At 65.2% G+C, this 53,375-nt stretch carries 65 protein-coding genes (2 of these 65 cut by a window edge); 35 read left to right on the top strand and 30 right to left on the bottom strand.

What is annotated here, in order from left to right; genetic code table 11:
* Window positions 1-609, top strand: partial view of a succinylglutamate-semialdehyde dehydrogenase gene (gene astD / locus KVF90_RS09155; protein ID WP_413676983.1) — the 3' portion only. It extends 804 nt beyond the left edge of the window; the window shows 609 of its 1,413 coding nt (coding positions 805-1,413); the start codon falls outside the window, past its left edge; it ends in the stop codon at window positions 607-609.
* Between the two features lie 7 nt (window positions 610-616).
* On the opposite strand, the gene KVF90_RS09150 is transcribed toward astD, so the two are convergent.
* Window positions 617-1,276, bottom strand: coding sequence for a hypothetical protein (locus KVF90_RS09150; protein WP_264391283.1), 660 nt, complete (start codon window positions 1,274-1,276; stop codon window positions 617-619).
* Between the two features lie 339 nt (window positions 1,277-1,615).
* Here KVF90_RS09150 and rarD point away from each other — a divergent pair, with 339 nt between their 5' ends.
* Window positions 1,616-2,530 carry an EamA family transporter RarD gene (gene rarD / locus KVF90_RS09145; RefSeq protein WP_264391282.1) on the top strand — a complete coding sequence of 305 codons (915 nt, stop codon included), beginning with the start codon at window positions 1,616-1,618 and terminating at the stop codon, window positions 2,528-2,530.
* A gap of 82 nt (window positions 2,531-2,612) precedes the next feature.
* Here the strand turns inward: rarD and pyrC are convergent, their stop codons facing one another.
* Window positions 2,613-3,650: a dihydroorotase gene (gene pyrC, locus KVF90_RS09140; RefSeq protein WP_264391281.1), complete on the bottom strand. Its 1,038-nt coding sequence runs from the start codon at window positions 3,648-3,650 to the stop codon at window positions 2,613-2,615.
* A 38-nt stretch (window positions 3,651-3,688) separates the two neighbouring features.
* Here pyrC and KVF90_RS09135 point away from each other — a divergent pair, with 38 nt between their 5' ends.
* A complete protein-coding gene (locus tag KVF90_RS09135; protein ID WP_264391280.1) occupies window positions 3,689-4,483 on the top strand; it encodes a YgfZ/GcvT domain-containing protein in 795 nt (264 codons plus the stop codon).
* Here KVF90_RS09135 and KVF90_RS09130 read toward each other — a convergent pair.
* The 4 genes from KVF90_RS09130 to rplU form a co-directional block, all read right to left on the bottom strand.
* Window positions 4,480-5,073, bottom strand: a complete 594-nt coding sequence (locus KVF90_RS09130; RefSeq protein WP_264391279.1) for a TetR/AcrR family transcriptional regulator — start codon at window positions 5,071-5,073, stop codon at window positions 4,480-4,482. The two genes, KVF90_RS09135 and KVF90_RS09130, sit on opposite strands and share 4 nt — an antisense overlap.
* Window positions 5,074-5,132: 59 nt before the next feature.
* Window positions 5,133-5,669, bottom strand: coding sequence for a GNAT family N-acetyltransferase (locus tag KVF90_RS09125; RefSeq protein WP_264391278.1), 537 nt, complete (start codon window positions 5,667-5,669; stop codon window positions 5,133-5,135).
* A gap of 210 nt (window positions 5,670-5,879) precedes the next feature.
* Window positions 5,880-6,149 carry a 50S ribosomal protein L27 gene (rpmA, locus tag KVF90_RS09120; RefSeq protein WP_068351314.1) on the bottom strand — a complete coding sequence of 90 codons (270 nt, stop codon included), beginning with the start codon at window positions 6,147-6,149 and terminating at the stop codon, window positions 5,880-5,882.
* Window positions 6,150-6,163: 14 nt separating this feature from the next.
* Complete coding sequence (rplU, locus tag KVF90_RS09115) at window positions 6,164-6,544, bottom strand: 50S ribosomal protein L21 (RefSeq protein ID WP_264391277.1); 381 nt, start codon at window positions 6,542-6,544, stop codon at window positions 6,164-6,166.
* 248 nt (window positions 6,545-6,792) lie between these two features.
* Between rplU and KVF90_RS09110 the strand changes: the two genes are divergently transcribed.
* Complete coding sequence (locus KVF90_RS09110) at window positions 6,793-7,284, top strand: hypothetical protein (RefSeq protein WP_264391276.1); 492 nt, start codon at window positions 6,793-6,795, stop codon at window positions 7,282-7,284.
* 34 nt (window positions 7,285-7,318) lie between these two features.
* Entirely contained in the window at window positions 7,319-7,981 is a 663-nt protein-coding gene (locus KVF90_RS09105; RefSeq protein ID WP_264391275.1) for a Crp/Fnr family transcriptional regulator, read from the top strand.
* A 57-nt stretch (window positions 7,982-8,038) separates the two neighbouring features.
* Here KVF90_RS09105 and KVF90_RS09100 read toward each other — a convergent pair whose 3' ends face one another.
* The 16 genes from KVF90_RS09100 to coxB all read right to left on the bottom strand — a co-directional run bounded on the left by KVF90_RS09100 (window position 8,039) and on the right by coxB (window position 19,982).
* The gene (locus tag KVF90_RS09100) at window positions 8,039-8,476 is read right to left on the bottom strand and encodes a hypothetical protein (RefSeq protein WP_264391274.1); all 438 of its coding nucleotides are present in this window, start codon (window positions 8,474-8,476) and stop codon (window positions 8,039-8,041) included.
* A 77-nt stretch (window positions 8,477-8,553) separates the two neighbouring features.
* Window positions 8,554-9,006, bottom strand: a complete 453-nt coding sequence (locus tag KVF90_RS09095) for a molybdenum cofactor biosynthesis protein MoaE (protein ID WP_264391273.1) — start codon at window positions 9,004-9,006, stop codon at window positions 8,554-8,556.
* Entirely contained in the window at window positions 9,006-9,245 is a 240-nt protein-coding gene (locus tag KVF90_RS09090; protein ID WP_264391272.1) for a MoaD/ThiS family protein, read from the bottom strand. The genes KVF90_RS09095 and KVF90_RS09090 overlap by 1 nt, the downstream gene beginning before the upstream one ends.
* Before the next feature lies 1 nt (window position 9,246).
* Window positions 9,247-10,326 carry a GTP 3',8-cyclase MoaA gene (moaA, locus tag KVF90_RS09085; protein WP_264391271.1) on the bottom strand — a complete coding sequence of 360 codons (1,080 nt, stop codon included), beginning with the start codon at window positions 10,324-10,326 and terminating at the stop codon, window positions 9,247-9,249.
* A complete protein-coding gene (locus tag KVF90_RS09080; protein ID WP_264391270.1) occupies window positions 10,319-10,636 on the bottom strand; it encodes a Rossmann fold domain-containing protein in 318 nt (105 codons plus the stop codon). The genes moaA and KVF90_RS09080 overlap by 8 nt, the downstream gene beginning before the upstream one ends.
* A 4-nt stretch (window positions 10,637-10,640) precedes the next feature.
* Window positions 10,641-11,027: a dihydroneopterin aldolase gene (locus KVF90_RS09075; protein WP_264391269.1), complete on the bottom strand. Its 387-nt coding sequence runs from the start codon at window positions 11,025-11,027 to the stop codon at window positions 10,641-10,643.
* A 204-nt stretch (window positions 11,028-11,231) separates the two neighbouring features.
* Window positions 11,232-12,131 (bottom strand): class I SAM-dependent methyltransferase, encoded by a 900-nt coding sequence (locus KVF90_RS09070; protein ID WP_264391268.1) that lies wholly within the window; start codon window positions 12,129-12,131, stop codon window positions 11,232-11,234.
* Window positions 12,131-13,549, bottom strand: coding sequence for a threonine synthase (thrC, locus tag KVF90_RS09065; RefSeq protein ID WP_264391267.1), 1,419 nt, complete (start codon window positions 13,547-13,549; stop codon window positions 12,131-12,133). Before thrC ends, KVF90_RS09070 begins: the two co-directional genes overlap by 1 nt.
* A 12-nt stretch (window positions 13,550-13,561) precedes the next feature.
* Window positions 13,562-14,167, bottom strand: a complete 606-nt coding sequence (locus tag KVF90_RS09060; protein ID WP_264391266.1) for an SURF1 family protein — start codon at window positions 14,165-14,167, stop codon at window positions 13,562-13,564.
* Entirely contained in the window at window positions 14,164-14,538 is a 375-nt protein-coding gene (locus tag KVF90_RS09055; RefSeq protein WP_264391265.1) for a DUF983 domain-containing protein, read from the bottom strand. Before KVF90_RS09055 ends, KVF90_RS09060 begins: the two co-directional genes overlap by 4 nt.
* On the bottom strand, window positions 14,538-15,407 hold the full coding sequence (locus KVF90_RS09050) for a cytochrome c oxidase subunit 3 (protein WP_264391264.1): 870 nt from the start codon (window positions 15,405-15,407) through the stop codon (window positions 14,538-14,540). The genes KVF90_RS09055 and KVF90_RS09050 overlap by 1 nt, the downstream gene beginning before the upstream one ends.
* A 36-nt stretch (window positions 15,408-15,443) precedes the next feature.
* Window positions 15,444-16,043 carry a cytochrome c oxidase assembly protein gene (locus KVF90_RS09045; protein ID WP_264391263.1) on the bottom strand — a complete coding sequence of 200 codons (600 nt, stop codon included), beginning with the start codon at window positions 16,041-16,043 and terminating at the stop codon, window positions 15,444-15,446.
* Complete coding sequence (locus KVF90_RS09040) at window positions 16,043-16,174, bottom strand: hypothetical protein (RefSeq protein WP_264391262.1); 132 nt, start codon at window positions 16,172-16,174, stop codon at window positions 16,043-16,045. The genes KVF90_RS09045 and KVF90_RS09040 overlap by 1 nt, the downstream gene beginning before the upstream one ends.
* Entirely contained in the window at window positions 16,171-17,100 is a 930-nt protein-coding gene (locus tag KVF90_RS09035; RefSeq protein WP_264391261.1) for a heme o synthase, read from the bottom strand. Before KVF90_RS09035 ends, KVF90_RS09040 begins: the two co-directional genes overlap by 4 nt.
* A gap of 79 nt (window positions 17,101-17,179) precedes the next feature.
* Window positions 17,180-18,892: a cytochrome c oxidase subunit I gene (gene ctaD / locus KVF90_RS09030; protein ID WP_264391260.1), complete on the bottom strand. Its 1,713-nt coding sequence runs from the start codon at window positions 18,890-18,892 to the stop codon at window positions 17,180-17,182.
* Window positions 18,893-18,929: 37 nt separating this feature from the next.
* A complete protein-coding gene (gene coxB, locus KVF90_RS09025; protein ID WP_264391259.1) occupies window positions 18,930-19,982 on the bottom strand; it encodes a cytochrome c oxidase subunit II in 1,053 nt (350 codons plus the stop codon).
* Between the two features lie 245 nt (window positions 19,983-20,227).
* Between coxB and pyrE the strand changes: the two genes are divergently transcribed.
* The 13 genes from pyrE (at window position 20,228) to KVF90_RS08960 (ending at window position 27,567) form a co-directional block, all read left to right on the top strand.
* On the top strand, window positions 20,228-20,809 hold the full coding sequence (pyrE, locus tag KVF90_RS09020) for an orotate phosphoribosyltransferase (RefSeq protein WP_264391258.1): 582 nt from the start codon (window positions 20,228-20,230) through the stop codon (window positions 20,807-20,809).
* Between the two features lie 6 nt (window positions 20,810-20,815).
* Window positions 20,816-21,889: a serine hydrolase domain-containing protein gene (locus KVF90_RS09015; protein WP_264391257.1), complete on the top strand. Its 1,074-nt coding sequence runs from the start codon at window positions 20,816-20,818 to the stop codon at window positions 21,887-21,889.
* Complete coding sequence (locus KVF90_RS09010) at window positions 21,886-22,635, top strand: pyridoxine 5'-phosphate synthase (protein WP_264391256.1); 750 nt, start codon at window positions 21,886-21,888, stop codon at window positions 22,633-22,635. Before KVF90_RS09015 ends, KVF90_RS09010 begins: the two co-directional genes overlap by 4 nt.
* A gap of 16 nt (window positions 22,636-22,651) precedes the next feature.
* Entirely contained in the window at window positions 22,652-22,900 is a 249-nt protein-coding gene (locus KVF90_RS09005; protein ID WP_264391255.1) for a hypothetical protein, read from the top strand.
* Window positions 22,901-22,943: 43 nt separating this feature from the next.
* Entirely contained in the window at window positions 22,944-23,231 is a 288-nt protein-coding gene (locus KVF90_RS09000) for a pyridoxal phosphate biosynthetic protein (protein ID WP_264391254.1), read from the top strand.
* Window positions 23,228-23,500 (top strand): hypothetical protein, encoded by a 273-nt coding sequence (locus KVF90_RS08995; protein WP_264391253.1) that lies wholly within the window; start codon window positions 23,228-23,230, stop codon window positions 23,498-23,500. The genes KVF90_RS09000 and KVF90_RS08995 overlap by 4 nt, the downstream gene beginning before the upstream one ends.
* On the top strand, window positions 23,497-23,898 hold the full coding sequence (acpS, locus tag KVF90_RS08990; RefSeq protein ID WP_264391252.1) for a holo-ACP synthase: 402 nt from the start codon (window positions 23,497-23,499) through the stop codon (window positions 23,896-23,898). The genes KVF90_RS08995 and acpS overlap by 4 nt, the downstream gene beginning before the upstream one ends.
* Window positions 23,899-23,911: 13 nt before the next feature.
* Entirely contained in the window at window positions 23,912-24,814 is a 903-nt protein-coding gene (gene lepB / locus KVF90_RS08985) for a signal peptidase I (RefSeq protein ID WP_264391251.1), read from the top strand.
* Window positions 24,815-24,832: 18 nt separating this feature from the next.
* Entirely contained in the window at window positions 24,833-25,978 is a 1,146-nt protein-coding gene (locus KVF90_RS08980) for a DUF3089 domain-containing protein (RefSeq protein WP_264391250.1), read from the top strand.
* The gene (gene ruvX, locus KVF90_RS08975; protein ID WP_264391249.1) at window positions 25,960-26,445 is read left to right on the top strand and encodes a Holliday junction resolvase RuvX; all 486 of its coding nucleotides are present in this window, start codon (window positions 25,960-25,962) and stop codon (window positions 26,443-26,445) included. Before KVF90_RS08980 ends, ruvX begins: the two co-directional genes overlap by 19 nt.
* The gene (locus tag KVF90_RS08970; protein ID WP_264391248.1) at window positions 26,446-26,628 is read left to right on the top strand and encodes a hypothetical protein; all 183 of its coding nucleotides are present in this window, start codon (window positions 26,446-26,448) and stop codon (window positions 26,626-26,628) included. It begins immediately after the preceding gene.
* Window positions 26,629-26,696: 68 nt separating this feature from the next.
* Window positions 26,697-27,176 (top strand): PaaI family thioesterase, encoded by a 480-nt coding sequence (locus KVF90_RS08965; RefSeq protein WP_264391247.1) that lies wholly within the window; start codon window positions 26,697-26,699, stop codon window positions 27,174-27,176.
* A complete protein-coding gene (locus KVF90_RS08960; RefSeq protein WP_264391246.1) occupies window positions 27,169-27,567 on the top strand; it encodes a PaaI family thioesterase in 399 nt (132 codons plus the stop codon). The genes KVF90_RS08965 and KVF90_RS08960 overlap by 8 nt, the downstream gene beginning before the upstream one ends.
* Here KVF90_RS08960 and KVF90_RS08955 read toward each other — a convergent pair.
* The 3 genes from KVF90_RS08955 to cobS form a co-directional block, all read right to left on the bottom strand.
* Window positions 27,564-29,738 (bottom strand): transglycosylase domain-containing protein, encoded by a 2,175-nt coding sequence (locus KVF90_RS08955; RefSeq protein WP_264391245.1) that lies wholly within the window; start codon window positions 29,736-29,738, stop codon window positions 27,564-27,566. The genes KVF90_RS08960 and KVF90_RS08955 overlap by 4 nt on opposite strands.
* A gap of 67 nt (window positions 29,739-29,805) precedes the next feature.
* Complete coding sequence (locus KVF90_RS08950) at window positions 29,806-30,654, bottom strand: hypothetical protein (protein ID WP_264391244.1); 849 nt, start codon at window positions 30,652-30,654, stop codon at window positions 29,806-29,808.
* Window positions 30,655-30,721: 67 nt separating this feature from the next.
* Entirely contained in the window at window positions 30,722-31,711 is a 990-nt protein-coding gene (gene cobS / locus KVF90_RS08945; RefSeq protein ID WP_264391243.1) for a cobaltochelatase subunit CobS, read from the bottom strand.
* A 116-nt stretch (window positions 31,712-31,827) separates the two neighbouring features.
* Between cobS and KVF90_RS08940 the strand changes: the two genes are divergently transcribed.
* Window positions 31,828-32,664: an oxygenase MpaB family protein gene (locus tag KVF90_RS08940; protein ID WP_264391242.1), complete on the top strand. Its 837-nt coding sequence runs from the start codon at window positions 31,828-31,830 to the stop codon at window positions 32,662-32,664.
* Between the two features lie 44 nt (window positions 32,665-32,708).
* The gene (locus KVF90_RS08935; protein WP_264391241.1) at window positions 32,709-33,335 is read left to right on the top strand and encodes a glutathione S-transferase family protein; all 627 of its coding nucleotides are present in this window, start codon (window positions 32,709-32,711) and stop codon (window positions 33,333-33,335) included.
* On the opposite strand, the gene KVF90_RS08930 is transcribed toward KVF90_RS08935, so the two are convergent.
* Window positions 33,332-33,928, bottom strand: coding sequence for a DnaJ domain-containing protein (locus tag KVF90_RS08930; protein ID WP_264391240.1), 597 nt, complete (start codon window positions 33,926-33,928; stop codon window positions 33,332-33,334). The genes KVF90_RS08935 and KVF90_RS08930 overlap by 4 nt on opposite strands.
* Window positions 33,929-34,008: 80 nt before the next feature.
* Between KVF90_RS08930 and KVF90_RS08925 the strand changes: the two genes are divergently transcribed.
* From KVF90_RS08925 to KVF90_RS08910, 4 genes are read left to right on the top strand one after another with little or no spacing between them, the layout of a single operon-like run.
* Window positions 34,009-34,275 carry a BolA family protein gene (locus KVF90_RS08925; RefSeq protein WP_264391239.1) on the top strand — a complete coding sequence of 89 codons (267 nt, stop codon included), beginning with the start codon at window positions 34,009-34,011 and terminating at the stop codon, window positions 34,273-34,275.
* The gene (locus KVF90_RS08920; protein ID WP_264391238.1) at window positions 34,272-34,724 is read left to right on the top strand and encodes an NUDIX hydrolase; all 453 of its coding nucleotides are present in this window, start codon (window positions 34,272-34,274) and stop codon (window positions 34,722-34,724) included. Before KVF90_RS08925 ends, KVF90_RS08920 begins: the two co-directional genes overlap by 4 nt.
* A 50-nt stretch (window positions 34,725-34,774) precedes the next feature.
* A complete protein-coding gene (locus KVF90_RS08915; protein ID WP_264391237.1) occupies window positions 34,775-35,584 on the top strand; it encodes an SDR family NAD(P)-dependent oxidoreductase in 810 nt (269 codons plus the stop codon).
* Window positions 35,584-36,477 carry an alpha/beta fold hydrolase gene (locus KVF90_RS08910; protein WP_264391236.1) on the top strand — a complete coding sequence of 298 codons (894 nt, stop codon included), beginning with the start codon at window positions 35,584-35,586 and terminating at the stop codon, window positions 36,475-36,477. The genes KVF90_RS08915 and KVF90_RS08910 overlap by 1 nt, the downstream gene beginning before the upstream one ends.
* Here KVF90_RS08910 and KVF90_RS08905 read toward each other — a convergent pair.
* Complete coding sequence (locus KVF90_RS08905; RefSeq protein WP_264391235.1) at window positions 36,474-37,568, bottom strand: DUF2332 domain-containing protein; 1,095 nt, start codon at window positions 37,566-37,568, stop codon at window positions 36,474-36,476. The two genes, KVF90_RS08910 and KVF90_RS08905, sit on opposite strands and share 4 nt — an antisense overlap.
* 45 nt (window positions 37,569-37,613) lie before the next feature.
* On the opposite strand from KVF90_RS08905, the gene hisG reads away from it, so the two are divergent.
* The 8 genes from hisG to KVF90_RS08865 all read left to right on the top strand — a co-directional run bounded on the left by hisG (window position 37,614) and on the right by KVF90_RS08865 (window position 46,509).
* Window positions 37,614-38,306: an ATP phosphoribosyltransferase gene (gene hisG, locus KVF90_RS08900; protein ID WP_264391234.1), complete on the top strand. Its 693-nt coding sequence runs from the start codon at window positions 37,614-37,616 to the stop codon at window positions 38,304-38,306.
* Entirely contained in the window at window positions 38,303-39,598 is a 1,296-nt protein-coding gene (hisD, locus tag KVF90_RS08895; protein WP_264391233.1) for a histidinol dehydrogenase, read from the top strand. The genes hisG and hisD overlap by 4 nt, the downstream gene beginning before the upstream one ends.
* Window positions 39,595-40,059, top strand: a complete 465-nt coding sequence (gene nusB, locus KVF90_RS08890; RefSeq protein WP_264391232.1) for a transcription antitermination factor NusB — start codon at window positions 39,595-39,597, stop codon at window positions 40,057-40,059. The genes hisD and nusB overlap by 4 nt, the downstream gene beginning before the upstream one ends.
* A 138-nt stretch (window positions 40,060-40,197) precedes the next feature.
* On the top strand, window positions 40,198-41,055 hold the full coding sequence (gene thiL / locus KVF90_RS08885) for a thiamine-phosphate kinase (protein ID WP_264391231.1): 858 nt from the start codon (window positions 40,198-40,200) through the stop codon (window positions 41,053-41,055).
* Window positions 41,056-41,244: 189 nt separating this feature from the next.
* The gene (locus tag KVF90_RS08880) at window positions 41,245-43,338 is read left to right on the top strand and encodes a sodium-translocating pyrophosphatase (RefSeq protein WP_264391230.1); all 2,094 of its coding nucleotides are present in this window, start codon (window positions 41,245-41,247) and stop codon (window positions 43,336-43,338) included.
* A 180-nt stretch (window positions 43,339-43,518) separates the two neighbouring features.
* Window positions 43,519-44,682, top strand: a complete 1,164-nt coding sequence (locus tag KVF90_RS08875; RefSeq protein WP_264391229.1) for a GNAT family N-acetyltransferase — start codon at window positions 43,519-43,521, stop codon at window positions 44,680-44,682.
* Window positions 44,682-45,560, top strand: coding sequence for a cupin-like domain-containing protein (locus KVF90_RS08870; RefSeq protein ID WP_264391228.1), 879 nt, complete (start codon window positions 44,682-44,684; stop codon window positions 45,558-45,560). Before KVF90_RS08875 ends, KVF90_RS08870 begins: the two co-directional genes overlap by 1 nt.
* A 22-nt stretch (window positions 45,561-45,582) precedes the next feature.
* Window positions 45,583-46,509 (top strand): acyl-CoA thioesterase, encoded by a 927-nt coding sequence (locus KVF90_RS08865; protein ID WP_264391227.1) that lies wholly within the window; start codon window positions 45,583-45,585, stop codon window positions 46,507-46,509.
* Between the two features lie 108 nt (window positions 46,510-46,617).
* Here KVF90_RS08865 and KVF90_RS08860 read toward each other — a convergent pair whose 3' ends face one another.
* The gene (locus tag KVF90_RS08860; RefSeq protein WP_264391226.1) at window positions 46,618-47,433 is read right to left on the bottom strand and encodes a universal stress protein; all 816 of its coding nucleotides are present in this window, start codon (window positions 47,431-47,433) and stop codon (window positions 46,618-46,620) included.
* 137 nt (window positions 47,434-47,570) lie between these two features.
* Here KVF90_RS08860 and KVF90_RS08855 point away from each other — a divergent pair, with 137 nt between their 5' ends.
* The 3 genes from KVF90_RS08855 (at window position 47,571) to KVF90_RS08845 (ending at window position 52,138) form a co-directional block, all read left to right on the top strand.
* Window positions 47,571-49,085, top strand: a complete 1,515-nt coding sequence (locus KVF90_RS08855) for a carotenoid oxygenase family protein (protein ID WP_264391225.1) — start codon at window positions 47,571-47,573, stop codon at window positions 49,083-49,085.
* A 120-nt stretch (window positions 49,086-49,205) separates the two neighbouring features.
* On the top strand, window positions 49,206-51,029 hold the full coding sequence (locus KVF90_RS08850; RefSeq protein ID WP_264391224.1) for a DUF885 domain-containing protein: 1,824 nt from the start codon (window positions 49,206-49,208) through the stop codon (window positions 51,027-51,029).
* Between the two features lie 188 nt (window positions 51,030-51,217).
* The gene (locus KVF90_RS08845; RefSeq protein WP_264391223.1) at window positions 51,218-52,138 is read left to right on the top strand and encodes an OmpA family protein; all 921 of its coding nucleotides are present in this window, start codon (window positions 51,218-51,220) and stop codon (window positions 52,136-52,138) included.
* Between the two features lie 54 nt (window positions 52,139-52,192).
* Here the strand turns inward: KVF90_RS08845 and KVF90_RS08840 are convergent, their stop codons facing one another.
* Together KVF90_RS08840 and uvrC are read right to left on the bottom strand one after the other, a co-directional pair.
* Window positions 52,193-53,017, bottom strand: coding sequence for a hypothetical protein (locus KVF90_RS08840; protein WP_264391222.1), 825 nt, complete (start codon window positions 53,015-53,017; stop codon window positions 52,193-52,195).
* 9 nt (window positions 53,018-53,026) lie between these two features.
* Window positions 53,027-53,375 carry the end of an excinuclease ABC subunit UvrC gene (gene uvrC / locus KVF90_RS08835; protein ID WP_264391221.1) on the bottom strand. Its footprint extends 1,613 nt past the window's final position, so the window shows 349 of its 1,962 coding nt (coding positions 1,614-1,962); its start codon lies off the right edge, out of view; it ends in the stop codon at window positions 53,027-53,029.

Below are 53,375 nucleotides of genomic sequence, written 5' to 3'. Positions count from 1 at the left end.
CGGTTGATCGTCAAGGAAAGCATCTATGATGATCTGATGGCCGAGGTTGTGCCACTGGCGCGCAAGCTGATGGTCGGCGATCCGCTGGGCGAGCCGCAGCCTTTCATGGGGCCGGTGATCGATAACGAAACCGCCGACCGCCTCTCGGAAAGCTTCCTCGCGCTGCTCACCGCAGGCGGCAGGGTGCTGCTGCACATGCGCCGCACGGTGCCCGATCTGCCGTTCCTCAGCCCTGGCATCATCGACGTGACCGATGTCGCCGACCGCCCGGATATCGAGCTGTTCGGCCCGATCCTGCAAGTGATCCGCGTCCCCGATCTCGACACCGCGATTGCCGAGGCGAACAACACCCGCTTCGGCCTGTCAGCATCGCTGATCGGAGGCAGCCCGGATGATTACGGGCTGTTCTGGGCGAATATCCGGGCCGGGATCATCAACTGGAACTCGCCGACCAACGGGGCATCGTCCAAGGCGCCGTTCGGCGGCATCGGGCTTTCGGGCAACCACCGTCCGGCCGCCTATTACGCCGCCGATTACTGCGCCTATCCCGTCGCCAGCGCCGAGGTGGATCAGCCGCGCGCCTCGATCATGGTTGGTTTGCGGCCCTAAAAAAACTCTAGTCCGCGCGGTAGACGAGCGTCACGCCGGTCATGCCATGCAGGGCAGGCCGCACGTGGACGGCCAGACGTTCTGCGCCCTTGCCATTGGCGGCGATGCTCTCCCCCGGTACGGCATAGCGCTGCGCTTTCATCCCCGCGCGGGTAGAGCGCGCGAAGTGGTATTGCAGCACATCCACGATCGGCGCGGCGGTGTTGTAGCGGATGATGCGGAGGCGGCAGTCCTTCGCGTCGGCTCCGCCCGCCTGCACCACCATGCCCAGCGGCGGGATCGCAGCCACCGGCGGGAGCGTGGCGGCGAGCGCGAAGTCCTCTTTCAGGCGGGCTGCACAGGTCGCGGGCGCGCCAACCGCCGCGAGAAGTTCGGTCGCGCTCGACATCGGGCCAAGCGGCTTGCCGCCCTGCCTTTCCTGCGCGGGCGGCAGTTCGGGGATTGCGCCAGCCTCAAGCAGTTCGAGCCGCAGCGCCTCGCGCGCGGCCTGCGCATCGGCATTGCTGGCAGCAATCACCGGCAGAGCGTTGCTGTCGACAAAGCTGATGGCCGCGTTCGCCTCGTTACGGCTGGCAAGGTCAGGGTCGCTCATCAGCGGATCGTGAAGCGCGCGCGCGATCACCGGATCATCGGCAATCAGCGCGGCATCGCTATGCGTTTCGTCCACGGATGCTCCGCAGGCGGCCAGGCCTAGGCACAACAGGGGAAAAAGGAACGCGCCACGCATCCCCCTGATATGCCACAGGATGGTTAACTTGCCCTTCACCCGGACATGAAAACGCCTCCGGAGCCCGAAGACCCCGAAGGCGCTTCCCGCGGCGGCAGATATGCCTCCGCGCCGGCAACCATTTGGTGGGAATGGTCGCAAGCTGATGATCAGTACTGTTCACATATAGAGCGGTTATTCTGAACGAATCGGCAGCGCGGGTGACAGTCGCCGTTCATTCGCGCGCTGCCGCCACGCGGCTTGCGCCGCCGCGTTCCGGCCCCTAACGCCCCTCGGGTCATGACCACCCCTGCCCCAGCCCCCTCGCCCTCCGCCCCCGCTGTTTCGGGCTTGGCGCCCGCGCTGGGGGCGTACCTGATCTGGGGGTTCCTGCCGCTCTATCTGATCCTGGTGAAGACCGTGCCGCCGTTCGAATTCGTCGGCTGGCGGATCATCTGGACGCTGCCGCTGTGCCTGCTGATCGTCGCCTTTCGCCGCCAGTTTCCCGAACTGCTCGCCGCGCTGAAAAGCCCGCGCAGCCTGCTCGCCCTGCTGGCGAGTTCGGTGCTGATCGGGATCAACTGGTTCGTGTACATCTGGGCCATCATGGCGGGCGAGGTGTTTGCGACCTCGATCGGCTATTACCTCAACCCGCTCGTCAATGTGCTGCTGGGCACGCTGGTGCTGGGAGAGAAGCTGTCGCGGCGCCAGTGGATCGCGGTCGCCATCGCCGCCGTAGCGGTCGCGCTGCTGGCAGCGGGTGCGGTGACGAGCCTGTGGATCAGCCTCTCACTCGGTTTCAGCTTCGCGCTCTACGGCCTTGTTCGTAAACAGGTTGCTGTCGGATCGCTGCCCGGCCTCACGATCGAAAGCGCGATCCTGTTGCTCCCCGCCGCCGGTATCGCTGCATGGTATGCGGCCACCCCGCAAGGCTCGGCCTTCGGGCAGGATGCGTGGATGAGCGCGCTGATCATCTTCTCGGGCGTGGTCACCGCCGTGCCGCTGCTGCTATTCGCGATTGCCGCGCGGCGGATGGATTATTCGACCCTCGGCTTCATCCAGTATCTTTCGCCGACGATCGTGTTTTTCCTCGGCCTGTTCGTGTTCCACCAGCCGCTCGCGCCCGCCAAGCTGGCGAGTTTCGTGCTGATCTGGGTCGCGGTGGGCGTGTTCGTGTGGGACCTGTGGGCGAAGCGCAGGGCGGCTTCAGCCTGATCCAACGCCGTTCGTGTCGAGCGAAGTCGAGACACCTGCATTCGGCCTCTCGACTACGCTCGAGGCGAACGGATGCGGGGATTTAGCCTAGGAACTTCCACCCCAGCGTCTGCCCGCCGTGCCAGGGGACGATCTCCTCGCCCGTCACATGCAGCATCGGCGGCACCGCCATCGCGCGGCGTTCCAGCGTCACCGCGTCCTCGTTCACCGGCAGCTTGTAGAAGGCCGGGCCGTGGAGCGAGGCGAAGCCTTCAAACTTGTCGAGCGCGCCTTCCTCGTCGAACACGGTGACGTAGCTTTCCAGCGCAAAGGGCGCCCCGAAGATGCCCGCGCATCCGCAGGCGCTTTCCTTGTCCTTGCGCAGGTGGGGGGCAGAGTCGGTGCCTAGGAAGAACTTCGCGCTCCCGCTTGTCGCGGCCGCCCGCAGCGCCAGCCGGTGGCTTTCGCGCTTGGCGACGGGGAGGCAATAATTGTGCGGCTGGATACCGCCGACCAGCATGGCGTTGCGGTTGATGTGGAGGTGCTGCGGGGTGATGGTCGCGGCGACCTGCGGCCCCGCTGCCATCACGAAGTCGACCGCGTCACTGGTGGTGATGTGTTCGAACACCACCCGCAGCTTCGGGAAAGCCGCAACAATGCCCCTCAAGTGCCTCGCGATGAATTCTTTTTCGCGGTCGAACACGTCAACGCTGTGATCCGTCACCTCGCCGTGGATGCACAGCACGATATCGTCGGCCTCCATGCGGGCGAGCACCGGATAGAGCTTTTCGACATTGGTGACGCCCGCTGCCGAGTTGGTCGTGGCGTTGGCGGGATACATTTTGGCCGCCGTGAACACCCCCTCGCCCGCGCCGCGCGCCAGATCGTCGGCGTCGGTATTGTCGGTGAGGTAGCAGGTCATCAACGGGGTGAAGTTTACACCCTCCGGCACCGCCGCCAGGATCCGGTCGCGGTACGCCGCGCCAAGCTCCGTTGTGGTCACCGGCGGGGTGAGGTTGGGCATCACGATCGCGCGGGCGAACTGGCGGGCGGTATAGGGCACCACCTCGCGCATGATTGCGCCATCGCGGAAATGCAGGTGCCAGTCATCGGGGCGGCGGATCGTGAGGCGGTCGGTCATGGCTTCCCCTTAGCGATGTCCGATCCTATCTGTCACGCATGAGTGCAACCGTCCTGACCTCCCGCGCGATCATTCGCCTGTCCCCTCTGGACGAGAGCGAGGATGTCGCCGCCTTCCTGCAAGGCCTCGTCACCAATGACGTAACCGGGCCGCTGCCCTGCTACGCCGCGCTGCTTTCGGCGCAGGGCAAACACCTGTTCGATTTTCTGGTGTGGGGAGACGGGGCAGACCTGCTGCTCGATTGCGAGGCGGCCATTGCCGACGAACTGGTCAAGCGCCTGTCGATGTACCGCCTGCGCCGCAAGATCGGAATCGCGCGGGACGATTCGCTGGCCGTTCACTGGAATTGGAAAGAGCCTGCAAGCCTTGCATTTATCCCCGGCAAGCCGCCCGGATTGAATGGGTCTAGCGAGTTGGTTGCCCGAGATCCCCGACTGCCTGAACTTGGCATCCGCTGGGTCGTGCCGATTGACAATGAACCTGAGAAGGATGCTGATTCCCTCTGGCTCGCCCACCGCCTCCAACTGGGCGTCCCCGAAGGCCGTGCCGAACTCGGCGATATCCTGTGGCTGGAAACCAACGCGGTCGAGCTGAACGGGGTCAGCTTCACCAAGGGTTGCTATGTCGGGCAGGAGAACACCGCGCGGATGAACTGGCGGCAGAAGGTCAATCGCCGGCTGGTGGTGGTGCCGCTGGCCGGGTCCGATGAAGCACGGCGCGTGGCGACCTATCCCGATCTGGGGTTTGCGGTGGATCACCTGCGGGTGGAAAACCTCGACCCTGCCACCCTGCCGGAATGGCAGCGCGCGGGCGTGCTCACTCCCGAGGCTTAGGCGGTCTGGTGTTCGGCGAGGCTCGCTTCGAGCATCGCCGCCGCCCGCTCGCGCGCCGCGTCGCGCGGCAGCCCGAGGGATTTCGCCAGCGCCCCGCCGATCAGCGCGTCGCCGAGCGCCATCAGTACCAGCGACAAGGTGTCGCGGTGGATGTTCTGTGCGCCCTCGTGATCCGCCTCACCCGGTGCAAGTTCGTCCACCAGATCATGGATCGTCGAGATGATCGGATCGAGCGCGTCCTCATTACCGGTCAGCAGCATCCAGCTGGTGAGCGCGCCTGCACCCTCGCGGTCGAATGCGTCGAAGGCGAGATCCACCACCTCGCGCGCCGAGCCGAGGCCTGCGCGGCTGGCGTGGACCGCCTCGATGATGGTCTCGCAGACCGTGCGCGCAATATGCTCGGCCAGCGCCTTCTGCAGCCCGGAGGCCGAGCCGAAGTGGTGCAGCAGGTTGGCATGGGTGCGGCCGATGCGGGCCGAGACCGCCTTCAGCGTCACCGCTTGCGGGCCGGTCTCGATCAGCAGCGCGCGCGCGGCTGCGAGCGCGGAGCTGCGCGATTCCTCGGGCGTTAACCTCTTGCGACTGACCATAGGCCTGCCGCCCTAGTGGATTTCGCAGGTGCGAACAAGCGGCCGGAGGCGCGCTCGCGTTACGCCGCGCGCGCAACCGGGGCCGGGTCCATCTCCGCATCGCAATCGAGGGCATATTCGACCGAATCCACCCATCCCCCGCGCGCAAGACTGTGGCGCTTGGCGATCCGTCCCAATGGAAGAAAGCCGAGCTTGCGCAGCACCTTGCCCGAGGCAGGGTTATCGATGAAATGCCCCGCAACCACACGCCGGTGGCCGAGCGTGCGGGCAATCCGCAGCACCGCGCCCGTCGCCTCGGTGGCATAACCCTGCCCCCAGTGCTGGCGCGCGATCCAGTAGCCGATCTCCGGCTCACCATCATGCTCGCCCATGCCGGCAGCGCCGATCACGCCGATGCCGGGCAGCGTCACGAGGAAATGCGGCAGGCGCGGGTTCTGCGGAAGCGCGGCGAAATTTCGCGCATCGTCGATGGTGTAGGGCCACGGCGCACGGGCGAGATTGCGGACGATCGCTTCCTCACCGATGCCAGCGAGAATCGCGCCGCAATCCTCGGGGAAAGCGGGCCTCAGGAACAGTCTTTCGCTGCGATGGAACACGTTATCTCTCCCTCGCCCCGCGCCGCCATTACTGGCCGCGCATGACAACATTAAGGCCGCGAAACTTTATGATTCCGCAGGTTGTACGAGGGAGAATGCAAAAAGGGAGACGGACCCCCTCTGGTGAGGATGGTCCTGTCTCCCTCTGATGATCGGTCTTTCACCGATCGGGACCATCCTTGCGGACGATCCCTTTATCGAATCGTCCGCTTATTCGGCGGCTTCGGCCATCGCATCTACGCTGACGTATTTGCGGCCGAGCTTGCCCGAGTGGAATCGCACCACGCCTTCGGCGAGCGAGTAGAGGGTGTGATCCTTACCCATGCCGACGTTGACGCCCGGGTACACGCGGGTGCCGCGCTGACGGATGATAATGTTGCCGCCGATCACTTCCTGACCGCCGAACTTCTTCACGCCCAAGCGACGACCGGCCGAATCACGACCGTTACGCGACGAACCGCCTGCTTTCTTATGTGCCATGGTTCAGTCGCTCCTTATTCAGCGGTGGCGGCGGCTTCAGCCGGCGCTTCGCTCTTGGTCTTCTTGGCAGCCGCCTTCTTGGCAGGCTTGGCTTCCGCAGCACCAACAGCCGTGATGCGCAGCAGGGTCATCTCCTGGCGGTGGCCGTTCTTGCGGCGATAGTTGTGGCGGCGACGCTTCTTGAAGACGATCACCTTTTCGCTCTTGGCCTGGGCGATGATCTCGGCCGAGACGGTCACCGAACCGGCATCGGCGAGGGACTCGCCTTCACCGGCCAGCAGGACGTCGCCCAGCGTGATCGTGTCGCCGGCTTCGCCTGCGAGCTTTTCAACGGCAATCTTGTCTCCGGCGGCAACGCGGTACTGTTTGCCGCCCGTGCGCACTACAGCGAACATGGCTCTAAACTCTCTTGTCTGTGCAGTGTCCGGCAAAGGCAGCTTGCGCCACACCGACCGAACGGCAATGCGAGGCTTGCGAAGGTGCAGCCCCGGAAAGAGGCACGCCGTTAGGTGAAAGGCGTTCCCAAGTCAACGCCCGAGCGTCTCCGGCATGACCAAAAAGTAGGGAAGCCGGAATCTGTGAGGCGGCTTTGCCATTCACGAGTGTCATGGTAACAGGACATGGGATTTTTATGCGCTCAGATTTGAAAAAAACCGCCGTCCTTGCGTCGCTGCTTGCTGCACTGGCGGGGTGTGCCGGCAACAAAGGCGACTATCCGTCGCTGGCGCTGCGTCCGTTTGAGCGCGGCGAGGTGGCCCAGGCCCCCGCCCCTGCGCCTGCACCGATTCGCCCGGCGACATCGCCCGCGCGTCTGACCGAACTGCGTAATGCGGCCAGCACTGCACACGCCGCTTTCCTTGCCAAGGAAGGCGAAGCGGGCCGACTCGCCCGTGCCGCGGCGGGTCAGCCCTTCGAAAGCAACGCCCACGCTGCCGCGCTGCTGGCGCTGGCCGAGCTCGATACGCAGCGCAGCGAGACCGCAGGGACACTCGCGGCGCTGGACAAGCTCGCAGCCGAGGCGGCGGGCGCGCTCAGCCCCGATCCGGCGCTTGTCGCCGCGCAGAGCGAAGTCGCCGCCGTGGTCGCCAGCGAAGATGCGGCGATTTCCCGGCTATGGTCGGTTTTGGAGAGGTGACGGGATCATGAACCTCGCGTGCAGCACATGCCCGGTGAATGAGACCGCCGCCTGCGCGGTGCTGACCACCGAAGAACGCGACGCCATGGCCGCAGCCGGGCGCACCCGCGTGCTGAAGCGCGGGGAGATGCTGTTTGCCGCGGGCGACGAGGAAGCCGCCTGCGCCACGCTGCTGACAGGCGCGCTCAAGGTTTCGGCGATCGATCAGGACGGCAACGAGCAGATCCTCGCGCTGGTTCACCCGGCGGGGTTCATCGGCGAGCTGTTCGCGCCCTTTGCGCATCATGATGTGGTGGCGTTGACCGAAAGCCGGTTGTGCACCTTTGCGCGGCGCGACATCGAGCGCGCGATCGAGGATTACCCGGCGCTCGCCCGCGCGCTGCTGCGCCGCAGCCAGGCCGATCTGCTGGCGACGCGCAATCTGCTCGAACTGACCGGCCACGCCAGCGCCGAGGCGCGGCTTGCCGCCCTGCTCCACGATTTCGCCGCCGCCGCGAGCGAAAGCTCGTGCCACCTTGCCTCGCGGTTCGAACTGCCGCTGACCCGCGGCGAGATCGCCAACATGCTCGGCCTGACCATCGAAACCGTCAGCCGCAAACTGGGCGAGCTGGAGGACATGGGTGCGATTCTGCGCGAGGGGAAGCGCGGCATAGCCCTGCTCGACGCCGCGCTGTTGCAGGATATTTCGGGACGATAAGGGGTTCGGAGCGGCGGCCCTGGGAGAGTACCGCCGCCCCGAGGGGAGCTTTCGAGATCAGGCGACCACCGCAGCGATTACCGCCACGGCAAGGCCCCACACCACCAGCAGCACCGGCAGGATCAGCACCTGAATGGTCGCATCCCGCGCCGTCAACCGCCCGGTGTTGGTCATGATCCCGCGCGCTTCGAATTCGCCCATGGTCTGCGGCTCGCTGGTGTTGCCCGCCAGCCGTGTCCACAGCGCCGGAACGCCGAAGCCTGCGACGATAAAGACAACGAAGATCGCCATCGGGATTGCCAGCACCGGATTGGCAAAGGCCGATCCGACCACCACCAGAAAGCCGAGATAACCCGCCACCGTCGCAGCATACAGCGCGGTCGGCAGGCCGAAATTGCGGTCGGCCTCGACCTGATGGCGGACCTTTGCCGCTTCCGGCTGCGCAACGATGCGGGCTTCACCGCGGGCGATAATGTCGTGGACGATGTGGCTCATGGGGAAATCCTCCTTGCTGTTGAAAGGAGGATTACCGGCAGCCGCGCGGGCCTGCTTTGACGGGGATCAAATAGCGCTCACCAGCGCGCAAGATCGCTGTGGTCCTGATCGCGCGGCTCGATCCAGTGCCATTCTCCGGCCCGCTTCTCCCGCTTCCAGAACCACGCCGCGCTTTTGAGATGGTCCATGCAGAAATCGACCGCGTCGATGGCATCGCGGCGGTGCAGCGCGGCGGCCGAGACGCAGACGATCGGCTCGCCCGGGCGCATCATCCCGACGCGGTGGACCATCAGCAGGCCCATCAGGTCGAAGCGGGCAAAGGCGCGGTCGGCCAGTTCATGCATCCCAGGCAGCGTCAGCGGCTCGTAATGGGTGAGTTCGAGCGCCTCGACGCCCCCCTGCTCCTTGGCGTCGTAGCGCACCTCTCCCACGAAGGTGCACACCCCGCCCAGCCCCGGATTGGCCTGTGTGAAGGGGCCGATCAGCGTGCCGGGGATGAACATCCGGTCAAGCAGGCGGATGTCGCGCATCAGCCCCCCGAAACCGGCGGCAGCAAGGCGATCTCGTCACCATCTGCCGCCTGCAAGCCGGCCTTGTCGGCCAGCAGTGCGCCGTTGAGCGCCACGCGGTTGCGCGGATCGTCGATCACCTGTGCCACTGCATCAGGCAGAGCGGCCTTGAGCCCCGCCCAGTCGAGCGGGCCCGGCAGCGACAGCTCAGGCGCTCCGCCAAGATCGGCGAGCTTGCCCAGCAGGACAATGGTGACCACCTCAGCCCCCGGTCATCGACATGTGCCGCACGGTCGCCGGATCGGCCCCGCGCGCGTCCATGCGGAAATGGTGCTTTTCAGGCTTGATCCGAAGCGCCTCGTCCAGCGCGGCGGCGAGGTTGGCTTCGGGCGCGTCCGAGCGCAGCGCCGCGCGCAGATCGACCTGCTCGCCCCCGCCGAGGCAGGGGTAAAGCTGCCCGGTCGCGGTCACCCGCAGACGGTTGCACCCGGAACAGAAATTGTTGGTGTGGGGGGTGATGAGGCCCAGCTTGCCCCCGGTCTCAGCCACCTCGACATAGCGCGCCGGGCCGCCGGTCGAAAAGGCGAGGTCTTTTAGCGTCCAGCGCTGCGCCAGCGCGGCGCGCACATCATCAAGCGGGAGATATTGATCGAGCCGTTCTTCCTCGACATCGCCCAGCGGCATCACCTCGATAAGGGTCACGTCATGGCCCTGCGAATGGCCCCAGGCGATGAGATCGGGGAGTTCGCCCTCGTTCACGCCCTTCAGCGCCACGGCGTTGAGCTTCACCTTCAGCCCCGCCGCCTTGGCCGCGGCGATGCCTTCCAACACCTGCGGCAGACTGTCGCGGCGAGTCAGCTCGGCAAACTTCGCGCGGTCGAGCGTGTCGAGCGAGACATTGACCCGCCGCACCCCAGCCTTGGCCAGCGCCTCGGCATGTTCGGCCAATTGCGTGCCGTTGGTGGTCAGCGTGAGTTCCGCCAGATCATGCCCAAGGCGGCGCCCAAGCGCGGTGAACAGGTCGATGATGTCGCGCCGCACCAGCGGCTCGCCGCCGGTGATGCGGATCTTGGTCACCCCGCGCGCGATGAAGCCGGTGGCGAGGTCGTAAAGCTCCTCAAGGCTGAGCACGTCCTTCTTGGGCAGGAAGGTCATCCGCTCGGGCATGCAATAGGAACAGCGCAGATCGCAGCGATCGGTGACCGAGAGGCGCAGATAGGTGATGCGGCGCTGGAAGCTGTCGACCAGCGGCGGCGCTGCATCCGCCACATCGCGCAGCACGATCAGATCGGGCTTGCGGGGTGCAGGAGTGGTCGGGGCGCCGGGCACAATGTCATTCATGGCACAGGAGATACTGGCCTGTCACTCCGGGCGCATCTGACAAAAAGCGTAAGCAGGCATCGCGCGCCTCGCCTGCGGGTCCAGCCACGACATTGACCCGCTTGGGCGGGGCCTCGCGCGCCAGATCGCGGGCCAGTGCCAGCCGCCAGTCGCGGTGATCGTGGGCTGCGGGCGGGAGGATGATCGTCAACGCGGTGGTGTGCGGATCGGCGAGAATTGCGCGCGCGGCTTCGAGGTGGAAGGCCATGAACGCCCCCGCCGCATCCAGCGCGGCTGATGGCAGCAGACCGACCTCAAGCTGCCGCATCATCGCCTCAGCCCCCGTGTTCCGGGCGGCGTTCGCGGTGGAGGGTGATGCCGATCTGCTCGTTCGCCTCCGCAATGGCGAGCTTGACGATCTTGACCGTCACCGCCTGCACCTTTGCGTCCTGCACGAACAGCGTTTCGCAGATGTGATCCGCCACCGCTTCGATCAGCTTGAAATGCACGCCTTCGGGCAGGCCACCGGAGGCGGCGAACTTCAGGTCCATGTAGTTCTTGGATGCATCAAGCGGCGTGTCGGGCTCGTACCGATCCGCGATGGCATAGCGCGCCGCAATCGAGATGCGCAGCGGCTGCGGCTTGCCGGTCTCCTCGGAATAGATGCCGGTCAGGACATCGACGACGAGATCATTGACTTCAAGGATGAGACTATCTGACATTGCCGAGCCGTTGGCAGGGTGGGGTCGTTAAGTCCAGTGTTGCGGTGAGCGCTCGCAGGCCCACCCCGCTGCGACTAGGCCGCTGCGCGACCAAGTCTCGCTCCCCTCCCGCAAGCGGGAAGGGGGAAGGTTGGCGCTGACACTCCCCTCCCGCCTGCCCCCGGGTCAAGCCCGGCGCGGGTATCGGGGCCGGGGGTGGGCAAGTCAGGGGTTCGACCAACGTGCAAAGATCGCCGTCGGCAGCAGCCGTCCGCCCTCGCCGTCCTCGCGCACGGCCAGATCGCCGTGTTCGATCTGCCCCGGCAGGTGCGACAGCGCTTCTTCGAGCAGCCCCGCAATCGCCAGGCTGCTCATCCGCACGGCATAGACGGTGAGGAACAGGAAACGGCTGTCGGCATCCAGCAAGCGCGCGCAATCGGTGACGAGGCCGGGGAGATGCTCCTCCAGCCGCCACACCTCGCCCTCCGGCCCGCGCCCGAATTTGGGCGGATCGAGGATGATCCCGTCATAGCGCCGCTCGCGCCGCACTTCGCGCGCGGTGAATTTGGCGGCGTCATCGGTCAGCCAGCGAATCGGGCGTGCCGCCATGCCCGAGAGTTCCGCATTCTCGCGCGCCTGGGCGACCGACTTCTTCGACGCATCGACATGCGTGACTTTGCCATGCCGCGACAGCGCCAGCGTGCCGAGGCCGGTATAGCCGAACAGGTTGAGGGTCTCCGCCTCGGTCATCCCGTCCAGCTGCCCGCGCATCCAGTCCCACACCGGGGCCATGTCGGGGAAGAATTGCAGGTGACGGAACGGGGTGGGGCGGGCGGTGAAGCGCACCTCGTTCCAGGCCATTTCCCAGCCGGCATCAGGCAGGCGCCCTTCGAACTGCCAGCGGCCGCCGCCGTCCTCGTCGGAGCCGGGGATGAATTCGCCGTCCGCCTGCCAATTGTCGATGCGCGGTTGCCACATCGCCTGCGGCTCGGGCCGGATGAAGCTGTAGGGGCCAAAGGCCTCCCACTTGCGCCCCGCCCCGCTGTCGAGCAGGCGATAGGCGCAGTCCGCATTCGGCCATCCGGTGCACTCCATCACCAGCGGTTGCTGGATGAGGGTCGCCATCAATCCGCGCCCGTGGCGGCCGCAGCCCCAAGCACATGATCGCGGGTGGTCGCGTAATCGCCCGCGAGTTCGACAAAGCTCTCCTCGCGCCCGAACAGATCGCCCACGCGCGCGGGCAGCGCCGGGCGCACGCCGATAGCGCGCTCTACCGCGTCGGGGAACTTGGCCGGATGCGCGGTGGCAAGGGTGACGAGTGGCACGCCGGCGGCAACCCCGCCCGCGGCGGCCACGGCCTGTGCAGCGTGGAGGCCGACGCCGGTGTGCGGATCGATCACCTGCCCCGCCGCGCGGTAGGCCCATTGCAGGGCGCGCGCGGTTTCAACCTGATCGGCGCGCGCACTGGTGAACAGCGTCGCTGCACCCTGCGCCTGCGCGTTGGTGAGCGCCATGCCCTTGCTCGCTTCGAAGGCATGCATCTGCGCCGCCATCGCGGTGCCATCGCGTCCGCCTGCATCGAACAGCAGCCGCTCGAAGTTGGAGGAGACCTGAATATCCATCGAGGGTGTGATCGTGGCCGTCACCCCGCCCGCGGAGTAATCGCCGCTGGACAGCGCGCGGTGTAGGATATCGTTGATGTTGGTGGCGACGATCAGCCTTTCGATCGGCAGACCCATCTTCGCCGCGACGTATCCGGCGAACACATCGCCGAAATTGCCGGTCGGCACGGAGTAAGCCACCGTCCGGTCGGGCGCGCCAAGCTGCAACGCGCTAGCAAAGTAATAGACCACCTGCGCCATCAGCCGCGCCCAGTTGATCGAATTGACCGCACCGAGGTTCAACCGGTGGATCACGTCCGCATCGGTGAACATGCGCTTCACATGTGCTTGGGCATCGTCAAAGCTGCCCTCGATCGCGAGGTTGTGGACGTTGGGGGCGCGCACCGTGGTCATCTGGCGACGCTGCACGTCGCTCACCCGGCCCTTGGGGTGGAGCATGAAAATCTCGACCCGGTCGAGCCCGGCCACCGCCTGAATCGCGGCAGACCCCGTGTCCCCGCTGGTCGCGCCAACGATCGTCAACCGCTCACCGCGCCGTTCGAGGAAAGTCTCGAACAACCGGCCGAGCAATTGCAGCGCCACGTCCTTGAAAGCGAGCGTCGGGCCGTGGAACAGTTCGAGCAGCCAGTGCTGCTGATCCAGCTGCACCAGAGGGGCAACCGCCGCGTGGCCGAAATCGCCATAGACCTTGTGGCAGATCGCCAGCAGTTCATCCTCGGTCAGGCTGGGAGTGACAAAGGGTGCCATGATCCGCGCGGCCAGATCGGGATAGGCGAGACCGCGCATGTCGCGGATTTCGTCGACCGTGAAACGCGGCCACTGCGCCGGGACATACAGCCCGCCATCGCTGGCGAGGCCCGCCAGCGTCACCCCTTCGAAATCGAGCGCCGGTGCGCTCCCGCGTGTCGAGACGTATTGCATGGGGAAGAGCGCCTAACCGCGTCGGCGCCTTAATGCCAGCACGTAGATGACGAGCGCGGTCAGCGCGAAAAAGAACCACTGCCCGGCATAGGCGAGGTGGTTGTTGGGCAGGTCGCCCGGATCGGGCGCCGCGCTCGCTTCAAATCCGGCGACCGGCGGATCGGCCACGAGGCGCGCGAAGCCTTCGGAATTGGGTACGATCCAACCGCTGACCGGGCCGCCCTTCCACTTGGGCGGCGAAGGATCGCGGGACCAGCCTGCCTGTACGTAGGCTGTCTCGTCCGTCTCGGTCGTTGCGGTGGTCGTCCCGCAAGCGATGATGTGGACGAAACCGCTGCGTCCATCGCGGCTGCGCCCTGAAATCGAGCGCCACTCGCCGACAGTGAACTTGCAGTCCACGGCGCTGCGGCGATAGAGAACCGCCGCGACTTCGGCCTCGGTCGCCGTGACAGGATAGGCCACCGGATCAGCATTGCTGATCGCCGCCTCGTAGCGCGCGATCAGCGCCTCCTTCTCGGTCTTGCGTCCCAGTTGCCACACGCCCAGCCCGACCATCGTCATGGCCGCGGCCAGCACGATGATCGTCGCGAAAACGGGGAAGCGTCGGGGGGTCGTCATGGTTGCTGGCGTTCCTCGTATTGATGATAGACCCACATGGTCTTGTAGAAGCGCAGGCCGAAGACGACCGCGCCAATCGTTACCGGCCCCCACACCAGAAACGAAACCCAAAGCGGCGGCCGCAGCCATTCATCGATGCCGAGCGCGGCCAGAATCAACACCAGAGCCACCAGCATCGTCACCACGCCGACAAACCGCCCGCCGCGCTCCAGACTGGTAAAGTTCAGCCCGCAATCCGCGCATTCATCAGCCAGCGCGGCAGGCGCGGCGAATAGTGTCTTGGCCCCGCAGCGGGGGCATAAACCGGAAAGGGCAGCCGAGAGTAATCCCGGCTGCCCCTTCTGTTCATCCGGACTTTCGCCCGGCTTCATCAATGGAATTCAGCGCCCCAACCGCCCCACACATAGATGGCGACGAACAGGAACAGCCACACCACGTCAACGAAGTGCCAATACCAGGCCGCCGCTTCGAAACCGAAGTGCTGGCGCGGCGTGAAGTGGCCGAGATAGGTGCGGTACAGGCATACGGCGAGGAAGATCGTGCCGACGAGCACGTGGAAGCCGTGGAAGCCGGTCGCCATGTAGAAGGCGGATGAATAGGTGTTGCCGCCGAAGCCGAAGGGCGCGGCCGCATATTCATAGGCCTGGATCGAGCTGAACAGCGCACCCAAGGCGATGGTCGCCCACAGGCCCTGCTTGAGGCCCTGACGGTCACCGTGGATCAGCGAATGGTGCGCCCAGGTCACCGTGGTGCCCGAGCACAGCAGGATCAGCGTGTTGAGCAGCGGCAGCGCGAAGGGATCGAGCACGTGCATGCCTTCGGGGATGAACGCCGCGATAGCGCCTTCCTCGCCGAACAGGCTGGTCGTGGCCCCGGTCGCCGCGTCATAGGTCAGCGCGGTCGGGAACAGCGCGAAGTCGAAGAAGCTCCAGAACCAGCCGACGAAGAACATCACTTCGGACGCGATGAACAGGATCATGCCGTAACGCATGTGCAGCTGCACGACCGGCGTGTGATCGCCGCGCTGGGCTTCGACCACGATGTTCTTGAACCACATGAAGAAGGTCGCGATCAGGCCAGCGAGGCCCGCCCACATGACGATGCTGGCCGACGCCCCGAACAGATCGGGGTGGAAGCTCAGCACCATGCCGCTGGTGAAGGTGAGCGCCGAGATCGAGCCGATCAGCGGCCAGATATCGGGTTCAAGGATGTGGTATTCGTGGTTTACTTTGCCAGCCATTGGTCGTTCCCGTCCCTGGGGTTGTGCGTCAAAGGTTCAATTGGTGCGCGGTGCATCCGGATTTACCGGACCTTCCGCGCGGTGGAAAGTGTAGCTCAGCGTGATCTGCTCGACGCCCTTCATATTCGGATCGTCCAGCATTGCCGGATCGACGAAATAGAGCACCGGCATCGTCACTTCCTGTCCGGGAAGCAGCGTCTGTTCGGTGAAGCAGAAACACTGGACCTTGTTGAAATACTTGCCCGCCTGCTCCGGCTCGACATTGAAGGTCGCCATGCCGGTGATGGTCTGATCGCTATCGTTGCGGGCAACGTAGGTCGCAATGTCGCGTTCGCCGATGGTGACGGTGTCGGTCGCTTGGCTGGGACGGAAGGTCCACGGCATCCCCATCGCACTGGTCCCATCGAAGCGGATCGAAATCTTCTGCCCCGTCGCCGCAGCAGCAGCGCGCGCCGCCTGGCTTTCGCTGGCGATCATGGTGGTGCCGCCAAAGCCGGTGACCTGACAGAACAGGCGGTAGAGCGGGACCGAGGCATAGCCCAGCCCGAGCATCGCCAGCGCACCCGCAAACGCCAGCAGCCCGGTCCGCAGATTGCGGCGAGCCGTGTCGTCAGCCTGGGGCGCGAGACTTGCCATCAGCTGGCGTCTCCGATGCGCACGATGGTGATGGCGTAGAACAGCACCACGAAGAACAATAGCGTGGCGGCCACCACCCAGTTGCGCGCCTTGCGGCGGCGCATGAATTCGCGCTCTTCGTCGGGCGTCATGCGATCCATCCCTGATAGGCGGCGACACGGTCAACCACGAGCGCGGCGAACAGCACGAACAGATAGACGATTGAGAACTTGAACAGCGCCTTTTCGGGCGTCATCGCGTCGACCTCTGCCCGCGTGCGCGTGAACACCGGCATGGCCAGCACCACGAACAGGGCAGAAAGGACGACAGCGCAGGAACCATAGATCCAGCTCGTCCCGCCAATCGCCCACGGCGCAACCGCGATGGGGGCCAGCAGCAGGGTGTAGATCATGATCTGGCGACGCGTGACCTTCTCGCCCGCGACCACCGGCAGCATCGGAATGCCGACCTTGGCGTAGTCGGACTTCACGAACAGCGCGAGCGCCCAGAAATGCGGGGGCGTCCAGAAGAAGATGATCGCGAACAGCAGGATCGGCATGGCGGTGATTTCGCCCGTCACCGCGACCCAGCCGATCAGCGGCGGGAAGGCGCCAGCGCCCCCGCCGATGACGATGTTCTGCGGAGTGCGCGGCTTCAGCCACATGGTGTAGATCACGGCGTAGTAAATCACCGCGCCCAGCAGCAATGCCGCTGCGAGCCAGCCGATCGCCACGCCCATCAACCCGACCGACACGGCCGAGAGGAAAATCCCGAAATCGCGCGCATCCTCGCGCCGCATCCGCCCGCCGGGCAGGGGGCGGTTCATGGTGCGCTTCATGCCCGCGTCGATATCGGCTTCCCACCAGTGGTTGAGCGCCGCCGATCCGCCCGCGCCCATCGCAATCGCGAGGATCGCGGTGAAGCCGAGCACCGGATGGATCGAGCCGGGCGCGGCGAGCACGCCGCAGATCGCGGTGAAGATCACCAGCGTCATGACGCGCGGCTTGGTCAGCGTGAAGAAATCACGCCATTCCGTGGGCAGCGTCTGCGCTGTGGTCTGGGGTGCGGTGCTTGCCATATTCCTGGGTTCCATGGGCAAGGAGCGCGACTATCAGCCGCGCTCCCCCCTTTGTTTCATGCTCCGGTGAGGGAGCCGATCACGCCGTTACCGGGCGGTGATCGTGGTAGTCATGCGCGTCGGTGATGACCGGCAGCGTTTCGAACTGGTGGTACGGCGGCGGGCTCGGCAGCGTCCATTCGAGCGTCGTCGCACCTTCGCCCCACGGGTTGGCTTCGGCCTTCTTGCCAGCGACCAGCGCGTAGAGGATGTTCACGAAGAAGAAGACCATCGAACCGGCCATGATGTAGTACCCGTAGGTGCTGATCTGGTGCCAGAAGGTGAAGGCTTCCGCATAGTCCGGATAGCGGCGCGGCATGCCCTGCATCCCGAGGAAGTGCTGCGGGAAGAAGATCACGTTCACGCCGATGAAGAAGGTCCAGAAGTGGACGTGCGACAGGAACTCGCTGTGCATCCGCCCGCTCATCTTCGGGAACCAGTAGTAGAAGCCGGCGAACATCGAGAACACCGCGCCCATCGACAGCACGTAGTGGAAGTGCGCCACAACGTAGTAGGTGTCGTGCAGGTTGTCGTCGATCCCGCCATTGGCGAGCACCACGCCGGTCACACCGCCCACGGTGAACAGGAAGATGAAGCCCATCGCCCACACCATCGGCGACTTGAAGCTGATGCTTCCGCCCCACATGGTCGCGATCCAACTGAAGATCTTCACGCCGGTCGGCACTGCGATCACCATGGTGGCCGCGGTGAAGTACATCTTCGTGTTCACGTCGAGGCCCACGGTGTACATGTGGTGCGCCCAGACGATGAAGCCGACCACGCCGATCGCGACCATGGCGTAGGCCATGCCGAGGTAGCCGAACACCGGCTTGCGGCTGAAGGTCGCCACGATCTGCGAGATCATGCCGAAGCCCGGCAGGATCATGATGTAGACTTCAGGGTGGCCGAAGAACCAGAACAGGTGCTGGTAAAGCACCGGATCACCGCCGCCAGCCGGATTGAAGAAGGTCGTGCCGAAGTTGCGGTCGGTCAGCAGCATGGTGATGGCAGCAGCCAGCACCGGCAGCGCCAGCAGCAGCAGGAAGGCAGTGACCAGCACCGACCACACGAACAGCGGCATCTTGTGCAGGGTCATGCCCGGCGCGCGCATGTTGAAGATGGTGGTGATGAAGTTGGTCGCACCGAGGATCGAGCCAGCGCCCGCAAGGTGCAGCGAGAAGATCGCGAAGTCGACCGCGGGGCCAACCGAGCCGCTGGTCGAAAGCGGCGCATAGACCGTCCAGCCGGTGCCCGCACCCGGACCCGTGCCGCCGGGCACGAAGAGCGAGAACAGGAGGCTGAAGAAGCCCGCAACCGTCAGCCAGAAGCTGACATTGTTCATGCGCGGGAAGGCCATGTCCGGCGCGCCGATCATCAGCGGCACGAACCAGTTGCCGAAGCCGCCGATCATCGCGGGCATGACCATGAAGAACACCATGATCAACCCGTGTGCGGTGATGAACACGTTCCACATGTGGAGCGCGGTGTTCAGATCATTGGCGCCGCCCATGAACTGGGCCCACCATTGCAGGTACTGGATACCCGGCTCGGCCAGTTCGACCCGCATGATGCCCGAAATGGCACCACCGACGATCCCCGCGATGATCGCGAAGATCAGGTACATCGTGCCGATGTCCTTGTGGTTGGTCGACATGAACCACCGGGCGAAGAAGCCCGGCTTGTGGTCCGCATGATCATGCGCGTCGTGGCTATGGTCGCTGTGGACGTCGAAGCCTTCTGCGGTGGTTGCCATGGTCAGATACTCTCTGCGTTATATTCGTTCATCAGGCTCAGCGGGCGGCGGCGGGGGCCGCGGCAGAATCGGCGGCGGGTGCGGCCGCAGCAGCCGGAGCTGCCGCTTCCTCACCCGGCATCGAGCCACCCTGCGACTTCACCCATGCGGCAAACTCGGCCGGGGGGAGCGCTTCGATCGCGATCGGCATATAGGCGTGACGCGCACCGCACAGTTCGGAACACTGGCCGTAATACACGCCCGGCTCCTCGATGGTCAGCAGCTTCTCGTTCAGACGGCCCGGAACTGCGTCCATCTTGAACCACAGCGACGGCACGGCAAAGGCGTGGATCACGTCCGATGCGGTGGTCTGGATGCGGAGCGGGACACCAGCAGGCACGACCATGCGGTTGTCGACTGCCAGCTGACCCGGCTCGCCGCGGCGCACGGCCTCGGCTTCATCGAGCATGTTCGAGACCACTTCGATGTCGCCATGGTCGGGATAGGTGTAGCCCCAGTACCACTGGTAGCCGGTTGCCTTGATGGTGACGGCGTCGGCGGGCGGGGTTTCGTACTGGCGGGCCAGCAGAGTGATCGAAGGCACGGCGATGATCACCAGAATGATCACCGGCACGATCGTCCACACCACTTCGATGAAGGTGTTGTGCGTCGTCTTGGAAGCCACCGGATTGGCGCGGCGGTTGAAACGCACCACGACGTAAAGCAGCAGGCCGAGCACGAACAGGCTGATCACCGTAATCACCGGCATCAGGATGCCGTCATGCATCCACTGGGCATACTTGCCGTCCTGCGAGTACTGATCCTGGAAGGTCAGGCTCTTCATGGCGTCGTCCTGATAGGACGTCGGCATGCCCTTGCCCTTGGTCGGCGCCATCGGCGTGTAAGCGCCTTCGCCAGCCGGAGCAGCAGCCGCTTCGGTAGGGGTCAGATTGCCGGGCAGTGCCTCGGCACCGGGCGCGGTTTGCGCGCCTTCGACCTGGCCAGCCTCGGCTGCGGTTACTGCGGGAGCTGCGGCGTCCTGCGCCGCAAGGCCCATCGGCGCAAACGCCGCGAGCCCGGCAACCATCGCTGCCAGAATAGCCTTTTTCATACGGGTATACCTTTGACCCATGTTCATGTGTCCAAGTGGTTTAAATCTGATCCCATACTATCCGGCGCCTGGCCCCCTCGTGACCCGCATCAGACAGCGTTTGGCTAGCCCTGGGGCCAGCTTCAACCCCGCCCTTAGCCGCGCTTGCCGAGTGCCTCAAGCGCTTCTAGGGAGAAAATTATGCAAGCCTCCATGTTTGCCGCGCAAGTGGGTGCTTTCCGTCATGTTTTCTAAGGAGTTCGGCCGTGACCGAAGACCAGGTGCTGGATGAGTTTCGCAGCTCGGGAGCTTTGCTCGAAGGCCATTTCAAGCTCTCTTCCGGGCGGCATAGTGGACATTACCTGCAATGCGCGCGGGTGTTGATGAACCCCGCCCGTGCGGCACGGCTGGCCGAGGCGGTGGTCGCCGGGATTCCCGCCGAGGTGCGTGCGCGGATCGACGTCGTCGTCTCGCCGGCGATGGGCGGGATCATCATCGGCCATGAAGTCGGCCGCGCGCTGGGCCTTGACGCGATGTTCCTCGAACGGCCCGATGGCACTTTCCACCTTCGCCGCGGCTTCGCGCTCGCGAAGGGTGCCAAGGTGCTGATGGTCGAAGATGTCGTCACCACCGGCCTCTCCAGCCGCGAAGCCATCGCGGCTGTCGCCCGCGAAGGCGGCGAGGTAATCGCCGAATGCGCGATCATCGACCGGTCTTGCGGTTCGGTCGATCTGGGCGTGCCGTTCTACCCGCTGCTCGCCATTGATTTTCCCACCTATGACGAAAGTGACATCCCTGCGGCACTGGCGCGCGTAGAAGTGACAAAGCCCGGCAGCCGGAAGGAATAGCGCCGCATGATCCGCCCCCTCGCCGCCCTGCTTGCGCTCACGCTTCCCGCAGCGGCGATGGCCGATGACTTTCCGGTCGACCGGGTCAGCGCGGTGATTGCCGCAGCGGACTTTCAGGGCGACATCTCCATTTCCAACAGCATCAAGGCCTCCGACTATACCGCCGCGCGCTACGCCCATGTCGGCCTGCTCCCGGAGCCGGATCGCGGCTGGCCCGACGGGCTGACGTGGCGCTGGGCTTCGGTCACCAAGCAGATCGTGGCGATTCTCGTGATGCGCGAGGTCGAGCGGGGCAAGATTGATCTCAACACACCGGTGGCGACCTATCTGCCCGGTTTCCGCTCGGCCAATGCCGGCACCGCCACGATCAGGAACCTGCTCCAGCATCGCGCGGGCCTGCCCAACCCTGCCGATACGCCGGAGTTCTACAACGCCGATTTCACAGGAAGCCGCGATCCGGCCACCGGCTTCTGCGCCGGCCCCGTCACCGGCGCGCCCGGCGGCGATTGGACCTACAATAACTGCGACTACATGGTGCTGGGCGCGGTGCTTGAGGCGGTGACGGGCCTAAGCTGGGACAAGCTGTTCCAGCGCGACATCGCCACTCCGCTAGGCTTCGAATTCGCAGGCGCCTATCCGGGCGAGCAATTCACGCGCTGGGGCAACATTGACGGGGTGCGCGAGCCCGAAGTCGATCTGTCTGCCTATGGCGCCTCGGCAGGCCTCTATGGCGAGCCGGACAACATCCTCGAAATCGACAATGCCCTGATGCGCGGCGACCTGCTCGGCCCTGAAGCGCTGGGGGAGATGTGGAAGGGCGATCCGGCCCTCGGGTACATGGCGCTCGGCCAATGGGTGTTCGAGGTGCCCCTGAAGGGCTGCGCCGATCCGGTGAAGATCGTCGAACGCCGCGGCGATATCGGCGCGGTGCAGGTTCGCAATTTCATCCTGCCGGACAAGCAGATGGCGGTGGTCGCCTTCTCGCAAGAAAAACCGTTCGATTTCGGCGAAGTGTGGATGGGGAGCGGCTTTACCTATGACCTGCTCTCGGCCGCAGCTTGTCCAGTGGAGACGCAATGAACGCTCACCCCCGCCCGCTGCGCCTCGGCGTGAACATTGATCACGTCGCCACCATCCGCAATGCGCGGGGCGGGGATCATCCCGATCCGGTGCGCGCGGCGGAGATTGTCGCGGCGGTCGGCGGCGACGGCATCACCGCGCACCTGCGCGAAGACCGCCGCCATATCCGCGACGAGGACCTGGCGCGGATTCAGGCGGCGACCAACCTGCCGCTCAACCTCGAAATGGCGGCGACCCGCGAAATGCTCGCCATCGCGCTGCGCCACAAGCCGCACGCGGCCTGCATCGTCCCCGAGAAGCGCGAGGAGCGCACCACCGAGGGCGGTCTGGATGCGGCAGGGATGCACAACACCCTCGCCCCGATTGCCGAGGAACTGCGCGCGGCGGGCATCCGTGTCTCGCTGTTCATCGAAGCGGACGAGCGCCAGCTTGACGCCGCGCTGCGTCTCGGCGCGCCGGTGGTGGAATTCCACACCGGCGAATATGCCCACGCCTTCCTTGATGGAGACCGCGAACGGGTGGAGCGCGAGCTGCGCCGCATCACCGACATGGCGGCGCTCGCCGCCAAGAACGGGATCGAACCCCACGCGGGCCACGGGCTGACCTTCGAGAACGTCCAGCCCATCGCCGCGATCCCGCAGATTGCGGAACTCAATATCGGTCACTACCTGATCGGCGAGGCGGTGTTCGTCGGCCTCGAAAACGCGATCCGCCGGATGCGCGAATTGATGGATGAAGTGCGCTGAGCGGGCGGCTATAACTATGGCATTCAGGCTGATCCGATTTGCGGTCCTGATCCAGCTGCCCGCCTTGCTGCTTTTCTTCCTCAATGCACTCACCTTCGTGGTCGGCATGCAACTGGCCGTTTCCGCTATCTGTCTTGCAGGTCTGGTATTGGCACATCGTCTCTACGTTAACGGTAACGAGGCCGCTGGCTTGGGGTTGATCGCGGCCACGCTGCTTCTCACTATTGGCTTCTGGTACGCCGTTTTTTCAGGGAGGCTGATTTGATCATCGGCATGAGCGTTAACCGCCGTAGGATGAGAGAAGCGCGTTGAGCGATCCTGACCTGCCCGCCCTGACCGGTGAACAGAAGCGCTGGGCCTTCGGCGCGGCGGCGCTGTTCCTGCTGGCGATTGGTTTTCTCGGGTTTGCACTCAACACCGGCATGATGCGGGTCTTCGCGGTTGGTTGGCTCGCGCTGATGATCTTTGGCTTCGTCGGCGCAGGACGGGTTGCCAAGGGGGACTTCGCGCACCCGCTGTTCAAGGCACAGGTGATGCTGCACGTGGTCGCTGTGGGCTTGCTGGTGGCGGTCATCATCAGGGCGTTCAAGGGATGATCTTCCGCGACCCTCAACGCTTCCGTCGCCAGCTCGAATGGCAATGGCGCTTCACGCGGATTTTCGGGCTGGTGCTTTGGCCCATCGGTATAGCGATTGTAACTGCAATCATGGTTGTCAGGGGCGCCCCCGGAAGCGGCCAGACGACCGGCGAAATGATCGGCATGGGCGCGATTATGATCGGCGGAGGATTTCTGATTGTTGCTGGAACTTGGTGGCTGAAGGCCGTCTTCGAGATGTTGATCGCCATAACGGACCGCAAGAAATGATCATCGGCATGGGCAGCGACCTCTGCAATATCGAGCGGATCGCCAATTCGATCGCCCGCTATGGCGAGCGGTTCGAAAACCGAGTCTTCACCCCCACCGAAATCGCCAAGGCCCGCCGCCGCCCCTTCACCATCGCGGGCACCTACGCCAAGCGCTTCGCCGCCAAGGAAGCATTCAGCAAGGCGGTCGGCACCGGGTTCAAGCGCGGCGTGTTCATGAAGGACATTGGCGTGGTCAACGCCCCCTCGGGCGCGCCGACGCTGGCGCTGACGGGCGGGGCGGCTTTGCGGCTTGAAGAAATCACGCCGAAAGGCCATGAGGCGCGCATTCACCTTACTCTCACCGATGATCACCCCTGGGCGCAGGCCTTTGTGATCATCGAAGCCGTTCCCCTGTGACAGGCCACCCCCCATGGCACTCCCCACGCCGAACCCCACAGCAACAGACGAAAGCCCAAGCGTGACTGACAGCGACGCATCCGAAAAGGTCAACTGGCTCGCCGAAATCCGCGGCCTCGCGCTGATGTTGCTCGCCGTGCTGGCGTTCCACAGCCTTGTGGCCAAGCCGTTCTACATCCCCTCGACCTCGATGATGCCGAGTCTGTGGGTGGGAGACCGGCTGGTGGTGAGCAAATATCCCTATGGCTGGTCATGGGCCTCGGCCAGCTTCCACCTGCTGCCGCGTAGCGACACCCGGATCTGGCCTGCGACGCCCGAATATGGCGATATCGTCATCCCGGTGCATCCGACCCGCGACGAGGATTACATCAAGCGCGTGGTCGCCTTGCCGGGCGATAGCATCGAAGTGCGCGGCGGGCAGATCATCCTCAACGGCACCCCGATCAAGCGCGAGGTGGTACCTGCGGTGCGCCTGCCGTTCGAGCCGGAGCTGCTGTGCAAGGGCAGCCCCTGCCTCGACGCCTTCGAGCAATTCCGCGAAACCGGCCCGGATGGTCGCGACTATTTCGCCCCGCCGACCTGGCGCGAGACCCTGCCCAACGGCGCGACCTATCTGACCATCGATTACACCGATCAGCCGCTCGACAATTACGGTCCCTACACCGTGCCGGCCGACAGCGTGTTCGTGATGGGCGACAACCGCGACCAGAGCGCCGACAGCCGGGCTCCGGCCATCGAAAACGGCTTGGGCGATGCCGTTCCGCTTGCCAATATCGGTGGGCGCGCGGAGTTCATCACCTTCAGCCTCAACGGTTCGACCACCTGGAACCCGACAAGCTGGTTCTCCAGCCTGCGCGGGGATCGCGCCTGGACCACCCTGCGCCCGCCGCTCGCCGAGGGCGCCGCGGCCAAATAGATCGAGTCTGGTTGAACAATGGCCCGCAAGTTTCTTTACTTCGTCGCCTTCTGCATCGTGCTGGTGATCGCCGGGGCGTTCGCGCTCGCGCTGTTTCCGGGGCAGCTGACGAAGTGGGCGACAGTGCCTTCGGTGGCGTTCTCGCCAATCAAACCGCTCGATGCAAACGCCTACGAAGACCCGGCGTTGTGGTATTCGCGCCCCGGCATCGGGGTGAGCGATCCGGCGCGCTGGCAGCCGGCCTATGCCTCTGACCGCGGTCTGCTCCCCACCCCTGCCGAGCCGAAGCAGTCCTACGCCGTCTTCTTCGTCCACCCGACAAGCTACCTCAGCCGCACCAGCTGGAACGCCCCGCTGGAGAACGGCGGCGATCCCGAGGCCGAGCGGATTGCCCGCATCTACCTGCGCGGCATGGCGAGCCCGTTCAACGCCGCGTCCGAAATCTGGGCACCGCGTTACCGGCAGGCGACGATGGGCGCCTTCCTCACCAACGCGCCAGAAGGCAAGCAGGCGGTGGACGCCGCCTATGCCGATGTGCGCGAGGCGTTCCGCTATTTCCTCACCAGTGTCGATCCGCAGACGCCGATCGTGCTCGCGGGCCATTCGCAAGGTTCATTGCACCTGAAGCGCCTGCTGGCCGAGGAGGTGAAAGGCACGCCCCTCGCGCAGCGGTTGGTGGCGGCCTATCTGATTGGCTGGCCGGTCTCGGCTCTGCATGATCTGCCCGTCATCGGCTTGCCCGCCTGCGCCGCGCCTGACCAGACCGCCTGCGTGATCAGCTGGTCGAGCTTTGCCGAACCCGCCGATCCCTCGCTGGTGCTCGATGCCTATGCCAGCACCCCTGCGCTCGACGGAAAGGCACCGGGTAGCGACCCGATGCTGTGCACCAACCCGCTCACCGGGACGCCCGGCGGCACTGCGCCCGCCAGCGCCAATCTCGGCACGCTGGTGCCTGAAGACAGCATGGAGAAAGGCGAGCTTGTGCCCGCCCTCGTCCCCGCACGATGCGACAAGCGCGGGTTGCTGCTGATCGGCCCGCCGCCTGAAATGGGCTCCTATGTGCTGCCGGGGAACAACTACCACGTCTATGACCTGCCGCTGTTCTGGGCGAACACCAAGGCTGATGTGAACAACCGGGCGAATGCGTGGAAACCGCAGGGCTGATCTTCGAGGACGCGCGCGGCTTTGGCGCGGCGCTGCCTGACGGCGGCGTGCTGCTCGGGCTCGACCTCGGCACCAAGACCGTCGGCACCGCGACCTGCGATGCGGGTTGGCGCTTTGCCACCAACGGCACCACCATCCAGCGCGGCAAGTGGGGCCGCGACCGCGAGACACTGGCGGCGCTGATCAAGAGCCGCAGTGTGAGAGGCATCGTGCTCGGCCTGCCGCGCAACATGGACGGCACCGAAGGCCCGCGCGCGCAGGCCAGCCGCGCCTATGCCCGCAACTGCGCCGAGGCCTTCGCGCTGCCGATCCTGTTGTGGGACGAACGCTGGTCGACCCAGGCCGCCGAAGCCGCAATGATCGGGCAGGACATGAGCCGCGCCAAACGCGCCGCCGCGATTGACGCGCATGCGGCCGCCGTGATCCTGCAAGGCGCGATCGACCGGCTGGCGGGGGGCATCTTCTAGATGGTGGAAGACGCGGTTGGCGAGGCGATCGGCGGCGCGGCGGAAGTCGCGATCGAGGCGCTTGGGGACATCGGTTCACCGGCTGACAGCAAGCGGCGAAGGCGGCGGGGCTGCTGGCGGCTGCTTCTAATCGCGCTGGTGCTGGCATTTATTGTGTGGGGCGTGGTCGCCTTCTCGGCCTGAAGCCTGCCTCATCAGGCTCCCAAAACAGGCATTGCGCGCCGCGCACCCTTGCCCCTATGCGCACCTCCATGAACACGCCCACCCCCCGGTTCGACGCGCGCGAGGCGTCCAAGTGGTTCTTCCGCCACGGCCATACCGGCTGGCTGGGCCTGCGCTTTACCGATCAGGGCGACAACTGGGTCGAACTCGAATTGCCGTGGCGCGAGGATCTGCTGGGTGACCGCAGCCGCCCGGTGCTCGCCTCCGGCCCGATCATTAGCCTGATGGACATGGCGAGCGGCATGGCGATCTGGCAGACGCGCGGCACCTTCCAGCCGGTCGCCACGCTCGACCTGCGCGTCGATTACCAGCGCCCCGCGCGCGAGCGGGCGAGCGTCAAGGGCCGGGTCGAATGCTACCGCATCACCCGTTCGGCCGCCTTCGTGCGCGGTGTGGCCTATGACGACGATCTGGACGATCCCATCGCCCATGTCGCTGGCTGCTTCATGACCATCGGCGCCGATCCGCGTCAGGAGAACCCGGTGCTGAAGGCTGACGGCGATGAGTGAAGCGCTGCTGGAACTGCCCGCCTATGCCCGCTCGCTCGGGATCGTGCTGACGGGCGAAAGCGAAGGCGAGATGCCGGTGCTGACGGTCGATTTCGGGCCGATGGTCGAAGGCCGCCCGCAGCATTTCCACGGCGGGGCGACCGCCGGGCTGCTGGAGAATGCCGGCTATGCCGCGCTGCGCACCGCGCTGATCGCGGCGGCACGCGATCCGCAATTGAAGCCGATCAACATCACCGTGCAATATCTGGCGGCGGGCAAATCTCGGGCGAGTTTCGCTGTGGGGCGGATCACCCGGCTGGGGCGGCGCAATGCCAATGTCACCGTTGAAGCGTGGCAGGACGATCGCTCACGCCCCATCGCCACGGCGGTGATGAATATCCTGATGGTTTAGGACGGCGGCGTCGGCGCAGGCGCGGGCTTCACCACCACGCCGCCTTCATCGACCCGCACCTCGACCGGAACGCCATCCTGCCGCAGCGTAACCCCGCCCTCATCGACCTTGAGGCTGGTGCCATCCTGCCCGAGCGGAATCTCGCCCCCTTCGAGAATGTCGAGCGGCTGGATCGGCCCTTCAGGATCAGGCGTATCGTCGGCCATGGGCGCGGGCGCCGCCTCGATCTTCAGCGCGCCGCGCATGAAATCGCGCCAGATCCGTGCAGGCGTGCTGCCCCCCGTAACGCCATTCAGCGGCGCGTTATCGTCATTGCCGATCCACACGCCCACCACCAGATCGCCCGCATAGCCGACGAAGAGTGCATCGCGGTAATCCTGCGTCGTCCCGGTCTTGCCGTAATTGGCAATCGGCAGCGAGGCATTGCGCCCCGTCCCGCGATTGATCGCGCCGCGCAGCATCCCTTCGAGGTCTTCTCGCGTCCCGCTCGACATCGAATCCGTGCGGGTGGTCATCCACTCCCAGAACCCTTGGTCACCGCGTGCGAAGGCGTGGGGTTCGACCGGGTATTCGTTGGCGGCGATCCCGGCATAGGCGGCGGTCAGCTCCATCAAGGTCATGGATGATGTGCCGAGCGCGAGGCTCGGATCGCCCTCCGTCATCGGCGCAGTGATGCCAAGGCGGCGCGCCGTGCGGATCACCTTGTCGCTCCCCACAGCCTGAAACAGGCGGACGGCGGCGACATTGCTCGATTGGGCGAAAGCGTTTTCCAGTGTGATCTGGTCGGAATAGGCCTCGCGCGCGTTTTTGGGGCGATATGACCCTTGCGTGATCGGCGTGTTGGGGATGGTGTCATCCGGCTCCCACCCGTTCTCCAGCGCGGCGAGATAGACGATGGTCTTGAAGGTCGATCCCGGCTGGCGACGGGCCTGTGTGGCGCGGTTGAAGGGCGATTTGCGGTAATCGCGCCCGCCCACCATCGCCACGACCTCGCCATTGCGGCGCATCGCGACCAGCGCGACCTGCGCCCCGCCAATCGGTGCGCGCGCGACGATACGGTTGGCGAGCGCCTGAAGCCGCGAATCCAGCGTGGTGGCCAGCACCTGCCGCGAATAGCTGGCGTCCATCCCCTCGCGCGCCAGCGGCAGCGCCCAGTCGGCGAAATAGGTGCCGGTCGGCAGGTTATCATCGCGCGTGCGCACATCGATGCGCGGATCGGGCAGCGCCTTGGCCTCGGCAGCGGTGAGGTAGCCCTCGTCCACCATCGACTGGATGACGAGCTCCATGCGCTTCTTCGCCTTGTCGTAATGCTTGGTCGGCGCAAATCGCGAAGGCGCCTGCAACAGCCCTGCCAGCATCGCCGCCTGTTCGGGCCGCAGCTTTTCGGGCTGGCGGTAGAAGTAGTGGAGCGATGCGGCGCGCAATCCGTACTGGTTGTCGCCGAAATAGGCGTTGGAAAGGTAGCGTTCGAGGATCTCGTCCTTGGTCAGCCAGCTTTCCAGCCACAGCGCAATCAGCGCCTCGCGCGCCTTGCGGCTCAGCGATTGTTCGGGCGTGAGGAAGGTGAACTTGGCGAGCTGCTGGGTGATCGTCGATCCCCCGCCATAGCCCGTCCACGCCGCCCGGGCGATGCCGCGCGGATCGATGCCCCAGTGCGAATAGAAGCGCCGGTCCTCGATGGCGAGGAAGGCCTGCACCACGTGCGGCGGCAGATCCTTGACCTTGACCGGAGCCTCGACCACCGCCCCCTGCCGCGCGATCGGTGTACCGTCGCTGGCAAGCAAGGTGACCTGCGGCGGGGCGATGGGTTCGAGGCTTTTGGAAAGCGGTGCGGTGATGGTCAGCCAGCCGACCAGCGTGACGAACAGCGCCAGCGCCGCCATGACGCCGCGCCCCGTCCACCACCACTTGCTGCGCGCCCGCCAGTATTCACGCTGCCACCAGCGCAGGCGCTTCTTCTCGGCAACCGAGAGCGCATCGTCGATTCCGGCAAGCTTGGCATCCCACGTGTCGTAATCGGGCGTGGCGGACACGCGCGGGCGCGGTTCGCCATCGTCGTCATCATCAAGCGGACGGGTGGATTCGTAGAGCGGGAAGAACCCAGCAGGCGTGCCCGCGCCATCCGGAGCACCGGTGCGAGAGCCTTTCCAGAATCGGTCAAACAGCGCCATGGTTACCGCTGTGTTATAAGGCTAGGACACTTGCAGGCAAGCGGCTTCCCGAAGGCACCCCTGATCCTCAATAGCCGTAGGTCACATCGACCTCGCGCGGGACCACGATCCTTACGCCCGGACCCACCGCCGAACGCCATCCGAACGTCGCTGTCTTGCCCTTCTTGTCGGAAGAGACCAGCGTTATCTCGACCCCGAACTGCCTCGTCTTCGACGGAAAACCATCGGCGTGCTGGAAATCGTAGAGGCTACTGGCCGAGAACCGTCCGTTTTCAAACGTGTCCCACAACCGCGGCGTGCCGCGCTGGACGATGTTGACGTCGAGCCGTGTGCGGTTGGTGGTGATCCATGCCAGCCCGAAGGTCACCCGATCCCCGTCGCCGGGGATAACGGCATCGGTGAGCCACGTGACCGCTGTCGGCGTGATCGGGGCAGCCCGCAGCTCCTCGCGACGCTTGCCAAGAACCAGCGCAACGTCGACCAGTCCGTCCTTGTCCGTATCTTCGACACAATACTGTGCATCGCGCAGACAGTCGCGGATCGAATCGAGCAACTGGCCGAAAGGCGAGCCACCGTTCCTCTTTTCGACGACCTTGTTGCGGGTGCACAGCAAGCTTCGCGGCCCTTGAAGGTAACCGCTGCCCGGAACGCGAACCTGAGGCAGCACCTCGCCGGCGCGCAAAGTAACCTTGCCACCTTCGACGGCCACATCAACGTCCGCTGCAAGGCTGCCGGCGAAGGCCCAGCGTAGCGGCACGCTGAGGAAATCATCGCCCCTCTTGACGGTAACTTCGCCCACAGCGGCATCGGAGGGCAGAAACACGACATCGGATTCGGTCAAGGCCGGATAGCTTTGCGCAGCAGCGGAGACCGCCAGCGGCAGAACGGCAAGCGCGAATGGCAATGCAAATCTCATGACAACCCCCACGAACCGCGTGCCAGACTAACCGCCTCGGCTCGAAGGTCAACGCCGGATCAAGGGCTTACCGCTTCTTCGCTGCGCCTTCCGGCAGGTCTTCGCCGAACACGCGCTGGTAGTATTCTGCCACCAGCGTCCGCTCTGCCTCGTCGCACTTGTTGAGGAAGCTCAATCGGAACGAGAAGCCGGTCGAACCGAAGATCGCGGCGTTCTGCGCCCAGGTGATGACCGTGCGCGGGCTCATCACTGTCGAGATATCGCCGTTGATGAAGCCCTGACGGGTCAGTTCAGCCACCTTGACCATGTCGGCAATCAGCTTGTCGTCGGTCTGCGGAGTCTTCGACTTGACGATCTGCTGTTCGACATCGGCCGCGAGGTAATTGAGCGCCACCACGATGTTCCAGCGGTCCATCTGCGCCTGGTTGATCGCCTGCGTGCCGTGATACAGCCCACTGGTGTCGCCGAGGCCAACCGTGTTGGTGGTTGCGAACAGGCGGAACCACGGGTTCGGCGTGATGACGCGGTTCTGGTCGAGCAGGGTCAGTCGGCCGTCGAACTCCAGCACGCGCTGGATCACGAACATCACGTCCGGGCGGCCCGCGTCATATTCGTCGAAGGTCAGCGCGACCGGGTGCTGCAAAGCCCAGGGCAGAATGCCTTCCTTGAACTCGGTGACCTGCAAGCCGTCCTTCAGCACGATCGCATCGCGCCCGACCAGATCGATGCGGCTGATATGCGCATCGAGGTTCACACGGATGCTCGGCCAGTTGAGGCGCGCGGCTACCTGTTCGATGTGGGTCGACTTGCCCGTGCCGTGATAGCCCTGCACCATCACGCGGCGATTGTGCGCAAAGCCTGCGAGGATCGCCAGCGTGGTGTCCGGATCGAACACATAGGCGCCGTCAGTCTCGGGCACATGCTCGGAAGGCTGCGAGAAAGCGGGCACTTTCCAATCGACATCGATGCCGAAGACCTCGCGGACGTCGACGGTGGTGTCGGGCTGGCCCGGGATGGCGTTATCGCCGGTGACATTGTTCTTGGAGGGCTGATTCATCGCCGGGTTCGGTTAGAGCGCAAGTCGCTTGGCCGCAAGCCATGGATTGCCGGTCGATGCTGGCATTTTGACGAGCGCGTCTTCCTCGCGGGCCGATCCTCCCTATATCTCGGTCCATGGCCGATCCCTTCGAATCGCTGCGCCTCAAACTGGTCGATCAGGTGCGCGGCGTGTTTCACGATGCGAGCAAGGGCCAGACCCCCTCCCCGCCCTCTGACGAGGCGCTGTTTGAACGCGACAGCCCGATCCGGCAGGTGCATGCCGATATCGTCGGGATGATGACCGGCGGGGTGCGTGCGCTGCTGCTCCAGATGCTCCACCCCCATGCCTTGCAGGGCGTGCTGGATCATTCGAACTTCCGCGAGGACATGCATGGCCGCTTGCGCCGCACCGCGCGGTTCATTGCGGTCACCACCTTCGGCCACCGCGACGAGGCGATGAAGGCGATCGATCGCGTGAACCGCATCCACGCGCATGTCGGCGGCACCCTGCCCGATGGTTCGCGCTACGAAGCCACCAATCCGCGCACGCTGGCGTGGGTCCACGTGACAGAGGCGCAGAGCTTTCTTGCCGGATATATCCGCCATGTGCGCCCCGGTATGCCAGCGGCCGAACAGGACGAATATTACCGCCAGTTCGCCGTGATCGCCCGCGCGTTGGGTGCCGATCCGGTGCCCGAAACCCGCGCCGAAGCCGACAGGATTTTCCGCATGTTGCGCCACGATCTTGCGACCTCGCCCGAAGCGCGCGAGGTTGCGCAGCTCGTCCTCGGTCAGCGCCCGCCGGGCACGCCGCTGGCCGTGCAGACGATGATCACCGCCGATGCCGTCGCGATGCTGCCCGATTGGGCGCGCACCATGCTCAGCCTGCAACGCCCGATGCTGACCGCGCTTCCCGCACGCGCCGCCACATGGGGCGTGGGCCGCACCTTGCGCTGGGCGTTCCGGCAATAGACAATTTGAGACGGGCAACGCAGGCCCGCGACGGGAGAGAACCAATGGCCGAATTCACCTTCTACACCGTCGCCATGAGCCGCGGGCAGATTGCGCGCTGGGCGCTGCACGAGGCGGGCGCGGATTACGAGCATGTGGTGTTCGACTGGGCAACGCGGCCCGAGAGCTTCAAGGACATCAACCCGATGAACAAGGTGCCCACGCTGGTGCACCACCATCAGGGTCACGACCACGTCATCACCGAATGTGCCGCGATCAACCATTATCTCGCCGAAACGCACCCGGACAAAGGCCTGCTGCCCGACACGCACGAAAAAGCCGCCTATTTCCGCTGGCTGTTCTTCGCCGCCGGGCCGCTGGAACAGGCGCTGATCGCGCGATCCTTCGGTTGGGAGGTGCCCGAGGGCAAGCAGGGGCAGGCCGGGTTCGGCAGCTTCGATCAGACGATTGACGCGCTGGATGGGTGGCTTTCGAAAAACGACTTTATCGCCGGCAGCCGCTTCACCATGGCCGATACTTATGTGGGCAGCCAATTCGTGTGGGGCCTGCGGTTCGGCTCGATCCCGGATCGACCTGCGTTCAAGGCCTATGTCGCGCGCATCACCCAGCGCACCGCCTACGTCGAGGCCAACGCCATCGATGCCGCGATCATCAAAGGCGCGCAGAACTAGGCCAGCGCGGCGCTTTTCCTGAGCAACTGGTATGCATCGACCACCGCGGTGAGCTGCGCCTCGTGCCGCCGGTCGCCGCCGTTGCGGTCGGGGTGATAGCGCCGCACCAGTTCGGAATAACGCCGCCGCAGCCGGGTGCGATCGGTGTCGCTGCCCAGCCCCATCACTTCCAGCGCGCGCGATTCGTCGGCCGAAAAGCGAATAGTCGCCGCCGCTTCCCGCGCCCGCCCTTCGGCCCGGCTGCGGATGCCGCGCGCCCGCGCCGCGATGGCATCGAGCGGGTCGGCATAGTCGGCCCAGCGCGGCACGCCATCAACCCCCGCATCGGGGCGGAACGCGCGGGTTTCCGTTCGCCATCCGGCAATCGGCGACTGCGCCGCGATGATTTCTTCCGCGCTCATCCCTTCAAACCAGTCATACCCCGCGTTGAATTCGCGCACATGTTGCAGGCAGAACCAGCGCCAATCGCCCGGCCCGTCAAAGCCATTGGGTCGGCGGCCGGGCGCACGGAATTCGCCCGCCTCGCGGCAGCCGGGGGCCTCGCAGGGGCGCTCGGCGCTCTCGACGCGGCCATGAAATCGTGGTGAAGGCATAGGCAGTCCAGAATGGCGATTGGGGGCGCAAGTTCCAACCCCGAATTGCCGCTGATCAATTGCAAAGAAGGAAAGACCCGATGTCTGTCGCCGAGGAAATGCACGCCCTTCTGACCGAGGCCTTCGCGCCCACGCAGCTGGCGATCATCAACGACAGTGCCAAGCATAGCGGCCACATGGGCGATGACGGATCGGGCGAATCGCACTTCACCATCGAGATCGAAGCATCGTCCTTTGCCCCGATGAACCGCCTTGCCCGCCAGCGTGCGGTGATTGCGGCGCTGGGCGATATCGTCGGCCAACGGGTCCACGCTGTGGCGATCAAGGCGAGCGTGCCGGGCGCATGAGCCTGAACCCCGCACTACGGCTGCGCCGCGCAGCGCGGCTCATCGTGATCGATCCCGATCTGCGCGCCCTGATGTTCCGCTATGACGTGCCCGGCCGCCCGCCCTTCTGGGTGACGGCGGGCGGCGAGTGCGAGCCGGACGAGAGTTTCGAGGATGCCGCACGGCGCGAGCTGTTCGAGGAAACCGGCTTCACCGCCGATCCCGGCCCGCAGATCATGCAGATGACGCCCGAATTCATCACCGTGCAGGGCGAGCCTGTGCAAGCCGACGAACGCTTCTTCCTCGTGCACGTCGATGAAGCGCGGATCGACACCAGCGGCCACACCGAGACCGAGCTGGCGCTGATGACGCAGCACCGCTGGTTCACCCTCAACGAGCTGGAACACTGGCATGAAGCGGTGTTCCCCGTGGAGCTTGCCGCGATCATCCGGTCTCACATCGCAACCTGATTGCCCTCTACCGAAGCGCTCGCTAGTCCTTGGCGAAACGGGAGAGAGACATGACATTTGCAGGCAAGGTGGCGTGGATCACCGGGGCTTCATCGGGCATCGGCGCAGCCCTCGCGCGCGAATTGGCGGCGCGGGGTGCGGCAGTGGTGCTGTCAGGCCGTGATGAAGCGCGGCTCGCCGAGGTGGCTGCGGATTGCGGCGAGAGCCTGATCCTCGCCTTTGATGTGCGCGACGAGACTGCGCTGGCGGAAGCCACGGCGAAAGCAATTGCGTGGAAAGGCGGCGTCGATATCGCCTTTGCCAACGCGGGTATCTCGCAGCGCAGCCGCGCGCTCAAAACCTCGATGCAGGTCTATCGCGACATCATCGAAGTCGATCTCCTCGCCCAGATCGCCTTCAGCCAGGGCCTGATCGGCCATATGGCGGAGCGCGGATTAGGCGCGCTCGGGTTCATTTCCTCCATCGCGGGCAAGGTCGGCGTGCCGATGCGCACCGCCTATTCCGCCGCCAAGTTCGGCCTTGCAGGCTATGCCGATGCGCTGCGGGCGGAGCTCTCGATCAACGGCGTTTCGGTCCACACCATCTACCCCGGCTCGGTCGCCACCAATGTGTCGCGCAACGCGCTCAACGCCGACGGCACCCAGCGCGGACGCTCCGACAAGGCGATTGACGAAGGCATCCCGGCCGATGTCGCCGCACGCACGATGCTCGATGGCATCGCCGCCGGAGAGCGCGAGATCATCGTCGCCGAGGGCATGGAACTGGCCATGGGCGAAGCGCGCCGCACGCCCGAAGCGCTGTTCGATCAGACCGCGGGCATGGTCGCCAAGGGTTACATGGACAAGCTGGAGCAGAACTGATGACGTTCGAACTCAAGCGCGTGGCGCTGGCCAATGGCATCCACCTCAACATCGTCGACGAAGGCCCGGTCGATGCGCCGGTGCTGATCTTCCTCCACGGCTTCCCTGAGAGCCACCGCACCTGGCGGCACCAGATCGCGCATTTCTCGGACAGGTTCCGCTGCATCGCGCCCGACCAGCGCGGCTATCGCGGGTCATCGAAGCCACAGGCGGTGGAGGCCTACACGCCCGACAAGCTGATCGGTGACGTGTTCCTGCTGGCCGACGCGCTGGGGATCGCGCATTTCACCATCGTCGGCCACGACTGGGGCGGCGCGCTGGCGTGGGGCGTGGCGCTGGGCGGCCAGCACGCGCGCGTCACCCGTGCGGTGATCGCCAACGCGCCCCACCCGGTGACCTTCCAGAAGCTGCTCTACACCCACCCCGGCCAGCGCGAGGCGAGCCAGTATATCCGCGGCTTCCGCGATCCGGCCAATGACGCGCTGGTCAAGGAGCATGGCCTGACCGGCCTGCTGCTGAAGGAGGTCAAGTGGGACCGCCCCAGCGCAATGGAGCCCGCGGAGCGCGATGCGCTGCTGCTCGACTGGCAGAACCGCGATGCCGCCTTCGGGATGCTCAACTATTACCGCGCGAGCCCGATCGACGTGCCGCCGATGGACGCGCCTTTCGAAATTCCGGCTGGGTGGACGCCCCCCACCCTCCCCAAGCTGACCATCCCGACACTGGTGATCTGGGGCCTGGACGACCTCGCCCTGCCCCCTGAGAACCTCGAGGGGCTGGAGGACATCATCGACCCACTCACCATCGTGCGCGTGCCCGATTGCGGGCATTTCGTGCCGTGGGAAGCGCCGAAGGCGGTGAACGCGGCGATGGAGGATTTCCTCGCGGGCTAGGCAAGCCACTCCACATCCGCCCCGTGGGGATGCGACCATGCGAGCTGCACTTCCTCACCCCCGCCCGGCCAGAAGCGTACCGTCAGCTTGTGGCGGTGCACTGTGCGGTCGGCCTCGACCATGATCCAGGCGAGCGGGCGCTCGGGCGTGGCCTTTGCCCCTGCCGCTTCCATCGCCGCCGTCACCCGCGCTTGCTGATCGGTAGGCACATATTGCCACACGATCGAATGCATCAGCATCCGCGTGGTGCCGGGCTGCTGCGGGCTCGCAAGCTCCGCCTCCACGAAATCGGCAGCGGTGGCCCTTACCAGATCGGGCTTGCGCTCGGACGCGGCGCGGATTGCGGCGTCCATGCGTTCAAATCGTACGGAGTGTTCGGGCCAGATATAGGCCTTGAGCCGCAGCGCCTCAGCCGGATCGGTCAGATCGACCGGGGCGACGTCGCAGCCCCGCGTGCTGCCAATAGCGATCTCCTGCGCGGGCGGAGTCGCGCCGTGCCATTCGGGGGCGAAGCGCATCACCGCATCCTCCGGTCCCACCCGCACCCCGCCCAGATCATAGGCGTAGCGGTCCAGCATCAGGTTGATTCCCGCGCTCGATCCGATTTCGAGACATTCGAACCGCGCAGGCAAGCCGCGATCCGCCAGCCACAGCATCGCGGCGATGAAATTGGCCGAGCGCCCCGCCTCGTTGGTCTGCGGCGGCCCGTCGAGCCACGGCAGCAGCGCCGCCTCGTGCGCGGCAATCACCTGTGCGATCACCACCGCGTCATCCGCAGGCTCACCGCGATAGATCGGGCCAAGCGCGTTTGCCGCACCTGACAGGTGCAGCGCATGAAGACCGCCCGCCACCCGCAAGGGCAGCGCATCGGCAAGCGGCGCGCCCGGCCAGCCGCGCACCCGATCGAGCAGCTCGCCCGTCGCCTCCGAAGCCAGCACCGCCCCGATCCCGCTGCACACCCGCGCGGTGACATGCGCGCCCGCCGCCTCGCAATAGGCGACCTGATTGGCGAAGGCTGTCGCCACCGCGCCCGGCCCGGCGATGTTCATGTCGACGAATTCATAAGCCGGACGCTGGCTTGATCCACCCATTCCCATTGCCCTTTGCCGCTTGCATCCTTAAGTGCGCGGCCAATCATGACCACCATTGGCCTTTCCGACAATCCCGGACAGCTGACCTTCGCTGTCCCCAAGGGGCGCATCCTCGACGAGGCGCTGCCCGTGATGGCGCGTGCGGGCGTGGAGCCGGATGCCGAATTCCACGATCCCAAAAGCCGCGCGCTGGCCTTTGCCACCAACCGCGCCGACATGCGCCTGATCCGGGTGCGCGCCTTCGATGTGGCCACTTTCGTCGCCCACGGCGCGGCGCAGATCGGGATCGTCGGTTCCGATGTGATCGAGGAATTCGACTACGCCGATCTCTATGCGCCGGTCGATCTCGCGATCGGGCTGTGCCGCCTTTCGGTCGCGCGGCTGGTCAGCGACGGGGAGGATGCCGCCGGGGCGAGCCACCTGCGCGTTGCCACCAAGTACCCCAGCCTCACCCGCCGCCATTTCGAAGCGGCGGGCGTGCAGGCCGAATGCGTGAAGCTCAACGGCGCGATGGAACTGGCCCCGTCGCTTGGCCTTGCGCGCCAGATCGTCGATCTGGTGTCGACCGGCAAGACGCTGAAGGAAAACGGGCTGGTCGAAACCTCGGTCATCCTCGAGATTTCCGCGCGCCTGATCGTCAACCGCACGGCTCTGAAGACCGACCGCCGCGTCGCCGCGCTGGTCGATGCCTTCCGCCGCGAGGCACAGGAACGCAGCGCAAAGGCGGACGCCGCATGAACAATATCCTCTCCACCCTCCAGCCCGATTTCGAAGCGAAGTTCGCCCGCATCGTCGATGCCCGGCGCGAATCCGACAGCGATGTCGCGGGGCAGGTCTCCAGCATTCTTCAGGCCGTGAAGGGGCGCGGCGATGCTGCGCTGGTGGAATATACGCAGCGCTTCGATGGCTACACGCTGGTGGACGATGCGGACTGGCTGATCACCCGCGAACGCTGCGAACAGGCGTACAACGAACTCGCTCCTGATCTGCGCGACGCGTTGGAACTCGCGGCGGCGCGCATCCGCGCCTATCACGAAGCGCAGCTGCCGCAGGACCGTGACTATGTCGACAGCGCGGGCGTGCGGCTTGGCGCGATCTGGCGGGCGGTGGATGCTGCGGGGCTCTATGTCCCCGGCGGACGTGCAGCCTATCCTTCCTCGCTGCTGATGAACGCCATTCCGGCGCGGGTCGCGGGTGTCGAGCGTCTGGTGGTGGTCACGCCAACACCCAAGGGTCAGTCGAACCCGATGGTGCTGGCCGCTGCGCACATCGCGGGCGTGGACGAGATCTGGCGCGTCGGCGGGGCGCAGGCCGTGGGCGCGCTCGCCTATGGCACGCAGCGCATCAATCCGGTCGATGTCATCACCGGCCCCGGCAATGCCTGGGTGGCCGAGGCCAAGCGCCAGCTTTATGGCGTGGTCGGCATCGACATGGTCGCCGGACCTTCGGAAATCCTCGTGATTGCGGACGGCAAGAACGATCCCGACTGGATCGCTGCCGATCTGCTCAGCCAAGCCGAACACGACCCGACCTCGCAATCGATCCTCATCACCGATGATGCCGGTTTTGCGCGGCAGGTGGAGGATTGCATCGACTTGCAGATCGGCCAGCTTTCCACCGCCAAGACCGCCCGGACGAGCTGGGAGGCACACGGGGTGATGATCGTCGTCAACGATCTGCTGGCCGAAGCGCCTGCGCTGGCCAACCGGCTGGCCGCCGAGCACGTCGAGATCGCGGTCGATGATCCCGAGCCTTACCTCAAGAGCATCCGCCATGCAGGGAGTATCTTCCTCGGCCGGATGACGCCCGAGGCGGTCGGCGATTACGTCGCTGGCCCCAACCACGTGCTGCCCACCGGCCGCCGCGCACGCTTTTCGAGCGGGCTTTCGGTGCTCGATTTCATGAAGCGCACCAGCTTCCTTGGCCTTGACGAGGCTTCCTTCAAGGCGATCGGCCCTGCCGCCGCCACCCTCGCCCATGCCGAGGGGCTACCTGCCCACGCCAAGTCCGTGGAACTGAGGATCAAATGAACTCTCCTGCCCGCTCAAAAGCCCGCTCGGCGGCGCGTCTCGCTGCCGTGCAGGCGCTGTATCAGCAGCACATGGAAGGCACTGCGCTGGCGCGGCTGCTCGATGAATTCCACCAGCACCGGCTGGGCCGCACCATCGACGATGATGATTTCGACGACGCCGAATATGCCGAAGCCGAAGTGCCGTTCTTCGACGATGTCGTGCGCGGCGTGGACGCCCGCAAGGACGAGATCGATGCGCTGGTGGCCAGCAAGCTCGCCGCCGGGTGGAGCCTCACGCGGCTCGACAAGGCGATGCTGCAAGTGCTGCGCGCCGGGACGTATGAACTGCTCGCCCGCGCCGATGTGCCTGCGGCGGTGGCGATCAACGAATACGTGGAAGTCGCCAAGGCCTTCTTCGATGACGGGCAGGCGAAGTTCGTCAACGGGATCCTCGATGCGGTGGCCAAAGAGGCGCGGTAAAGTCCCTCCCCGTTCGGAACGAATGGGGAGGTGGCCGCGCGTGAGCGCGGTCGGAGGGGTTAGTCCCTCTCCGCTCACCCCTCCGTCACCGCTGCGCGGTGCCACCTCCCCATTGCTGCGCAACGGGGAGGGACTTTGATGAACGAAGCCGACTTCATCGCCGCCCTGCGCGCCGTACCACTCCATCCGGGTGCGCGGGGTCTGATGGATGACTGCGCGGTTCTGACAGTGGGAGCCGAAACCTTAGTCATCACCCACGACATGATGGCCGAAGGCACGCATTTCCGCGCCGATGCCGATATGGCGGACGTGGCGTGGAAGCTGGTTGCCTCGAACCTTTCTGACCTTGCCGCCAAGGGTGCGGAGCCGGTCGGGGTGCTGCTCGGCCACATGCTGGGCCGCGATGATGCGCGGTTTCTCAACGGGTTGCACGAGGCACTGGCCACCTACGGCGCACCGCTGCTGGGCGGGGATACGGTTGCCGCAAGCGGTGCCCGCAGCTTCGGCCTCACCGCGATCGGGCGGGCGGTCCACACCCCCGTTCCGGCCAGAAGCGGCGCGCAGCCGGGCGACCATGTCTATCTCACCGGTATGGTCGGGCGCGCCATGCTGGGCTTCGAGGGCTTGTCCGAACACCTCGCCGCCTTCAATCGCCCGGTCCCCCGCCTTGCCGAGGGGATTGCCCTCGCCCCCCATGTCACCGCGATGATGGATGTCTCGGACGGCCTGCTGCTCGACGCTTGGCGCATGGCGGAAGCAAGCGGGGTAACCATGGCACTGAATTCGCACGAAATACCGGTCGCCGACCCCGCACGGTCTGGCGAATGCCTGCGCTGGGGCGACGATTACGAACTGCTGTTCACCGCTCCCTCAGCCGCGCAGCTACCGGTCGCGGCGCACCGGATCGGCGTGGTCACCGCCCGCGCCGAAGCCCCGCTGATCCTCGGCGGCGAGGCACTGCACGACCCTTCGCGCCTCGGCTACCGCCACGGCTGAACGCGCGCCGCAATCGGAGCGTCCCTCACAAAACTGCTGAGAGCGTTGCAAATCGGGGACTCCTGCCCCGCCAGAGGCTTGCCAGCATGTCGCGAGTCCCTATGACTGTGTGCCTTGCGCCCACGGGATCAAACGAGGCGCATGCTCCCCAACAGGGGATGCAACATAAAAGACGAGAGGGGATTGCTCGTGAATTTATTGCTCATTTCGATTGGGCTGGGGGTGCTTGCCATAGTCTATGGCTTCATCACCAGCAGGCAGGTGCTCGGCGCGGATGCCGGCAATGCCAAAATGCAGGAAATCGCCGCCGCCATTCAGGAAGGCGCGCAAGCTTACCTCAAGCGCCAATACACCGCGATTGCCATTGTCGGCGTGATTGTGGCGGTGATTGTTGCCGTCACGCTGGGCGCGATCCCGGCGGTCGGTTTCGTGATCGGCGCGGTGCTTTCGGGCGTTGCCGGGTTCATCGGCATGAACGTCTCGGTGCGCTCGAACGTGCGCACCGCTGCGGCCGCAATGACCGGATTGCAGCAGGGCCTGACCCTCGCCTTCCGTGCAGGGGCCATCACCGGTATGCTCGTGGCGGGCCTCGCACTGCTCGCGATTGCCGTGTTCTTCTGGTACCTTACCGGTCCCGCAGGCTTGGCTCCGGATAGCCGTCCGGTGGTGATCGGCCTGACCTCGCTGGCGCTGGGCGCTTCGCTGGTGTCGATCTTCGCGCGTCTCGGCGGCGGGATCTTCACCAAGGCGGCTGACGTCGGCGCCGACCTCGTCGGCAAGGTCGAGGCTGGCATTCCCGAAGATGACCCGCGCAACCCGGCCGTGATCGCGGACAACGTCGGCGACAATGTCGGCGACTGCGCAGGCATGGCCGCCGACCTGTTCGAGACCTATGTCGTCACCGTCGGCGCCACCATGGTGCTGACGGCGCTGCTGATGAAGGGCGCAGACAACCTCTTCGCACTGATGGTTCTGCCGCTGCTGATCGGCGGCGTGTGCATCGTCACCTCGATCATCGGCACCTACTTCGTCCGCCTCGGCGGCGGCACCAACATCATGGGCGCAATGTACAAGGGCTTCCTTGTCACCGCCGTGCTGTCGGTTCCGGCCATCTGGTTCGCGATCAGCGCCACGCTGGGCGATATGGAAACTGCCATCGCAGGACAGGCCTATAACGGCCGCACCCTGTTCTATTGCGGGTTCCTGGGTCTGGTCATCACCGGCCTGATCATCTGGATCACCGAATACTACACCGGCACCAATTACCGCCCGGTGCGCTCGATCGCCAAGGCTTCGGAAACGGGCCACGGCACCAACGTGATCCAGGGTCTGGCCATCAGCATGGAAGCCACCGCGCTGCCCACGCTGGTGATCTGCGCGGGTATCATCATCGCCTTCCAGCTCGCAGGGCTCATGGGCATCGCCTATGCGGCCACCGCAATGCTGGCGCTGGCGGGCATGGTCGTGGCGCTCGACGCATACGGCCCGGTGACCGACAACGCCGGCGGCATTGCCGAAATGGCGGGGCTCGATGATAGCGTGCGCGAAAAGACCGATGCACTGGACGCAGTGGGCAACACCACCAAGGCCGTGACCAAGGGCTATGCCATCGGTTCGGCAGGCCTTGCCGCACTGGTGCTGTTCGCCACCTACACCGCTGACCTGCGCGAGCTGTTCAGCGGGATCACGGTCGATTTCAGCCTTGAAAACCCCTATGTCATCGTCGGGCTGCTGCTCGGCGCATTGCTGCCTTACCTGTTCGGCGCAATGGGCATGACGGCGGTGGGCCGGGCTGCGGGCGAAGTGGTGAAGGACGTGCGCGACCAGTTCGCCAAGAACCCGGGCATCATGACCTACGAGGTCAAGCCGGACTACGCCCGGACGGTCGATCTGGTGACCAAGGCAGCGATCAAGGAGATGATCCTCCCCTCGCTGCTGCCGGTGCTGGCACCGATCGCGGTCTACTTCGTGATTACCCTCGTGGCGGGGCAGGCGAACGGCTTTGCCGCTCTCGGCGCGCTCTTGCTGGGCGTGATCGTGGGCGGGCTGTTCGTCGCGCTCTCGATGACTTCGGGCGGCGGCGCGTGGGACAACGCCAAGAAGTACATCGAAGACGGCCACCACGGCGGCAAGGGCTCCGAAGCCCACAAGGCTGCGGTGACCGGCGATACGGTCGGCGATCCTTACAAGGATACCGCTGGCCCGGCCGTCAACCCGATGATCAAGATCACCAACATTGTCGCCCTGCTGCTGCTTGCAGCGCTCGCGGCAGGGGGCGCATAACCCCTCATCCGATGGTGACCAAACCAACCCCGCCGGGAGCAATTCCGGCGGGGTTTATCTTTGCCCGGGCCGCTGTCCCCGCATCGGACAGCCCCGCGCCGCGCTGAGGCTTTCTTAATTGCCCTGTGCCATCTGCTTTCGCAGCGCACGGATCTGCGCGGCAAGGCAGGGTTAACGACAATGGACATGGGACGTGCGGACAGCTTTCGCACCGGCAGCAGCGCGCGCTTTGCGCCGACTGCCCTGCCGCATGGCCAGCTCCGCCTGCTTGCGATTGATGAGCTGAGCGATCCCGCTTTTGTCGCCGACTGGGAGCGGCTGGTGCGCAGCGCGTGCGAGCCCAATCCCTTCTTCGAGCCGTGGTTCCTGCTCCCGGCGCTGCGCCAATGGGGCGGTGGCGAGCGGGTGCGGACCAAGGCGTGGTTTCACCAAGGCCGGTTGGCGGGTCTGCTGCCGGTGGTGCGCAGCGCGCAATATTACGGCCACGTCGTCACCCATGCGAAGGGCTGGCTTCACACCAATGCGTTCTGCGGCGTGCCCCTGATCGCCGCGGGGCTGGAAGACGCATTCTGGGCAGACCTGCTCACCCATTTCGACCGCAGCGCAAGGCGGGCGCTGTTTCTGCATCTGCCGCAAATGCCGGTCGAAGGCCCCGCCAACGCGGCGCTCGAACGGGCCATCGCTGCGCGGCCGCGGGCCTGTTACGACGTGGCTCGGGAAAGCCGCGCGCTGCTGACGGGCGAGACGAGCGCCGAAGCCTACCTGTGCGCCGCGATGAGCGCCAAGAAGCGCAAGGAGCTTCGCCGCCAGCACAATCGCCTTGCCGAAGAAGGTACGCTCGCCTTCGAGCGGCTGGCAGGCGATGAGGGCTTGGCCGGGTGGATCGCAGAATTTCTCGCGCTGGAAGCGGCCGGGTGGAAGGGAGAGGCTGGATCGGCCCTCGCCAGCGCCCCCGAAACGCGCGCCCTGTTCGAACAGGCCATGGCGGGCGCGGCGGCAGCGGGCAGGCTGGAGCGTCTGGCGCTGCGGCTTGATGGACGCGCCATCGCGATGCTCGCCAATTTCATCACCGCGCCCGGCGCCTACAGCTTCAAGACCGCCTTCGACGAGGGTTACGCCCGCTTCTCTCCGGGGATGCTGCTGCAATTGGAGAACCTCGCCCTGCTGGAACGGCCCGGGATCGAATGGGCCGATAGCTGCGCGGTGGAAGGCCATCCGATGATCGAACGCCTGTGGCGGGACAAGCGCCGCATGGTGAGCCGTAACATCGCTATCGGCGGGCCTCTGCGTCGCGCCCTGTTCCGCCTGCTGATGGCCTACGAGACCCGATCAAGGAGCACCTGATGAACGCCCCTGCCCATTTTGCCGATGCGCTGTCCGCACCCGTCTTCGCCGCTGCGTCACGCGCGCGTTTTGCGGCACACTATCCGGAAAAGCCGCATATTCTGGCCCATAACCTCACCAGCCACCCGCTGCTGGAGATCGAAGCGCTGGCGCAGCTGGCCGAGCGCCTGCCGATGACATCGGTCGAATACAACCGCGGCGATTTGCCGATCGGGGTGGACGGCAAGCCGGGATCGAACGGCATGACCATCGCCGAAACCATCCGCAAGGTTGCCGAAGCCGAAAGCTGGGCGGTGCTCAAGAACATCGAGCAGGTGCCCGCCTATGAAGACCTGCTGCTTGGCCTGCTGGAGGAAATCCGCCCCGAAATCGAGACCGCAACCGGCGCGATGCTGACACCGCAGGGCTTTATCTTCGTCTCCAGCCCCAATTCGGTCACGCCCTACCACTTCGATCCGGAGCACAATATCCTGCTCCAGATCCGCGGAACCAAGGCGATGACCCAGTTCCCGGCAGGCGACTCGCGCTTCGTGCCAGATCAAGCGCACGAGACCTACCATTCAGGCGGCCCGCGCGAATTGAAGTGGGATGACAGCTTCCTCACCCACGGCAGCGTATTCCCGCTCAGCCCCGGAGAAGCGCTGTTCGTGCCGGTGATGGCGCCGCATTTCGTGAAGAACGGCCCCGCCCCCTCGGTATCGCTGTCGATCACCTGGCGCAGCGAGTGGAGCTACCGCGAGAGCGACGCCCGCATCTTCAATGCGATCCTGCGCGAGCGGGGGCTGCATCCCGCCGCCCCGGGTCGCTGGCCGCATCAGAACTATGCGAAGGCCTATGCCTTCCGCGCCTTGCGCAAGCTGGGATTGACGGGCGCGTAAAGCGCAAGCATGGCCTCGCCCCATGAGCGAGACCCCCACAAACGATGAACTGGTCGCAGGCCTGATCCGCCTGCTTACCGTCGAAAAGCGCGCTGCGGATGTCTATGCCGGGCCGCCGCAGCTGGACGGGATCGGACGCGTGTTCGGCGGTCAGGTGCTCGCTCAGGCGCTCCAGGCCGCACAGGCGAGTGTGACCGACGGCAAGGCGGCGCATTCGCTGCATGCCTACTTCCTGCGCGGCGGGCGCGAGGGCGCGGCCATCGAATACCGGATCGAACGCGATTTCGACGGGCGCAGTTTTGCCAACCGCAGGGTCGTCGCTGCGCAGGAGAACGAGGACGGGATCGCCGTGCCGATCCTCAACCTCACCGCCAGCTTCCAGCAGCCGGAGGACGGGCTGGAGCACATTGATTCCCCCATGCCCGATGTCACGCTGCCCGATGATCTGCGCCCCGACATGGAGCTGCGCCGCGAGATTGCGGCCCAATGGGGCGACAAGCTCAGCGATCAGCAGCGCAGCATGATGCTGCGCCCGCGCCCGATCGAGATGCGCACCATCGACCGGCTGCACTGGATGAGCCGCGAGCCGCGCGAACCCCGCGCGCATACGTGGTTCCGGGTCGCTGCGCCCATCACCGGCGCCGATGACACGCCCGAACTGCACCGCGCGATCATCACCTACGCGAGCGATTACACGCTGCTCGGCACCAGCGCATTGCCACACGGCCTCAGCTGGATGCGCAACGAGCTGGTCGGCGCGAGCCTCGATCACGCCCTGTGGTTCCACCGTGACGCAAGGGCCGACGAATGGCTGCTCTACGCCACCGACGCCCCGTGGTCTGGCGGCGGACGCGGGTTCAACCGCGGGCGGATATTCAACCTCGCAGGCGAACTCGTAGCGAGCGTCGCGCAGGAAGGCATGATGAGGAAGAGGGTTGCAAAGTCATAGGGACACCCTCGGCGCGCAGCGCCGCAAGCGCGACCGCGCGCCGCGCCTTTTGGCGCGAAAGCCAAGGCGGACGGATGTCCGCCGCCCGGCGTTTGAGGGCGCAACAAACTAATGCGCGAGCAATATCGGCATCTGCGGATCGCTCAGCATCCGGCGCGTGACCCCGCCCAGCAGCAGCTCTGCCAGCCGCGAATGGCCATAGGCACCCATCACCATCAGCCCGCAATCGCGCACCTGCGCGGCGGAAAACAGCGTGTCGGCGATGCTGGCTTCCCCGCGCGGGATTTCGACGATCTCGCATTCGATCCCGTGGCGGCTGAGATATCTCGCCCCTTCGCTTGACGGAAAATCGAAACGAGCCTTGTCGGAAGACTCCGCAATGCTCGCCAGCGTCACCTTGCACGCGCAGGCCAGCAGCGGCACGGCGGCGCGCAGCGCGTGTGCGGCTTCGGACGAGCCATTCCATGCGACCAGAATGGGCGCACCGATATCGAAGCTGCGGACATCTTTCGGCACAACCAGCACCGGCACCGGAGACTTCAGCACCAGATCGCCGACCAGTGCAGAAGGCCCCTGCCCGTCGCTGCCTGCTTCGACGGGCCCGACCAGCACGATATCCGCGAGCGGCGATGCTTCGAGCAGGCGGTGCGGTGCGATGCCGTAAACGAACCGCCAGTCAAACGGCACACCTTCGTGCTCAAGCTCCTTCTCGATCTTGGCGCGCAGATTATCGGCATTTTCCTTGATCACCGGCATCGCCGCAGCAATCGCCGAACCGTAGAAGTCGCCCGGCGCAAAGACCTCGTAACTGACCGCCTGAAGGCAGGTGATGTGGCCATTGGTCGCGCGGGCAATGTCGAGCGCCACCTGCAGGCGGGCCTGCATGGCCTGGTCGTGATCGATATGCAGCAGAATGGATTTCATCGCGTGTCTCCCATTGATGCAGGCATTATCCGCCAATGTGACGCGGCTGACCTTGATCGTAATCAAATTTCGCAAGGCGCTGTCCCGGCTTGCCAGTCCGCGCGCACTCGCGCATCCTTGTCGTCAGGAGAGAGACCATGCAGATCACGCGCCACCCGCCGGTGAAAACGTCCTTGGAACCGTCGAACCACCCCTACCTGACAGGGCCGTGGACGCCGCTGCACGAGGAAGTCGATGTTGCCGAACTGCGAGTGATTTCGGGTGAGATTCCGGCCGACATTGACGGCATCTATCTGCGCAACACCGAAAATCAGGTGCACCAGCCGCTCGGCCGCCATCATCCTTTTGATGGCGATGCGATGATCCATCAGGTCAATATCTCCGGCGGCAAGGCGAGCTACCGCAACCGCTTTGTCCGCACGCATTGTTTCGAAGCCGAACAGATCGCGGGCCAGAGCCTGTGGGGCGGGCTGATGGACCCGTGGGGCACGTCGAAACGCCCGGGCTTTGGCGCGCATGGGGGTCTCAAGGACACCGGCTCGACCGACATTATCGTTCACGCAGGCACGGCCTATGCCACGCTCTACCAGTGCGGCGAGGCATGGATGCTCGATCCGGTTACGCTGGGGAGCCGGGGCAAGGCGCCTTGGGTGCCGCTGGATGGCATCTCGGCCCACCCTAAGGTCGATGAAGACACTGGCGAGCTGATGTTCTTCAACTACTCCAAGCACGCGCCCTTCATGCATTACGGGGTTGTCGATCGCACCGGGAGCCTTGTGCATTACGTCCCCGTGCCGCTGCCGGGACCGCGCCTGCCGCACGACATGGCGATCACCAAGAACTGGTCGATCCTCAATGATATGCCGCTTTTCTGGGACGAGGAATTGCTCGGGCGGAACATTCATGCCGCGCGGATACACGATGGCGTGCCGACCCGGTTCGGCCTGATCCCGCGCCGCGGCCAGCCGCAGGACATCCGCTGGTTCGAGGCTGCCCCGACCTACGTGCTGCACTGGACCAACGCTTGGGAAGAGGGGGATGAAGTCATCCTCGAAGGCTACCATCAGGCCAAGCCGATGCCCGATCCGCTGGAGGAAATGGGCCGCTACAGCCACATGATGGCCTATGTCGACGAACACTCTTTCCAGAGCCGCCTTCACCGCTGGCGCTTCAACCTGAAAACCGGCGAAACCCGCGAGGAGCGCTTGGGTGAAAAGATCGTCGAATTCGGGATGATCAACCCGCGCTACGCCATGCACAAGAGCCGCTACGTCTGGTCGACGACAACGCGGCCCGGCTGGTTCCTGTTCAATGGCTATGTCCGCCACGACACCGATACGGGCGGGGAACAGGTCTACCGCCTGCCTGAAGGCGTCTATGCGAGCGAAAGCCCGATGATCCCTCGCAAACCCTCCGCCTCAAGTAGCGAAGCGGTAGGCGAACAAGAAGGCTACCTCATCACCTTCCTGATCGACGAGAACACCGGCACCTCCGAATGTGCGATTCTGGATGCGTCGGACATTGCCAAAGGGCCGATCTGCCGTCTCGCCCTGCCGCACAAACTATGCTCGGGGACGCACTCGGTATGGGTCGAGCACGACCAGTTGCGGGCTGACGCGGCCTTCCACGCAAGGCGCTTTGCCACCGCCTGACGGCATGACGTCAAGACGCCGGTCGAAGCGGCAAGGTCGCTCGTCGCCCATTCGGTTGCGCCTGCCCCGCCCCCGGCCTACCGCGCGCGGCTAGGACTTTTGCCCCGGGGGACTCCTTACATGACCTTGCGCCTTGCCCTTGCCGCGTCGACCGCGCTGCTGTTCGTTGCCACGCCTGCGCTCGCCCAGACCGCTGCCGCAACCACGACGACCGCCGCCCCCGCCAGCCAGTCAGAGCACGACAAGCTTTTCGCCCTGTTCGAAGATGCAGACGAACGCGAACTGGCACTCAATCCGCTCAGCCGTCTGTTCCGCGGTGACGAGGAGAATGCGGGCCGGCTGGGCGATCTACTGACCGATTCAAGCTTCCTCGCCTCGCGCACCGACATCAAGCTGAACCTCGCGCTGCTGGCCGCCATTGACCGCGCCAAGCTCGATGCGACCGACGCGCTCGCCTATGATGTGTTCAAGTACACGCAGGAGCGCGCGCTGGCCGGCGTCACCGACGAAATGCGTGCGCTGACCGAGGTGCGCCCGCTCAACCACTTCTTCGGGCTGCACACCTTTTATCCGACATTCGCCAGCGGCACCGGGGTCGCCCCGTTCAAGACCCTCGCCAATTACGAGGACAACCTGTCGCGGCACGATGATTACATCGCCTTCGTCGACCGGGCGATCAGCAAGTTCCGCGATGGCATGAAGAGCGGCGTGGTCGAAACCAAGCTGACTGTCGGGATCATGGTCACCCAGCTCGACACGCAGATCAACCAGCCGATCGCGGAGTCCCAGTACATGGGGCCGGTGAAGACCTTCCCCGAGGGAATCTCCGATGCCGACAAGGCGCGTCTGACGACGGCTTACGAGGCCAAGACCGCCGCAATCTACGCCGCCAACACGCGGCTGCGCGATTTCCTGCGCGACGAGTATCTGCCGGCCGCGCGCGACAGCATCGGGCTCAGCCAGATGAAGGGCGGCGACAAGCTTTACGCCCGGCTGGTCGAGGATTCGACCACCCTGCCGCTCGCCCCGGAGACGATCCACCAGCTTGGCCTTTCGGAAGTCGCGCGCATCAAGGCTGATCTCGAAAAGCTCAAGAAGGAAGTGAAGTTCAAGGGCACGCTGACCCAGTTCTTCGACTATGTCCGCACTGATCCCAAGTTCCAGCCCAAGACCCGCGAAGGGCTGACGCAGGACTATTACCGGATCGGCCGCGAGGTCGATGCCAAGATAGGCGACTACTTCTCGTTGATCCCCAAGTCGCCGCTCGAAATCCGCCCCTATGACCCCACGACCGAGAAGTTCGAAGCGGGCGGCTCCTACCAGTCCGGTTCGGCCGACGGAGCGCGGCCCGGCGTGTTCTATTTCAACGCCTATGACCTGCCGAGCCGCCTGACGCCGGGCAATGTCACGCTGTACCTCCACGAAGGCGCGCCGGGGCACCACTTCCAGATCAGCCTGGCGCAGGAAAACGAGGCCCTGCCCGCGTTCATGCGTTACGGCGGGACGACCGCCTATGTCGAAGGCTGGGCGCTGTATGCCGAGACGCTCGGTTACGAGATGGGCTTCTACAAGGATCCCTGGAACCGCTACGGCACCTTGCAGGACGAACAGCTGCGCGCGATGCGCCTCGTGGTCGATACCGGCATCCACGCCAAGGGCTGGACCCGCGATCAGGCGATCGCATTCATGATGGACAATTCGGGCATGACGCGGACCGAGGTGATCGCCGAAGTGGACCGTTACATCGCGATCCCGTCGCAGGCCCTGGCCTACAAGATCGGCGCCCTGACGATCCAGGAACTGCGCAAGAAGGCCGAACTCAAGCTTGGCCGCAGGTTCGACATCAAGGCATTCCACGAGCAGGTTCTCAACACCGGCGGCCTGCCATTGGCCGTGCTTGAAGCCAAGATCGACCGCTGGATCGCTGCCGAAGCTGCGAAATAGCAGGGCCGGGAACACCCTCCCGGTCATCAACTTGCCGCATTCCAAGCCCCGGTTGCCCGCTCCTGTGGCAGCCGGGGGATTGACGTTCATCTGCTGGCAAGGTGTTGCTGAACAACCACGCCACGCGCAGAAAATTCAAACACGGGCCACCTTACGGGATCGCGGCCCTCACACAGGAGCAATACGCTGTGAAAACCACCATTCGCCACTCGCGCAGCCTCGCACTGATCGCTTTGCTGGGCGCCGTTTCGGCCACCGGCCTTGCCGCCCAGACGCAAACCCAGCCCGAGCAAACCGCGACCGCTGATCAAGGCGAGGTGCTGACCACCGTTTACGGCTCGCTGCCGCCGCTCGCTGAAATGGCCGAGGGACCGAAGGTCACCGGCATCATTTCCGCTCGCCGTGGCTCGCGCCTGCAGGTTACCGCAAACGACGGCACCACCACGATGGTGACGCTGCACCCCGAAACCGAAATCCGCACCCGCGGCGGGTTCCTCGGCATCGGCAACAAGACCTTCGATCAGAGCGCGCTGCTCAACGGCATGCCGGTCGTGGTGAAGACCTCGGAATACGGTCAGGGCCTCGTCGCCAACGAAGTGCGCTTTACCAGCGACGATGCACAGATCGCGCGGATGATCCGCGGCGGCACCCAGCAGCAGTTCGGCGAGCAGGGCGCGGCCATCCAGGCCAACGCCGCCGCCACCGAAGCCCTGCGCGGTCGCCTCGGCGATATCGACAAGTACAACCTCAAGAGCACCACCAATGTCTATTTCGACACCGGCAAGGCTGTGATCTCGCCGGGTGCCAAGGCTGAACTCTGCGCCGCTGCCCAGACCGCCGGAGCAAACGAGAACTCGCTGATGCTGGTGCTCGGCTACACGGATTCGACCGGATCGGAAGAAGTGAACCAGGCGCTTTCGGAAAAGCGCGCGTCGGCGGTGGTCAATTACCTCCAGCAGGTGTGCAAGTGGAAGCCTTACCGCATGCTGACCCCGACCGGCATGGCAACCGCCGATCCGGCGGCTGACAACACCACCGCTGCGGGCCGCGCGCAGAACCGCCGCGTTTCGGTCAATGTGCTGGTGAGCAAGGCGCTCGACGGGCAGTAAATATTGCGTTGGTGTGCTGCGGCGGCCCGTTTCGGGTCGTCGCAGCACGCTGGCTCAACCGATCGGCAACGGCCCGCTGATCGTGGTATTTGGCGGGCCAGCCTCGGGATGAGGCAGGCCGAGCGCACCGTTCACCGCCCGCCGGAGCGGATTGGTGCAATAGGACGGTCCGGTCGCATAATAGATCCGGCCTTCGAGTGTGCGCTTCATGGCGTTCGGTTTGACGATGACCTGACCCGCATTGCCCACGTCCCCGCCTTCGGCAATCGGATCGCAGCGGCGCAGCGTGATGCTGCCATCCGCACCCCGCTCGATCGCCGCGCAGACGAACGGCTGGTAGAACTCCAGAATGCGGACGTTGCTCTGATAAGATCCGTTCTCGTCCGACAGCACGTGTTTCGGATCACGCGGCAGCAGGTCGAGCGCGCCCGGCGCGACGCTCACCCGCTCAGATGATTGGCCGAAATAGCCCGCGACCTGACGGACAATCCCCTGCTGGAAGCCTTGGCCTGCAAACCACCGGTCAAAGGTAGCGGCATCGGCGAACGTCACCTCTGACCGCCAATTGACAGAATTACGCCAGCAATCGCCCAGCCGCACCGACTTGTCACCTGGCCGGTCAACCTTCACCCCTGCGGGCAGGGCGAATGCCTGACTGACCAGTTCGGTCTCGTCATCGAAATACTCGCCCTGGCTGTCGATCCGCAGGATCGCGAAGGGCACCCCGATACAGCCCAGAAACGCGATCGTGGCGAGCGCCTGCACCGGAAAGCTCTTCCAGATGGTGGGAGGCGTCAGTCGATGGCCAAGCAGCAGCAATCCGATGATTGCCGCAGGAACCCCGAACAGCGACAAATGGGCGAAGACAACTTGCGTCATGCCGACAGTTTACCCGCCGGAATGGTAGAAATCGTAAACCAGCTGCGCCATCCGTGCACTGACGCCTGGCGCGCGTTGCAGGTCTTCAAGCGACGCCGCCCGCACTTTCGATGCGGTTCCGAAATGCAACAGCAGCGCGCGCTTGCGCGAAGGGCCGATGCCGGGGATCTCGTCGAGCGGACTGGCGGTGATCGCCTTCGACCGCTTCGCGCGGTGCGCGCCGATGACATAGCGGTGCACTTCGTCACGCAGGTTCTGCAAATGGAACAGCAGCGGCGAGTTCACCGGCAGCATCTTTTCGCGGCCGTCCGGGAAGTGGAAAATCTCGCGCCCGTCGCGTCCGTGGTGCGGTCCCTTG

Source organism: Porphyrobacter sp. ULC335 (assembly GCF_025917005.1).
In the GTDB taxonomy this organism is placed as follows: Bacteria; Pseudomonadota; Alphaproteobacteria; order Sphingomonadales; family Sphingomonadaceae; genus Erythrobacter.
Note: the sequence above shows the minus strand (reverse complement) of the source record. Positions and strands in the feature narration are given on the sequence as shown.

What these genes read in the sequence shown, in the direction of transcription:
- rarD (WP_264391282.1), top strand. Translation starts at nt 1,616, where the DNA reads ATGACCACCCCTGCCCCAGCCCCCTCGCCCTCCGCCCCCGCTGTTTCG.
- lepB (WP_264391251.1), top strand. Translation starts at nt 23,912, where the DNA reads ATGGCACTCCCCACGCCGAACCCCACAGCAACAGACGAAAGCCCAAGC.
- pyrC (WP_264391281.1), bottom strand. Translation starts at nt 3,650, where the DNA reads ATGACCGACCGCCTCACGATCCGCCGCCCCGATGACTGGCACCTGCAT.
- KVF90_RS09045 (WP_264391263.1), bottom strand. Translation starts at nt 16,043, where the DNA reads ATGGCAAGTCTCGCGCCCCAGGCTGACGACACGGCTCGCCGCAATCTG.
- KVF90_RS09010 (WP_264391256.1), top strand. Translation starts at nt 21,886, where the DNA reads ATGAACGCTCACCCCCGCCCGCTGCGCCTCGGCGTGAACATTGATCAC.
- KVF90_RS08850 (WP_264391224.1), top strand. Translation starts at nt 49,206, where the DNA reads ATGACCTTGCGCCTTGCCCTTGCCGCGTCGACCGCGCTGCTGTTCGTT.
- KVF90_RS09015 (WP_264391257.1), top strand. Translation starts at nt 20,816, where the DNA reads ATGATCCGCCCCCTCGCCGCCCTGCTTGCGCTCACGCTTCCCGCAGCG.
- KVF90_RS08970 (WP_264391248.1), top strand. Translation starts at nt 26,446, where the DNA reads ATGGTGGAAGACGCGGTTGGCGAGGCGATCGGCGGCGCGGCGGAAGTC.
- KVF90_RS08905 (WP_264391235.1), bottom strand. Translation starts at nt 37,568, where the DNA reads ATGGGTGGATCAAGCCAGCGTCCGGCTTATGAATTCGTCGACATGAAC.
- KVF90_RS08860 (WP_264391226.1), bottom strand. Translation starts at nt 47,433, where the DNA reads ATGAAATCCATTCTGCTGCATATCGATCACGACCAGGCCATGCAGGCC.
- KVF90_RS08865 (WP_264391227.1), top strand. Translation starts at nt 45,583, where the DNA reads ATGAGCGAGACCCCCACAAACGATGAACTGGTCGCAGGCCTGATCCGC.
- KVF90_RS08855 (WP_264391225.1), top strand. Translation starts at nt 47,571, where the DNA reads ATGCAGATCACGCGCCACCCGCCGGTGAAAACGTCCTTGGAACCGTCG.
- KVF90_RS08960 (WP_264391246.1), top strand. Translation starts at nt 27,169, where the DNA reads ATGAGTGAAGCGCTGCTGGAACTGCCCGCCTATGCCCGCTCGCTCGGG.
- KVF90_RS09075 (WP_264391269.1), bottom strand. Translation starts at nt 11,027, where the DNA reads ATGTCAGATAGTCTCATCCTTGAAGTCAATGATCTCGTCGTCGATGTC.
- KVF90_RS08995 (WP_264391253.1), top strand. Translation starts at nt 23,228, where the DNA reads ATGATCTTCCGCGACCCTCAACGCTTCCGTCGCCAGCTCGAATGGCAA.
- KVF90_RS09060 (WP_264391266.1), bottom strand. Translation starts at nt 14,167, where the DNA reads ATGACGACCCCCCGACGCTTCCCCGTTTTCGCGACGATCATCGTGCTG.
- nusB (WP_264391232.1), top strand. Translation starts at nt 39,595, where the DNA reads ATGAACTCTCCTGCCCGCTCAAAAGCCCGCTCGGCGGCGCGTCTCGCT.
- KVF90_RS08875 (WP_264391229.1), top strand. Translation starts at nt 43,519, where the DNA reads ATGGACATGGGACGTGCGGACAGCTTTCGCACCGGCAGCAGCGCGCGC.
- KVF90_RS09095 (WP_264391273.1), bottom strand. Translation starts at nt 9,006, where the DNA reads ATGCGCGACATCCGCCTGCTTGACCGGATGTTCATCCCCGGCACGCTG.
- rplU (WP_264391277.1), bottom strand. Translation starts at nt 6,544, where the DNA reads ATGTTCGCTGTAGTGCGCACGGGCGGCAAACAGTACCGCGTTGCCGCC.
- moaA (WP_264391271.1), bottom strand. Translation starts at nt 10,326, where the DNA reads ATGAATGACATTGTGCCCGGCGCCCCGACCACTCCTGCACCCCGCAAG.
- KVF90_RS08840 (WP_264391222.1), bottom strand. Translation starts at nt 53,017, where the DNA reads ATGACGCAAGTTGTCTTCGCCCATTTGTCGCTGTTCGGGGTTCCTGCG.
- KVF90_RS08920 (WP_264391238.1), top strand. Translation starts at nt 34,272, where the DNA reads ATGAGCCTGAACCCCGCACTACGGCTGCGCCGCGCAGCGCGGCTCATC.
- KVF90_RS09135 (WP_264391280.1), top strand. Translation starts at nt 3,689, where the DNA reads ATGAGTGCAACCGTCCTGACCTCCCGCGCGATCATTCGCCTGTCCCCT.
- KVF90_RS09005 (WP_264391255.1), top strand. Translation starts at nt 22,652, where the DNA reads ATGGCATTCAGGCTGATCCGATTTGCGGTCCTGATCCAGCTGCCCGCC.
- KVF90_RS09100 (WP_264391274.1), bottom strand. Translation starts at nt 8,476, where the DNA reads ATGAGCCACATCGTCCACGACATTATCGCCCGCGGTGAAGCCCGCATC.
- rpmA (WP_068351314.1), bottom strand. Translation starts at nt 6,149, where the DNA reads ATGGCACATAAGAAAGCAGGCGGTTCGTCGCGTAACGGTCGTGATTCG.
- KVF90_RS09080 (WP_264391270.1), bottom strand. Translation starts at nt 10,636, where the DNA reads ATGATGCGGCAGCTTGAGGTCGGTCTGCTGCCATCAGCCGCGCTGGAT.
- hisD (WP_264391233.1), top strand. Translation starts at nt 38,303, where the DNA reads ATGAACAATATCCTCTCCACCCTCCAGCCCGATTTCGAAGCGAAGTTC.
- KVF90_RS08870 (WP_264391228.1), top strand. Translation starts at nt 44,682, where the DNA reads ATGAACGCCCCTGCCCATTTTGCCGATGCGCTGTCCGCACCCGTCTTC.
- KVF90_RS09070 (WP_264391268.1), bottom strand. Translation starts at nt 12,131, where the DNA reads ATGGCGACCCTCATCCAGCAACCGCTGGTGATGGAGTGCACCGGATGG.
- KVF90_RS08940 (WP_264391242.1), top strand. Translation starts at nt 31,828, where the DNA reads ATGGCCGATCCCTTCGAATCGCTGCGCCTCAAACTGGTCGATCAGGTG.
- KVF90_RS08925 (WP_264391239.1), top strand. Translation starts at nt 34,009, where the DNA reads ATGTCTGTCGCCGAGGAAATGCACGCCCTTCTGACCGAGGCCTTCGCG.
- KVF90_RS08935 (WP_264391241.1), top strand. Translation starts at nt 32,709, where the DNA reads ATGGCCGAATTCACCTTCTACACCGTCGCCATGAGCCGCGGGCAGATT.
- KVF90_RS08950 (WP_264391244.1), bottom strand. Translation starts at nt 30,654, where the DNA reads ATGAGATTTGCATTGCCATTCGCGCTTGCCGTTCTGCCGCTGGCGGTC.
- ctaD (WP_264391260.1), bottom strand. Translation starts at nt 18,892, where the DNA reads ATGGCAACCACCGCAGAAGGCTTCGACGTCCACAGCGACCATAGCCAC.
- thiL (WP_264391231.1), top strand. Translation starts at nt 40,198, where the DNA reads ATGAACGAAGCCGACTTCATCGCCGCCCTGCGCGCCGTACCACTCCAT.
- acpS (WP_264391252.1), top strand. Translation starts at nt 23,497, where the DNA reads ATGATCATCGGCATGGGCAGCGACCTCTGCAATATCGAGCGGATCGCC.
- KVF90_RS08965 (WP_264391247.1), top strand. Translation starts at nt 26,697, where the DNA reads ATGAACACGCCCACCCCCCGGTTCGACGCGCGCGAGGCGTCCAAGTGG.
- KVF90_RS09035 (WP_264391261.1), bottom strand. Translation starts at nt 17,100, where the DNA reads ATGGCAAGCACCGCACCCCAGACCACAGCGCAGACGCTGCCCACGGAA.
- coxB (WP_264391259.1), bottom strand. Translation starts at nt 19,982, where the DNA reads ATGAAAAAGGCTATTCTGGCAGCGATGGTTGCCGGGCTCGCGGCGTTT.
- cobS (WP_264391243.1), bottom strand. Translation starts at nt 31,711, where the DNA reads ATGAATCAGCCCTCCAAGAACAATGTCACCGGCGATAACGCCATCCCG.
- KVF90_RS09040 (WP_264391262.1), bottom strand. Translation starts at nt 16,174, where the DNA reads ATGACGCCCGACGAAGAGCGCGAATTCATGCGCCGCCGCAAGGCGCGC.
- KVF90_RS08930 (WP_264391240.1), bottom strand. Translation starts at nt 33,928, where the DNA reads ATGCCTTCACCACGATTTCATGGCCGCGTCGAGAGCGCCGAGCGCCCC.
- KVF90_RS08955 (WP_264391245.1), bottom strand. Translation starts at nt 29,738, where the DNA reads ATGGCGCTGTTTGACCGATTCTGGAAAGGCTCTCGCACCGGTGCTCCG.
- KVF90_RS08910 (WP_264391236.1), top strand. Translation starts at nt 35,584, where the DNA reads ATGACGTTCGAACTCAAGCGCGTGGCGCTGGCCAATGGCATCCACCTC.
- KVF90_RS08915 (WP_264391237.1), top strand. Translation starts at nt 34,775, where the DNA reads ATGACATTTGCAGGCAAGGTGGCGTGGATCACCGGGGCTTCATCGGGC.
- KVF90_RS09130 (WP_264391279.1), bottom strand. Translation starts at nt 5,073, where the DNA reads ATGGTCAGTCGCAAGAGGTTAACGCCCGAGGAATCGCGCAGCTCCGCG.
- thrC (WP_264391267.1), bottom strand. Translation starts at nt 13,549, where the DNA reads ATGCAATACGTCTCGACACGCGGGAGCGCACCGGCGCTCGATTTCGAA.
- hisG (WP_264391234.1), top strand. Translation starts at nt 37,614, where the DNA reads ATGACCACCATTGGCCTTTCCGACAATCCCGGACAGCTGACCTTCGCT.
- KVF90_RS08980 (WP_264391250.1), top strand. Translation starts at nt 24,833, where the DNA reads ATGGCCCGCAAGTTTCTTTACTTCGTCGCCTTCTGCATCGTGCTGGTG.
- KVF90_RS09050 (WP_264391264.1), bottom strand. Translation starts at nt 15,407, where the DNA reads ATGGCTGGCAAAGTAAACCACGAATACCACATCCTTGAACCCGATATC.
- KVF90_RS09055 (WP_264391265.1), bottom strand. Translation starts at nt 14,538, where the DNA reads ATGAAGCCGGGCGAAAGTCCGGATGAACAGAAGGGGCAGCCGGGATTA.